Raw genomic sequence first — 57,671 nt, 5'->3', positions numbered from 1 at the left:
AATTTCATGGAAACCATTATCAAAAACCTGTGTGAAAACAGTGTAAAATATGGAGCTTCTCAGGTAAAAGTAAACCTCAGCAATAGTTCTCAAGATCTTAAAATAGAAGTGAGTGACAACGGTTGTGGTATAGAGAAAAATGAGCTGACTCATATTTTTGAAAAGTTTTACAGAATCCAGTCAAATAATATCCATAATACTAAAGGTCTGGGGCTAGGACTTTATTTTGTAAAAAATATCATTGCAAAATATCATGGTCACATAGACGTTTCCAGCCGCCTTAAAGCCGGAACCACCTTTAAAATATCTATTCCGTATGAAAACTAAGATCCTTTTAGCCGAAGACGATCCGGATTTTGGGATGATCCTGAAGCAGTACCTGGAACTGGAAGATTTTGAAGTGGCGTGGTTTCAGAACCCGGAAGACATTGTCAGCCTTTTAAGTACAGATTTCCCTTTTCACATTGGTATTCTGGACATCATGATGCCTTCCATCGACGGTTTTTCCTTAGCGAAAATGATCCTTAAGAAGAAAAACACTTTCCCCTTACTTTTCCTGACCGCCAAGAACCAGAAAATAGACCGCCTGATGGGACTAAAGATTGGTGCAGATGATTATATTGCTAAACCATGCGATCCGGAAGAGCTGGTTTTAAGGATCAAAAATATCCTTAAAAGGACGCAGCCGGCCGTTTCACCACAAATAAAGATCGGAAACTATTTTTTAGATACTGAAAAACTTCTGCTTTCCCATCCTGAGGGAAACGTTCGCCTTACGATCCGGGAACGTGAACTTCTTCTGTATCTTCTGAAATACAATGGCACGATGATCAAAAGGGATGACATTCTGGATAATCTCTGGGAAACCAATGACTATTTTACCGGAAGAAGCCTTGATGTTTTCATCAGCCGCCTGAGAAAATATTTCATGAATGATCCTAAAATAAAAATCCAATCCCTGAGAGGAATTGGATTTGAAGTTGATTTTCCGGTAAACTGATCAGGAATTAATAAGAAAGTTCCGCCAAGACCGGAAAGTGATCCGATGGATACAGCAGATTTTCTCTTCTGTCATTAATATGTCTTTGGGATTTTATTTTGAATCCTTTTACGAAAATATAATCGATTCTGTCTTTAGGGGTTTCATTCACATTGAAAGCGGTAAAGGTTCCTTTCGGCCCGTAAGGTTTTGTTTCCGAATGATAAAAGCTGTCGTTCAAATTCTGGGAAAGGATTTTTATCGGCTCCGAATCCTCTGTTAAGTTAAAATCACCGCTTAAGGTTACGGGAAGATTTTTAGGATTCATCTCTTTGATCTTCTTCAAAATAAGTTCGGAAGATTTCACTCTTGCCACATTTCCGATATGATCAAAGTGTAGATTCATGGCCAGGAATTCTTTCTTGGATTTTTTATCTCTAAAAAAAGCATAGGTACAGATTCTATTAAGAGCTGCATCCCATCCTCTGGAAGGTATTTCCGGTGTTTCCGAAAGCCAGAATGTCCCGGAATTTACCACCTGAAGCCTGTTCGTATCATAAAAAATAGCTGAGAACTCCCCTTTTTCCTTTCCGTCATCTCTTCCTACTCCAACATAATCGTAATTCTTAAGGCCGGCTTTAATATCTTTCATCTGCTCGGGAAGCGCTTCCTGAACGCCGAAATAATCGGGATGATAATAATTTAACAGATCTACAACATCCTGTTTTCTTTCTGTCCATGCATTTTCCTTATCTGATGTAACCTGCAGCCTGATATTGAAACTCATCACTTTAAGATTCTGCGAAAATCCCAGCACAAAGAACAACAGGGATACGATTGAAAATCTGAAATTCATAATCTTATTTTTAAATTAGAATCACAAAAATAGAATATCCTGATTAGAGATAATAAAAGTTGGGGATATATTATTGTTAATTTTTGGAGGGAAGCCGGAAGAAGTAATTAAAGGTTGTTTTATACCTATTTAAATTTAATCATTCTTATCAATGAACCTAATTCTCGAACGAAGAACCAATAGAGCTTCCATCTTCAGACTTTCCTCTTCCTTCCAGTTCTTTTCCAAACAAAAAAACCGAAACTTCATAAATCTGAAGTTTCGGTTTTTATAAGGTTAATATACCATTTATTCTTTGGTAAATTTATATTCTCTTCCGGCCTGTTTAAAAACAAGTCCTTTTTTATCTTTGCTAAATACCAACGTTATTCCGGCTTCATCAAAAGTAAACTGGTTGTTTCCTGCATATTCGAGAGGGAATTCCGGCTGGTTTCCTGCTTTGGCATACAGCTGGCCGTTTTTATCTGTAAAGACCAGCTTGATAGGATCACTTGTAGTCCCATATGTTCCTGCAAACTCTTTCGTATTGATTTTTTCAACTGGTTTAGTCTGTGCTGTAGGCCAGATATTATTTTTCATATTAACATCTGGAACTAGAGAATCCGGATCAAGCATTACTTCACTAATTTCTTTATTTGAATTGATGTTGAACAGCCATTCTGTATTGCGCTTCCAAACCTCAACAGGAATTTTTACGACCTGTTTGGTACCGTCTTTAAATTTCACCTGAACTGTTGTAGGCATCGGAAGCTGACCAAGATTTTCAACAGTGATCTGGGCACCGTTTTTAAAATCTCCGTTAATGTATTGTACATCTTTTACAGACTGATCGATCTTCCATTTATTAATAAACCATCCTCTCCAGAACCAGTTCAGTTCTTCTCCAGAAACATTTTCCATAGTGTGGAAGAAATCCCAGGGCGTAGGATGCTTGAAAGCCCACCGGTTAATATAGGTTTTGAATGCTTTATCAAATTTTTCAGGACCTAAAATTGTCTCTCTTAAAATCTGCAGCCCCATCCCCGGCTTGAAGTAAGCCAAAACTCCTATGCTCCTTTCCTTCATATTATCCGGACCTACCATAACGGGTTCAATATTATCGCCCATCATAAAGGCTCCACTTCTGGCAATATCTTTCTTCCTGTAGTATTCTCCGTTGTTAAAAGCTTTTGTAGATAAATCATTGATAAAGGTATTGAAGCCCTCATCCATCCATGCAAACAGTCTTTCATTGGAACCTACGATCATCGGGAACCAGTTGTGCCCGAATTCGTGATCCGTAACTCCCCAAAGGTCTTCACCTGCGGAATCCATATGACAGAATACAATTCCGGGATACTCCATTCCGCCTTCATTTCCTGCCACATTGGTTGCTGCCGGATAAGTATACTCATACCATTTCTGGGAATAATGCTCAATAGCTGCTTTTGTATATTCCGTAGATCTCCCCCATGCTTTTTCCCCTGCACTTTCTGCAGGATAAGCTGATATGGCAACAGATTTTTTACCACTCGGAAGGTTTATTTTTGCAGCATCCAGAATAAATGCCGGTGACGAAGCCCATGCAAAATCGCGGGTCTGGTCAATTTTAAATTTCCATGTTTTTGTCCCTGAAGCCTGATTTTTCCCGATTTCGGATTCCGGACGGATCATAACTGTTTTATCACTGTTCCTCGCCTGCTCCCAACGGTTATTTTCTTCTTTGCTGTATACTTCTTTATAGTTCAGAAGCTCTCCGGATGCCACTACATAATGATTGGCAGGAACTGTAATGTTGGCGGAAATATGACCATATTCCAGATAAAATTCTGACGCTCCAATATAAGGAAGGGTATTCCAGCCCATTACATCATCGTACACACACATCCTTGGATACCATTGAGCGACCGTAAATATTTTACCGTTTTTAGTATTTTGAACTCCCATTCTGTCTGACCCATATTCCGGGGAAGTAAAGGAATATTCAATTTTTATTTTAGCAATACCGCCTTTCGCTTTCAGTTCTTTAGGAAGATCGATCTGCATTCTGGTATCGGTAACCGTGTATTTTACATCTTTACCATCAAGCTTTACAGATTTAATTTTATAGCCTCCATCCAGTTCTTCACCGTGGGCCCCGTTTCTGCTTCCTGATGGCGGAACAACTGCATTCCCTCGGGAATCTTTTGAGAATAAATTCTGGTCAAGCTGCAGCCATAAGAAACCTAACTGGTCGGGACTGTTGTTCGTATAGGTAATTTCAGCCGTCCCGGCAATTTCATTTTTTACATCGTTAAGACTTACATTCAGATCATAATCTGCCGAGTTCTGCCAGTAAGCATGCCCCGGCTGTCCGCTTGCAGAACGGGTTTCTGTACCGGTTTGGGGATAAAAGAAAGGCTTGAATGCTTCTACATAACTGTATTTCGGACTCTCCTGTGCTAAAGCAGATCCTGAGAACAAGAAGACTGCCGCTGCTGCGATAAGGCTTGGAAGTTTATAATTCATTGGAATAAGTTATACTATTTCTGTGATAAGTTATAAAAAAACCCGGAATCGTTACAAATCCGGGCCATTTTTATAAAAATTTTAATTAGTTTGTTTTTTTTGCTTTAATCATCGCTTCCAGTGCATCCCACATTTCTTTTGGAATATCCTCAAGCATATTAAATTCTCCAGCTCCCTGAAGCCATTCTCCACCATCTATGGTCACCACTTCCCCATTCATATAAGCAGAATAATCTGAAACCAGATAAGCAGCCAGGTTAGCCAGCTCCTGATGCTCTCCTACTCTTCTTAAAGGAACTTTTTTTCTCATATCGAATTTTTCCTGAAGGTCTCCAGGAAGAAGTCTGTCCCATGCTCCCTTAGTTGGAAAAGGTCCCGGCGCAATTGCGTTGAAGCGGATCCCGTATTTCGCCCACTCTACCGCTAAAGATCTGGTCATTGCCAGAACTCCTGCTTTGGCACATGCTGAAGGAACCACGTAAGCAGATCCAGTCCATGCATAGGTTGTTACAATATTTAAAACAGTCCCCGGACTTTTGGAATCGATCCAATGTTTTCCGATAGAAAGAGTACAGTTCTTCGTTCCTTTTAAAACAATATCCAAAATAGAATCAAAAGCTGAATGTGTTAATCTTTCCGTCGGAGAAATGAAGTTTCCGGCTGCATTGTTCAACAGAATATCAATTCTTCCGAATTCTTTCAACGCAGCTTCTTTCATAGCTTCCACCTCATCCCAGTTTCTCACGTCACAAGCAACACACAGGACTTTTCCGCCAGTCTCCTCTTCCAGTTCTTTTGCCGTTCCCTGTAATTTTTCCAGATTACGGGAAGTGATCACCACTTTTGCTCCCAGTTCCAGAAAATATTTGGTCATTGCCTTTCCAAGGCCGCTTCCGCCTCCGGTTACAATCGCTACTTTATCCTGTAATGCGCCTTCGCGCAACATTGGCTGTGTATATAAATTCATATGATCTTATTTTTTCCTAAAAATACTAAATATTGAATGGATGCCATTGAAAATAATGGGATAAATAATAATGTTATAAATAGTTATTATGCTGCTATGTTCAAAATCATAAAAAAATAACCATGTAAAGAATTACATGGTTATTTCTATAATGGCTGGCTGTAAAATTTTATTATGAAACTACTCCTTTGAAAGAAAGTGTTTTCGGGGTTTTGCTATCGCTTGTGGTAACACTCACTGTTTTCATGAATGCCCCTTTGCTCGCTGCATTATAACTTGCTTCTACAAATCCTTTTTTTCCAGGAAGAATGGGTGTTTTAGTATAATCTGCTGTTGTGCATCCGCATGAAGGAGCTACATTTTCAATAACTATAGGCTTTGAAGAGGTATTGGTAAATTCAAATCTGATCAGCTTAGGTTTTCCCTGAGGAATGGTTCCTACGTCTATAGATTCTGATTTCCATTTAATAGCATCTGCAATAGTCTTTACTATAGAATTGCTTTCAACAGGAAATACATTGGCATAAAATGGGGAGAATGCCAAAACTACTAAAAGGGCTGTAATTTTTAATTTTTTCATGAGTATAAATTTTAAGAGTTATAAAATTAAAATAATCTGTTATTATCTTTTGATATAGCAAATGTAAAGCGGATTGACCATACAACTTGTTAATTGCTATCAAACATTTGTTAACGAGTTGTTAATGATAAAAAATTAATAGATATTTTTGGATAATATTGCTCCAGGAAATGGAAATTAAAAAACTCAATATTATTATAACGCTCGGGTTCTTTGCTATCATCGGAATTATGACGGCACAGCTTTTATGGACCCGGCAGGCTTATAATCTTGAAGATAAAAAATTTAACCAGAAGGTTAATATCGCTTTACTGGAAGTTGTGGAAAAACTATCCGGAGGAAAAACTTCTTTTACCGAAAATCCTGTACAGAACATTTCTAATGATTATTATGTAGTTAATATTAATAATGAATTTCATCCTGCAGTTCTCGAGCATTATCTGAGAACAGAATTTACCCGTTTCCAAATCAATACAGATTATGTGTATGCCCTGTACAATTGCCACAGCGACAAAATGATTTACGGAAAATATATGTCGAAAAACCAGGAAGCCCCTAGTGATAAGGTTATTAATTTTCCAAAACATAAAAACCTAATCTATTATTTTTCAATCCGTTTTCCAGACAAAACAACCTATCTGATCAGTTCATTGCGGTTTTGGTACTTGCTTACACTGGCACTTTTCATCATCCTTCTTGTTTATGTTTATTCTATATACACGATTATTCAGCAAAAAAAATTCTCAGAACTGCAGAGGGATTTCATCAATAATATGACCCATGAGTTCAAAACCCCTTTGTCTTCAATACTCTTAGCATCAGAAGCTTTGAATAAGCATAATATGATACAGGAAAATCCCAAACTGGAAGCCTACACTTCTATCATTATCAATCAAAGCTACAAACTCAATAATCACATTGAAAAAATATTAAATATTGCAAAAAATGATGCTTCAGGACTGTCATTAAAGCCTCAGAAAATAGTACTGCTCCCATTTATCCGGGAAATTGCTGATACCCTACAGCAAAAGAATGAAAACCTCACACTCCATATAGAAATTGAAGATAACCCTTCAATTATTGCAGACGAATTTCACTTTACAAATATCATTTATAACATTTTGGATAACTCTGTTAAATATTGTGATACAAAGCCCGATATTACCATTTCATCGAATAAAGATTCAAAAGGTTTATATTTAAAGTTTAAAGATAACGGAATGGGGATTCCTGCTAAAAATATCCCTCATATTTTTGATAAGTTTTACAGGGTCAGCACAAAAAAAAGTGATGAAGTCAACGGTTTTGGGCTAGGCCTATTTTATGTAAAAAAAATTGTCCAGCAGCATCAATGGAAAATTTCTGTTGAGAATAATCCGGACAAGGGAATTACCGTCACTCTGTTTTTTCCGTTTAATTTTAATAATGTAAGTAATGGAAAAATCTAAAATTTTATATGCAGAAGATGATAAAACTATAGCCTTCCTCATCCAGGACAGCCTGGAAAGCTATTATGACATAGATCATTATCCGGATGGAAAATCCGCTCTTGAGGCCTTCAACAGCCAAAATTTTGACATCTGCCTGCTGGATATTATGATGCCTGGGCTCAACGGATTTGAGCTGGCACAGCACATTCGTACTAACAACTCTGAAATTCCTATTATTTTTATTTCTGCAAAAGCCTTGAAAGAAGATAGAATCAAAGGACTCAAGATAGGCGCTGATGATTATCTGGTAAAACCGTTCAGTATAGAAGAATTAATTTTAAAGATTGAAGTTTTCCTGAAACGCAGCAGAAAAGCTGATATCTCTCCGCTAAAACACAAGGTGGGAAAATATTATTTTGACCCTAAGAACTACACTCTGCAGGATACAGGAAATACCATTACCCTTACACAAAGAGAATCTGATCTGCTCTTATATTTTATCCTTCACAAAAATACAGTTGTTAAAAGACAGGACATACTGAAAGCAATCTGGGGAGATGATGACTATTTTATGGGTCGGAGTCTGGATGTATTTATTTCCAGATTACGAAAGGTATTTGCTGACGAACACAATATAATCATTGAAAATCTACATGGAATTGGTTTCCGGTTTTCTGAAAAATAAATTAAATATACATTTGTCTTAGCTATGTAAACCAAGTGCCTTTATTTATCTTTAATTAAGCAGATTGCTTTCCAAAAATATTGGTCTATCCTTATGATAATTAAACGCAAAGCAATACAAAGATTTGTAAATTATTCTTTGATTTTGATTACTTTTATCATTCGAAAATTTACTTATTCATGAAAAATTCGGGAACTTCTGTTTTTCTATTATTATTTTTATTATTTAGTTTAAATTTTAAAGCTCAACAATTCGAAAAGCTCTATCAATATGTAAATCCGTTAATAGGAACCGAAAAAATGGGTCATACCTACCCCGGAGCTACCGTTCCTTTCGGAGCCATACAGCTGAGTCCGGAAACTGATACGATTTCGTATGAGCTCAATGGAAAGTACAACGGCGAGGTTTATAAATACTGTGCGGGATACCGCTATGAAGACAAAACTATTGTAGGTTTCAGTTCCACCCATTTCAGCGGAACCGGACATTCTGACCTCGGAGATTTTCTAATCATGCCAACTGTTGGGAAACTGCAGCTAAACCCTGGAACAGCCTCCAATCCTGAAAATGGCTACCGAAGTAGATTCTCCCATCAAAACGAAAAAGCTGAAGCCGGATATTACAAAGTAAAGCTGGATGATCATAATATTCTTGCAGAACTGACCGCCTCCACAAGAACCGGAGTTCACCGGTATACCTTCCCAAAATCTGATCAGGCGCATATCATTTTAGACCTTACCGCAGGAATTTATAATTATGAAGGCAAAAATGTATGGACTTACGTACGTGTAGAAAATAACGGTACGGTGACGGGCTACCGCCAGACCAACGGGTGGGCAAGAACCAGAACGGTTTATTTCGCGATGAAATTTTCAAAGCCTTTTAAATCATACGGGCAGAAAAACTTTGACGGGCCACAGGTGTACAAAGGCTTCTGGAGAAAATTCGATCAGAATAAAAACTTTCCTGAGATTGCCGGCAAAAACCTGAAAATGTATTTTGATTTCGATACTCAAGAGAACGAAGCTGTCGAAGTAAAGCTAGCCATTTCTCCCGTAAGCCAGACCAATGCATTAGAAAACCTTGAAAAAGAAACCGGAAACCTGTCATTTGATCAGGTAAAGGCAAAAGCCCAGGAAAACTGGAATAAAGAACTTAATAAAATTGTCATCAAAGGTTCCGAAACAGAAAAAATGAACTTTTATACGGCAATGTATCACACTTTTATCAGCCCTACCACTTACATGGATATCAATGGGGAATATAAAGGTTTAGATCAGAATATCCACAAGGCAGAAGGTTTTACCAACTATACCACTTTCTCCATCTGGGATACATATCGAGCTCTTCATCCCTTCTTTAATATCATCCAGCCAAAACGGAATAATGATATGGTAAAATCGATGATGGCTCATTATGATCAGTTCTCCATGAAAATGCTTCCGATATGGTCCCATTATGCCAACGACAACTGGTGTATGAGTGGCTATCACAGTGTAAGTGTAGCAGCCGATGCGGTGATCAAAGGAAATTATAACGGCGATCCCAAAGAAGTATTGAAAGCATGCATTGCAACAGCTAATAAAAGAGATTATGAAGGCATCGGATATTATATAGATATGGGGTATATTCCGGCTGAAAAAAACGGAACTTCAGTTTCCAATACCCTGGAATATGCTTATGATGACTGGGCGATTGCCCAACTCGCAAAACATGTAGGCGAAACAGGAATTTATAATCAATTCATCAAACGTTCCGAAAACTGGAAAAATAATTTCGATCCTAAAGCAGGTTTCATGCGTCCCCGGTTAGCAGACGGCAGCTTCAAAAAAGATTTTAATGCGCTGAGTACTCACGGGCAGGGTTTCATTGAAGGGAATTCCTGGAATTACAGCTTTTTTGTTCCTCAAAATCCGGATGAATTAATGAAAATGATGGGCGGGAAGAAAAAATTCGCTTCAAAATTAGATGAGCTGTTCACAATGCATCTTCCCGACGAGTTTTTCGCAGACACAGAAGATATTACAAGAGAAGGAATTATCGGCGGTTATGTTCACGGAAACGAGCCGGCTCATCACGTTGCCTATTTTTACAACTGGGCAGGACAGCCCTGGAAAACCCAGGCTCAGATCCGCCGTATTCTAGAAATGCAATACAAAGCTACACCGGATGGACTTGGTGGAAATGATGATGCAGGACAGATGAGTGCATGGTATATTTTAAGCTCGCTCGGATTTTACCCTGTAGCACCCGGTTCTGAAGATTATGCGATTGGAAGTCCAGCGGTGGACCATGCAGTTCTGAATTTGGAAAACGGTAAAACGTTTGAAATTGAAGCCGTTAATCAGAGTTCGAAAAACGTGTATGTTGAAAAAATTCTGCTCAATGGCAAAGAGATAAAAAACTTCACACTGAAACATTCTGAAATTATGAATGGTGGAAAGTTGAGTTTTTATATGAGTGCTAAGGCTGGAAAATAATCCTTGCAAAATTTTGAACCTTTAAGGATTAATAAAAGTGTAATCCGTAATTTGCATACGATAATCATCATTTTGCATACATCGGCCTGCTAATTTCTGCTGAATTTTGTCCTGTTAAAAATCAGCAGAATATGAACAAAATAAAATTAGGAAATCAAGGGCTACACGTTCCGAATATCGGTTTGGGATGTATGGGCATGACAGGTTTTGAAGATGCCAATATGTATGGTAAGGCCGATGAAAAGGAAGCAATTGCAACCATTCACCGTTCTTTGGAGTTGGGTGGAAATTTTCTGGACACGGCTGATTTGTATGGCCCGTTTAAAAATGAACAGCTTATTGCAAAAGCCATTGGAACAGATCGTAACAAATACATCATTGCCACAAAATTTGGCTGGGAAATCGATGATAATGATAAGGTGACCTGGACGATCAACGGAAGCAAAAATTATGTAAAAAAAGCAGTCGAGCGCTCACTTAAAAATCTTAAAACAGATTATATAGATCTTTATTACATGCACCGTTTGGATAAAAATACTCCGATTGAGGAAACAGTGGGGGCAATGAGTGATCTTGTGAAAGAAGGAAAAGTTGGCTATATCGGTTTGTCGGAAGTATCTTCAGAAACGGTAAAAAAAGCGCATGCAGTTCATCCGATTACTGCTGTACAGAGTGAATTTTCTTTATTTGAGAGAACAGTAGAAGAAAAAGGTGTAATCAAAACTTTAAATGAATTGGCCATCGGTTTTGTGGCATATTCACCTTTGGGACGAGGATTTTTATCCGGACAGATCCGTTCTATTGATGATTTACCTGAAAATGATTTCCGTAGAGGGATTCCCCGTTTTCAGGAGCAACATTTTCATAAAAATCTTGAATTGGTGGAAGCCATTGAAAACCTTGCGAAAGAAAAGAATGTTACATCAACACAATTGGCATTGGCATGGATCATCAGCAAAGGGATTGTACCGATTCCGGGAACTAAGCGCAGAAAATATCTTGAGCAAAATATTGAAGCCGGTACAATTGTTTTAAGTGAAGCCGAACTTCAAAGAATAGAAAACATCGTACCTTTAGGAACAGATACGGGTGCTCCTTATGACGAATTCAGTATGGGACTTTTAGATTATTAAACTATAATTTACACTGATGAATACAATTTCTTCGATTTCAGCATTTCACCGGTTACTTTCGTTGCCTGAACCAAAGCATCCTTTAGTAAGTGTTATCAATTTATCCGAAAGTATTTTTTTGGAAGATGAAGTCTGGAAGGGTTTTGTTAACAGATTTTATTGTGTGGCTTTAAAAAGAGAAGTGAAAGGAAAAATAAGATACGGACAGCAGCATTATGATTATGACAAGGGAGTTTTAAGCTTTACAGCGCCCAATCAAGTCCAATATTTAGATTTGCAGAATATGGAATGCGGTTCTGGATACTTATTAATTTTCCATGAAGATTTTTTACTGAAACATCCTTTGGCAAATACAATTTCAGGTTTCGGCTTTTTCTCTTATGCTGTGAATGAAGCCTTACATTTATCTGAAGATGAAGAAAATAATTTGATCGAAATTTTACAAAAAATCGATGAAGAATGTCAGTATATCGACAGACATACACAGGAAATTATTTTATCTCAAATTGAGCTGCTTCTCAGCTATTCCAACCGTTTTTACGAGCGACAGTTTATCACCCGGAAAAACAATAATCATCAGTTATTGGTAAAATTTGAGCGTTTTCTGAATAATTATTTTGATGATGAACAATCAGCAGAAAAGGGACTTTTAACCGTACATCAGATTGCAGAATCGATGAATCTTTCTCCCAATTATCTGAGTGATTTTCTGAGAATTCATACCGGACAGAATACACAGCAGCATATTCATGAAAAGCTGATTAATAAAGCAAAAGAAAAGCTTTCAAACACCGATCTTTCTGTAAGTGAGATTGCTTATATTTTAGGTTTTGAACATTCTCAATCTTTTAGTACGCTTTTTAAAAAGAAAACCAAGATGTCACCTTTGGAATTCCGACAATCTTTTAATTAAATTTAATTTCAAAGAATAAACTCTCACAGATAGAACGAATTCAGCAGATGATTGCATTAAGAAATCTACTTTATCTGCAAAATCTGCGAGAGAAAAAAACATAAAAAGACTGCTGGTTTGCAGTCTTTTTATGAATAAGTTTTGGCTAAAGCCACTTTGACTTTTCAAATTAAAAAAACGGGCTAAAGCCCGTTCCTATTTATAATTACTGTGAAAATTTTATTTCAATTTATTCCTGAACTTCAAAAAGCAATCGCTCCCCGAACTTTTCTTCCGTGATCTTTCCATAATCATAGGCAAGATGCCCATTAACAAAAGTCTGCATCACTTTAGAGTGTAAATTCATTCCTTCCAGCGGGCTCCAACCACATTTGTAAAGAAGATTGTCTTTAGCTACAGTCCAGTCCGCATTTAAATCAACCAAAACAAGATCTGCTTTATATCCTTCTCTTACAAAACCTCTTTTCTCGATTCTGAAAAGTATTGCCGGATTATGGCACATCTTTTCAACAATCTTTTCCAAAGAAATTTTTCCGGAGTGATAATTTTCCAGCATTACCGGTAACGAATGCTGTACCAAAGGTGCACCGGAAGGACATTTTGTATATACATTCTGTTTTTCTTCCCAGGTATGAGGGGCGTGATCCGTGGCAATGACATCTATTCTGTCATCCAGCAATGCTTCCCAAAGTCCGTCTTTATCTTTTTGAGTTTTTACTGCCGGGTTCCATTTAATTAATCCCCCTTTTGTTTCATAATCTTCATTGGTAAATGTAAGGTGATGGACACACACCTCAGCCGTAATTTTTTTATCTTTTAAAGGAATATCATTTCTGAACAGCTCCATCTCTTTTGCTGTTGAAAGATGGAATACGTGAAGTCTTGCTCCTGTTTTTTCCGCCAATTCAATTGCTTTGGAAGAAGATTTATAACAGGCTTCCTCACTTCTGATCAGGTGATGGAATTTTACAGGAATATCCTCCCCGTATTCGTCAATATATTTCTGGGTATTGGCTTTGATTGTCGCTTCATCTTCACAGTGAACAGCAATCAGCATTTTTGTGCTTCCAAAGATATTCTCCAGTGTTTCAGGATTGTCTACGAGCATATTCCCCGTAGAAGAACCTAAAAATAATTTAATCCCCGGAACATTTCTGGGATTTGTTTTTAAAACTTCCTCCAGGTTATCATTTGTTCCGCCCATCATAAAACCGTAGTTAGCGTATGCTTTTTGAGCCCCGATTTCATACTTATCTGCCAATAATTCCTGAGTAACAGCATTAGGAACTGTATTGGGCTGGTCTATAAAGCTTGTAACTCCTCCGGCAATGGCAGCTCTGGATTCAGTTTCAATATCTCCTTTATGCGTCAGTCCCGGATCCCTGAAATGAACCTGATCGTCTATTACGCCTGGCAGAAGATATTTTCCGGAGCCGTCAATGATCTGATCTGCTTCCTCAGAAATATTGGGGTTTATTTTAGAAATCAGGTCATTTTCTATTAAGATATCGCTTTCGAAGATCTTACCTTCGTTCACAATCTTTACATTCTTGATTAGGGTCTTCATTTTTAGTTTAGAAATTAGATGTTAGAAGTTAGAGATGTCAGAAAATTTTTAAGTCAGAAAATTATAAGTGATTGGTAAACTGCAATCACTAATTTCTAACTTCTAATATCTAACATCTACAAAAAACAAAATTAAGGTTTATGAATGAATTTTAATGTCGCTGATTATAAATCAATTTCTAAATATTTACATTTGCATAAAAATTTCACACATTGAAAAAACTTCTCAACGAGACAATTATATATGGAATTGGGGCCATTATGCCGAGGATAATTGTAGTATTGCTTAATTATTTGTTCATTAAAAATATCAACAACAGCGATTTTGCAATATTTACCAATCTTTACGCATTAATTTCATTTGTAAACATTGTTCTTTCCTTTGGCTTTGAAACTGCCTATTTCAGATTTTCATCTGATAAGGATAATGAGCAGAAAGTTTTCAACACATCATTTTGGTTTTTGACAGGATTATCAACTGTTTTTTTAATCCTCGTTTTACTGTTTAATCAACCAATTGCCAATGTTTTCGGATATGAAAAAACGCCTGAATTTATCAAATGGTTTGCATGGATTGCTTTCTTTGATAACCTTCTCGTTATTCCTCTGGCGTGGTTCAGGTTTCATAATAAACCCATAAAATATACTGCTATCCGAGTGATACAGGCTGTTTTCCAGAGTATTTTCGCAATTGCGTTATTCCTTTATATTCCGCAGGAATTTTCATTTAAATTAGGTTTAAAAGAAAAAGTTGCCTACCCCTTCTTCAGTAATTTAGCTGCAAGTGGTTTAGGATTTTTACTTGTCTTACCCATTATTTTAAAGGTGAAGTTTCAGTTTTCAAGAGACCTCTTCCTTCAAATGATTAAGTATTCCTGGCCGGTAATGATAGCAGGGTTAGCCTTCATGGTGAATGAAAACTTTGATAAGTTTATTCAGAAATTTATCATTAATGATGCTGAAGCGGGAGCTTATGGAGGCTGCTATAAAATGGCTGTTCTTATGACTCTTTTTGTTACAGCCTACAGAATGGGAATTGAGCCTTTCTTCTTTAAACAAATGCAGAATGAAAATGCTAAACTCACGTATGCAAAAGTTACTGAATACTTTTCGTTTTTTGCGTCCGTAGTTGCTTTAGGAATTATTGCCAATGTTTCATGGATAAAACTTTTATTAGTTCCCAATAGCAGTTATTGGATTGCTATCAATATCATTCCCATCATTGTAATTGCCAATTTATTCTTCGGAATTTATTATAATCTTTCTACTTGGTATAAAGTAACGGACAGAACAAGAGTTGGAACTTATATTTCCTGGACCGGTGCAGTTATTACTATTGCTTTAAACTTTTTATTTCTAAAAAAATATGGTTTCATGGTATCTGCCTGGGTAACTCTGGCCGCTTATTTTATCATGATGGTTCTTTCCTATTTTTTAGGCCAAAAATACTACCCTATTCCTTACAGAATGAAAAAAATATCATTTTTCATTATCCTGTTAGCGGTTTTCAGTTATATAATTGTGGAATTATTCGATTACAATTTCTGGATCGGAAACCTTTTATTCCTTATTTATGCAGGTATCCTGATATATTCAGAAAAAGATCTGCTGTTATCAAGAATCAGGAAAAACTAATTTATGGCCTCTAATTTGATACTATTGAGTTCTTTTAAAAAAATTAAACAGAAGATTAATAAAGATGATAATTATTACGATCAGCAATGATTTTAATGATTATCTTTAGCCTAATCAAAATAACAAAATAATAAATAAACATTGTCATATCATTTATGAAAATAATTGTTCCTATGGCTGGACGTGGTTCCAGATTACGTCCACATACACTGACAGTTCCAAAACCTCTTATCCCGATTGCTGGGAAACCCATCGTACAAAGACTGGTAGAAGATATTGCTAAGGTGGCAGGTGAAAAAATTGAAGAAGTAGCATTTATCATCGGGGATTTCGGGCCGGAGATTGAAAAATCTCTTCTTCAGATAGCCGAAAAACTGGGAGCAAAAGGCAGTATATATTACCAGAATGACCCACTTGGAACAGCACATGCTATTAAATGTGCAGAGGACTCTATGCAGGGAGATGTGGTAATTGCTTTTGCAGATACTCTTTTCCGTGCAGATTTCCAGCTGGATAAAAATTCGGATGGGGTGATCTGGGTAAAAAGCGTAGAAGATCCTTCAGCTTTCGGAGTGGTAAAATTAGATAATTACGGTTTTATTACCGACTTTGTTGAAAAACCTCAAACTTTCGTTTCAGATCTTGCTATTATCGGTATTTATTACTTCAACAGTGCTGAAAAACTGATGAACGAGATCAATTATATTATGGATAATAATATAAAAAACGGTGGCGAATACCAGTTGACAACAGCATTGGAAAACCTTAGAGCAAAAGGAGCAAAATTCACTTTAGGAAAAGTGAATGACTGGATGGACTGCGGAAACAAAAATGCTACCGTAGAAACCAACAGCAAAATCCTTGAGTATGAAAGAGAAGCAATGCTTAACCATCCTGCATCAGCCGTTATTGAGAATTCATTAATCATTCAGCCTTGTTTTATCGGTGAAAACGTACAAATTTCCAACTCAAAGATTGGTCCCGGCGTTTCACTGGGAAATAATACGATCATCGTCAATTCCAATATTGAAAATTCCCTGATCCAGGAAAACACAAGAATCAACCACGGGAATCTTTCCAACTCAATGATTGGAAATTCTGCGCAGTACTTTGGAGTTTCCAGAGAGATCTCTTTGGGTGACTACTCAGTTTTAGATTTTTTATCTAAATAAGATCAGAAATAATTAATTTAAAATAAGATACATCCAAACCACATAACATCTGTTGTGTGGTTTGGCGTTAATATTGCAGCGTATTTTTTTTAATCGAAAGACAAAATACATGAAAAACTGGATCCCGATACTTCTCCTGTTGCTTACCCTATCATCCTGTAAAACAAGAAATGCAGCTAAAAACAATGGCAGCAATCAGGATAGTACCGTCATAGCAGAAGACAACAGAAATCCCAAAGATGCCAATGAGCCGGTGAGAGACAAACTTACCTTCTACGAGCATGTCCTTCTTCCGCCGAAATTTGATCAGATCAAAATCAACAGTAAAGTAAATGTGGAAACCGGAAACTTTATCCCAACCCTTGATGCTGTCATTTATATTGAAAATGATAAAAAAGTATGGATGAATCTTCAGGCATTTTTATTTACCGTAGCAAGAGGTATCGCTACGCCTGAAGGGATCAAAGGTCAAGACAAAACCAGTAAGACTTACATCGATTCAGATTTTGATTATTTAAATAATTTGCTGAATGTAAATTTCATCGATTACAAATCGCTGGAAAAAATACTGATGGGAAGAACTTTTGTGAAGATTAGTGATTCCCAATATACCCTCACCAAAAACATGCAGGGCTTTAAAATGGTTTCCAATACCAATCAGAAAATTGTCACGGACCAAAAAACCAGAGAGTACAAAATTGAGCTTCAGTATGATACCAATTATGATCTGCTGAGTGTGAATTTAAAGGATGTTTTATCTCCTGATGAATTGGAAATCTCTTACAGCAACTGGGATGAATACAATGGAATCCGCCTTCCAAAAAATGTTAAAATAATTATAAAAGGTTCAAAATCTAGCCAAATTTTACTGGAAAACACGAAATTTGACTTTTCGAGGATGGAAACAGCTTATTCTGTACCATCCAGTTATAAGAAAATTGAGATTAAATGATTAAAAAATTTAGCTTTTTAATAGGTATTCTACTGTTCGGCCTGCATCAGGGACAGCAGAACAAGGAACAGCTTCAGAAACAGAATGCCGATCTTAAAAAACAAATTGTACAGATAAACACAGACCTGGCAAAAACCAGAACTGAATCTAAACTTTCAGTCGCCTATCTTAATAATGTCAATAAAAAACTAACTTTAAGAGAGAAGGTATATACCAACACTCAGAAAGAAAAAAGATTTATTGAAGATGAGATCTATCTGCGTCAGCTGGAAATCAACCGTCAAAATAAAGAACTGGCAGTTCTCAGAAAAAATTATGCTGAAGTTCTTGTCAATGCATACAAAAACAAAGGGGTACAGAACAAAGTAACCTTTATTCTTTCATCCAAAAACTTGGGTGAAGCTATCAGAAGAGTTCAGTACCTGAAACAGTACGCAGACTATCAGGATAAAAAAGCTGCAGAAATAAGCAATGCAGCCGCACAGATTAAAAAATCAATCGCACAGAAACAGAACTCTGCAAGAGAGAAAGAAAATCTTCTGGCCAACCAGCAGAAAGATCTGGCAACCATTAATGCAGAAAGAGCACAGAAAGAACAATTGCTGGCAGATTTCAAGAAAAACGAAGCCAAGCTTACCGTGGAACTTAAGCAGAAACAGGTTCAGTCTAAGGCATTAGAAGGGCAGATCAGAGCTATCATCGCAGAAGAAATCAGAATAGCAAAAGCGGAAGAAGAAGCCAGAAGAAAAGCGGAAGCTGAAAAAATTCGTATGGCTAAAATAATTGCGGAAAGAGAAAAAGCCAGAATTGAAGCAGAGGCAAAAGCCAGAGCTGAAGCTCTTGAAAGAGAAAGAAAACTGGCAGAAATTGAAGCCAAAAAAGCCGCAGATCTAGCCGCTAAAAGAGCTGAAGAAGAGAAAAAACGTAATGAAGAGGCTGCAAGAGCAGAAGCCAGTGCAAAAGATGAAGCCAGAAGAGTGGCCGCTAAAAAAGCATCTGATGAAGCTAACGCAAGAGCAAAAGAAGCCACAGATAAACTTGTTGCCGCAAGAGCTGCAGAAGCCGCACTGAACAAGAAAAAAGAAGAAGAGAAAAAGGCCGCTGAAACTAAAGCAATGACCAGCTATGGAGTGACTACAACTCCGGGAAGCAGTTTTGCAGACAGCAGAGGAAGACTTGGATATCCTGCAGACAGAGCGGGACAGGTTACCCACCGATTCGGAAGACAGCCACACCCGGTTTTCAAAAATATTGTTGAGGAAAATACAGGGATTAAAATATCAGTTCCATCCGGCACCCGTGCAAAATCTGTATATCCGGGATCAGTCTCTTCAGTATTGGCAAATAGTGACGGAACCAAAACTGTAATGGTAAAACACGGAAACTATTTTACGATCTACTCCAACTTGGGAAGCGTAAGTGTATCCAAAGGACAGCAGGTTTCTTCCGGCACTCCTGTAGGTACGGTAGCTCAGGATTTCGACGGTTCTTATACCCTTGACTTTCAGGTATGGAACGGAAATACGCCAGTTGATCCATTAGGTTGGATTTCATATTAAAAAAAGCGTAACTTTGCAAAAATCTTAAGAGATGAACACACTAACAATACTTGCCTTATCTTGGCAGCACATCCTTATCGTAGCTATACTTTTGGTATTGCTGTTTGGAGGAAAGAAAATTCCGGAATTAATGAGAGGAGTTGGTTCAGGAATCAAAGAATTTAAAGATGCGGTGAAGGAAGAAGACAAACCAGGTTCTGAAAACAAAACCTCTTCTACCAACAATAATACTCCCAGCAACTAAAATTCTTCAGCAATAATGAATTTTACTGAGACTGCATGGAAAGTCTTCAATCAATCTATTGAAGATTATCACGTGTCCGATGACGTTAACACTCTAATTAATAACCCTTTCGAAAAAGACAGTTTGGAACGGATTTTGTATGCAAAGAACTGGATTGATACCGTTCAATGGCATTTGGAAGATATTATTAGAGATGAAAATATTGATCCTGCTGAAGCTCTTCAATTGAAGAGAACAATAGATGCATCCAACCAGAAAAGAACAGATCTGGTAGAATTTATCGACAGCTGGTTCCTTACAAAGTTTGAAAATATAACTCCCAAACCTGATGCAAAAATCAATACAGAAACACCCGCTTGGGCTGTAGACAGATTATCAATTCTTGCATTAAAGGTTTATCATATGTCATTAGAGGCCAATAGGGAATCCGCTTCTGAAGAGCACCGTGCCAACTGCCAGGCTAAACTGGATGTACTGCTTACTCAGAAAGAAGACCTATCAACTTCTATTAATCAGTTGCTTACTGATATTGAATGCGGTAATGTTAAGATGAAAGTATACAAACAAATGAAAATGTATAACGATGATAGTCTTAACCCGATCCTTTATCAAAAGGGGCAACAGAAATGAGAAAACTATTTTTTTTTGGAGTACTACTATTAATCATAACTTCCTGCGCAACGGAGAAGCTTAATCTTTCCCCGTTGTCAAATAATTTTTATAGCGAAACTAAGGGTTCTGATTCCGACAGAGGGGCAAAAAAAGGCTTTGATATCAATATCAAAGAAAATGTAAACGCTTCTGAAATTTCAAATCTGATTTCTACTTTTCCAAAGTTTAAGAATAACAGTTTGAATGATGAAGTCACAAGCTTGAAATACAGCCTTCAGAATTATTTATATGCCATTGATGCCAACAATTCACCGGGAAAAAGCAGAGCCATTAAAAGCTTCGAAAAATCATACAAGAAAATTCAGAAACTTAGACAGCAGCTTGGCAAGGATGATGATGAAGTTCTTAACAGATATCTAGTCCGTCTAAAAACCAATATTTCTGTAATCGAAGATTCTTTAAAAGGAAATTAAAAAACGAACCATTATTAATGATTAAAATTCAGGCAGAAGCCAATGTTCCTACGGAGCACGGCTCTTTCCGAATGATCGCTTTCTCCGAAAACGAAAACGACTGGATGCCACATATGGCCATCGTAGCAGAAAATACAGATTTTTCAAAACCGGTGAACGTACGTTTCCATTCCGAATGCATTACCGGAGAAGTTTTCCATTCAAAAAAATGTGAATGCGGACAGCAACTGGATGCCGCAATGAAATATACCCATGACCACGGAGGGATTATTGTTTATCTTCGTCAGGAAGGAAGAAATATCGGGATCATCAACAAACTCAAAGCATATTCATTGCAGGAAAAAGGTCTTGATACAGTACAGGCTAATCTGCAACTGGGACTTCCCGCTGATGACAGAAACTTTGGAGTAGCTATTGAAATCCTTAACCTTTTAGAGGTAAAAGATATTAACCTTCTGACCAACAACCCAGAAAAGGTAAAATATGTGGTAAACAGCAACATTAACCTCAATTCCAGGATTCCTCTACAGATTCCTGCCAATGAGATGAGTAAGGGCTATTTAAAAACAAAAAAAGACTTCTTTGGCCATCTTCTGGATGACAATGATAACTAATAAAAAACAAAGCTTCAGAAAATTCTGAAGCTTTTTTCATAACAAATTCCTTTGGTTAAGAAATTAATAATACGCATGATAGATGAAGAGTAAGGCGAGATCCTTGTCAAGGTTTAAAACCTTGACAAGGATACTTTCCCGAACTCGAGGTAGTTTAAATAATACAACTATTTTATATTATGTTTTCTCTTCAACAATTTCATACTTCAGGCTTACTTCTTGACAACATTAAAAAAATAACTTTACCCTGAACTCGGGTTAAAATACAACAAAAGCTCCGGAATTTCTCCCGGAGCTTTTTTAATAATTATAAAAAACTGAAAAGATATTTCTTAAATTAATTCACTTTGATAGTTTGCACTTTAGTGTCATCAAGATTGTAATACTTAACTACTGCGTTGTAATCACTGTAATCTACAGCCGCTTGTTTATTTTTTGCACCACCAACACCTGTCGCGCTAGCAGGAACAAGTACAATTCTAAAAGTCTGATTATTTAAATAAGTAGCAATCTCGCCAGATGTAAGATCTGTTGGCAGATTAAAATTCTCGTCATCAATTCTAATCTCTACATTTTGAGCATTAAAAACAAAATTGTAATCAAATACTCTATTTGTCGGCTTACCAGCTACATCTGGTATGTAAACAGATTTTGGAATTTGCTGCCAAACATTGCCAGAAACCAATCTATAGACTAAAACCACATCTGTACTTGGAATATTAAGTCCTTGAGAAATAGTGTAGTTACCACTACTTGAAAAAGAACCTGTAATATCTTTCATTTGTGAAATTGTATCATAATCAACAGCCTGTACAACATCATCATCATTGTCGCAGCTATAAGCAGTAAAACCTACAGCACCCAGGAATAAAAAGAGAAGTATTTTTTTCATTTTTAGAAAAGTTTAGTTATTATTTATAAAGCGTATTCAAATCATATACCAAAAATTACAAAAACTTTGTTTTCATCATTTTTTTAATTGTATTTTTGTTCTTATTCAAAAGATCATGAAGAAATTGTTATATACTTCCCTATTTATTTTTTCATTAATAAGCTTTACAGCCCAAGCTCAGTACCAGCCCAAAAACATTTCCGAAGAAGACCTGAAAAAAGCTCATCACTGGGTGAATAAAACCTACAGATCACTTTCTCAGGATGAAAAGTTGGGGCAGCTGTTTATTGTAGCTCTTTATACAAATAAAGGTGAAGACTATATTAACCAGATCAGAAATATCGTGGTTAATGATAAGATCGGAGGATTAATCTTAATGCAGGACGACGCTGCCAGAGAAATCAACCTGGTTAATGAATTCCAGCAGAAATCAAAAATTCCGATGATGATCGGGATGGATGCAGAATGGGGCTTGTTCCAAAGAATTGCCACAGCACATAAATTTCCATGGGCGATGACCCTAGGAGCAATACAGGATAAGAACCTTATTTACCAGATGTCCGCCAAGATAGCAGAAGATTGCCACAGAATGGGGATCAACTGGGATTTCGCACCGGTTGTTGATGTAAATACCAATCCGGATAATCCTATTATCGGAAACAGAAGTTTCGGTTCAGAAGTAGATAATGTGATCAGTTCTGCATTATCTTATTCCAACGGTCTTCAGGATAATACGATTCTTGCCGCCATCAAACATTTCCCGGGACATGGTGATACCAGTACAGATTCTCACTTGGATCTGCCTGTAGTTTCGCATAGCTTAGAAAGATTAAATACTGTTGAATTGGCTCCTTTTAAAGCTTTAATGGGCAAAGGAATCGGTGGTGTGATGGTAGCTCACTTATATGTGCCGAGCCTTGAATCCGGCAAAGGAATTCCTGCTTCTGTTTCTAAAAATATTATTACAGGCGTATTAAAAGATAAGCTGGGCTACAAGGGTTTAATCATTACCGATGCGCTGAACATGGGTGCTGTAGCTAATAAATATAAGCCGGGGCAACTGGATGCACTTGCTTTTAAAGCTGGAAATGACATCATGCTTTTCTCTCAGGGAGTTTCGGAAGGAAAAAAATTAATTCAGAAAGCTATTGAAAACGGTGAAATTCCACAATCAAGAGTGGAAGAAAGTGTCAAGAAAATTTTACTTACAAAATATTTTTTGGGGCTTAACCAATACACTCCGAAAAATCCCGTAAATATCAACAACGACCTGAACAATGATTCTCACAAAACATTGGTACAAAATCTTTATGCCAATGCACTTACTTTATTAAAAGATGATCAAAAACTGCTTCCTGTTACTGGAAAACAGATTTATTATGTTCCACTGGAAGAAGCCCCTTATCAGACTTTCGCCAATCAGCTGGGATCAACTGTCATGATCAAAAAAGCAAATGAGATTAATACAATTCCTGCAGGTTCTACCGTAATCGTAGGATTTCACAAGGATAATTCAACAGCGTATAAACCTTATAAAATTTCGGCAGAATCTAAGAAAGTTCTTGCTGATCTTACCAAAAATCAAAAAGTTATTTTAAGTGTTTTCGGAAGCGCTTATGCTTTAAAAGACATTGATATTACAAAAGTATCTACCGTTCTTGTCGCCTATGAAAATAATGATGACTCTATGACGGCCGCAGCCAATGCTCTGAACGGAAAAACAAAAATATGGGGCAGGCTGCCTGTTCTGGTCAATGATCAGCTGAAAGCAGGCATGGGGATCGATAGTGGTCCAGCTTCAGCTTCAAATACCACAGTTTTTACAACATCAAAACAACAATAATCTAATGAAAATAGGCATACTTTGCTATCCAACATACGGGGGAAGCGGAATCGTAGCAACAGAACTGGGAATGTCCCTGGCCAATAAGGGCTATGAAGTCCATTTTATAAGTTCTGCACTCCCTGCAAGACTAGACATTACCAACCCGAACATTTTTTTTCACAGAGTGAATGTACAGACCTATCCGCTTTTCCAGTATCAGCCTTATGATATTGCGCTAAGTTCGATGATCTATCGTGTAGTGAACCTTTATAAGCTTGACCTGTTACACGCTCATTATGCCATTCCATATGCCTACGCTGCATTTACTGCCAAGCAGATGCTGAAGGAGGATAATAATGATATTCCATTGGTCACTACACTCCACGGAACCGATATTACTCTTGTGGGACAGCATCCAAGCTATAAGCATGCCGTAGAATTTTCCATCAACCAGTCAGACGCTATTACTTCGGTTTCTGAAAGCCTGAAAAAGGACACCCTGCAGTTTTTCAATATCAAGAAAGAAATACAGGTGATTACCAATTTTATTGATAATTCTGAATTTGATGACTGCACAGAATGCCAGAGAACCCAGTTTGCCAATCCGGACGAAAAAATTCTGATCCATGTTTCCAATCTTCGTCCTGTAAAGCGTGTAGAGGAAGTATTGCAGATATTTAAGAGTGTTGAGAAAAAAGTAAAATCAAAACTGATCATCATCGGTGAAGGACCGGATATGGAAAAAGTGAATCAGTTTTTAGAAGAAAATCCTGAGCTTATTTCAAAAATCCGCTTATTAGGAAAAGTAAATGACTTGTATAAGATCTTACAGCTGTCTGATGTATTTTTACTTCCTTCCGAGCAGGAAAGTTTCGGTCTGGCAGCTCTTGAGGCAATGGCAGCTTACACCCCTGTAATCAGCTCCAATGCGGGCGGAATTCCTGAAGTAAATATACAGGGTGAAACAGGATTTTTGGCTGAAATTGGAAATGTAGAGGCTATGAGCAATTACACCATCAAGCTACTAAGCAATGATGAGCTTTTAACCAAAATGAAAAAAAATGCGAAAGATCAGGCTATAAAATTCGATTTGAAAAACATTCTTCCTATATATGAAGAAATGTATAGAACGACTATAGAAAATTTCAAAAAAGAGCCGGCGAAAGTATAATATTTCTGTTATATTTATCGTCACTATGACGGAAAAACTGCTTCAATATCTTTGGAACTATAAGGTTTTCAAACATTTCGACTTCAAGGATATTGAAGGGCATTCCGTTGAGATCATCAGCTTTGGAAAGTGGAACACGAATGCGGGTCCGGATTTCCTCGATGCAAAAATTAAAACAAAAGATCTGGTTATTGCCGGAAATATCGAATTGCACCTTCGAGCCTCCGACTGGGTCTTCCATAACCATTCTCAAGACCCCAATTACCAAAATATTATCCTCCACGTTGTTTACCAGAATGATGCTGAGATCGATGACCTTATCTCTAAAAACGTTCCTACACTGGAACTGAAAGACCATATTGACCAGGACATTCTCTGGAAATACGAAAAAATGATCAATGGGACTCAGTTTATTCCCTGCGAAAATATTTTTGATCCCAATAAAATTCCTCTTAATTTTCATGAAACCAATGTTCTTAAAAAGCTGGATGAAAAGTCTCAGGAACTGGAAAAAAGCTTAGAAAAGTATAAGAACAATTTTGAAGCGGTACTTTTTCACAGTCTCGCCTATTCTTTCGGATTAAAAGTAAATGCCCATATGTTCAGACAGATTGCTGAGTCCATAGATTTCAGTATTGTTAACAAAATCCGCCAGAATGAATCACAGCTGGAAGCCTTATTATTTGGTATTTCAGGATGGCTAGAGCATCCAAAAGACGAAAAAATGCTAATGTGGAAAAGGGAATTTGAATTCATCAGAAAAAAGTTTAGCATACCGGATCTGACATTACATCCTAAGTTTTTAAGGCTCCGTCCGCCCAACTTCCCCACGATCCGTCTCTCCCAGCTGGCAGATCTTTACTATAGGCATCAGAATCTGTTTTCAAAGATCATTAAAGCTGATAACATAGATAAACTTTACGAAGTCTTTGAACCGGTAAAAGCTTCGGAATATTGGGATTTTCATTTTAATTTTGGGACCCTTTCAAAATTCCAGCCAAAAACATTGAGCAGGGATTTCATTGAACTGGTGATCTTAAATACAGTGCTTCCTTTAAAATATACTTATCATAAATACCATAATGATGAAACAACGGATGAGATACTGGAGCTGTACAGAAACTTGACCGCTGAAAAAAATTCTGTAACCTCCGGATGGAGAAACCTTGGACTGAAGGTTAAAAATGCATTGGAAAGCCAGAGCCTTATTTTTCATCATAAAACCTCGTGTGAAGAAAAAAATTGCTTAAATTGCGGTATTGGATTTAAACTTTTAAAAGAATCTTCAAATGTTTGATAATATCCGCCACAAAATGGAACGAGAATGGTTTGGTGTTCTTACGAGAATGGGAGCTAAACTGGGGATTCCTGTATCCAAATTAAGGATCTTCTTCATCTATTCTACTTTTGCAACTGCCGGATTTTTCTTTCTGATCTATCTAGGGCTCGCATTTACGCTTTGGATCAAAGATATTTTTATTACAAGAAGACCTAGTGTTTTTGATTTATAATTATGGAATTTTTACCGATTACTTCTGCCGAAGACTATAGAGTCCAGGACATTTATACGTCTTACTCCAGCACTTTCCCTACGGATGAGCAAAGGGACTGGAAACAATTTACCGCCTTATTTTCAAACCCCCATGTAAAAGTAATTTCTGTACTTCATGAATCCCAGGCTATTGGCTATCTTATTATCTGGGAGTTGAGTTCTTATGTTTTTGTAGAACATTTCGAAGTTTTCGAGGCATTCAGAAGTCAGAAATTGGGATCACATATTACAGGGTATCTGTTTAAAAATTATCCGAGGATTATTTTAGAAATAGAACCTGATCATTTGGGTGACGATGCGAAAAGACGCTATTCTTTTTATCAGAAAAACGGATTTACCCTGATCGATGAAATGTATGTACAGCCGAGTTATGGTGAAGGGAAAAAGCCTCTTGATCTTTGGCTGCTGGCCAATTATACACCCGACGATATTAAACGTGTAAAAGATGAAATTTATGATGTTGTGTATCATTAAAATATAAAAACCGCCGGAGAATTTCCGGCGGTTTATTTTTTTGACCACCCTGTCAGGTCTTCGATCTGTCACCCCTCCGGAGGAGGGGAATAGATAGACGGTTATTTACAGAGGTTTTTAGTTGACTTCGTATTCCAGTTTTATGGTAATATTGGCTTCTTTTTCTTTGGAAGAAGTGTTGAATGTTCCACCGTAGGAATAATCTTCATTGGAATTGGGCTCGGTAATCTGAATAACACCCATTGTGGCCTTTTTAAGATTTCCCAGGCTGCTCCCTGAATTTTCCGCAATTTTCTCAGCTCTTTCTTTAGCATCTTTGGTTGCGCTGGCGATCATTTCCTGTTTTACTGTTGCCAGTTTGGTATAAAAATAAGATGGTGCTGAGGACGTAAATTCTATACCCCGATTGATGATCTCGGTAATATTTCTGGACAGATTCTCAATTTTTACAACTTCTTTACTTTCAATAGATACTTTTTGGGTAAGATTATAGCCAGAGAATTCACCCTGAACATAATTCCCATTAGAATCATTATAACTTCTGAACTGTTTTTGAATATCTACAGAAGAAAACACGATTTCGTTTTGTTTAATGCCCTTTGAAACGAGATAATCATTAATCACCTTCCTGTCTATGGCCAGCTCATCATAAGCCGCTTTTAAATCGGAATTATTTTTGGAAAAACTTCCAGACCACGTGATCAGATCGGAAGTAAACTGTTTGGTGCCCAATCCTGTTACGGAAATGGTATTTTCAGATTTATTTCTGTTTTTAATAGCATTCCCTAAAAAGCCAAGCCCAAGAACAAATCCCAGTGCTCCGACTGCTACCGCAATAATATTTTTATTCATAGAAATTGTGATTGATTAATTTAAGTAAGAGTACATCAATTTCTATTCCGAATTTTAAGAATTTTTTAACATTATTGCTGTATTTTTTTCTGTTTCAATCTTTCAAGGTAAACAGGCATGGTTTCTTCCATTCTCAATAACACTCCGGATAAATTTTTTGCTTTTACATAAGTGCGCACCTGGGGTTTAGCCTCAAAGGAATACTGTATAAACTCTGAAATTCTTTCTTCCGGGATTCCCGCCTGGGTAAAGTATTCATTATCCACTCTGTTTCTTACCCATGCAATATGTTCCTGCAGATCATCATACCTGTATTGTCTTTTCTGGCGCCTTGCTTTTCCGCTTATCAAATCATAAGCTCCCTGTACATCCAGGCTCCCTAAAAGTATCGGAATAAGCACCTGCTTCACTTCTGCCGGCTTTTCCCTCATTTTCCCGACGGGTTGGGGTAAGCCTACTGCCTGGCGTACCATCTCACCTTTATCTACTTTTGAGGCCAGCCTTGAATCCGTCTCAAGATCTCCGGTCGGTTTTTTAACTACCTTTACTTCTTCAATTTCTTTTGGGATCGGAATCAGAACAACCAAAAGCTGAGAACTGAAACCATTAGCGGGAACTGTAGCAGAAACCCTCCTGAAATCTGCTTTTACAAATCTCAACTCATCATTTGGATTAGCTTCAATAGAGAACTGCCCCATAGAATTGGAATAGGTTTTTTGGTCATTAGACATGTTGATAATAATCACTGAACTTAGGTTTTCGCCACTATCATCGGTAATACGGCCCGTAACTGTCTGCTGTGAGAAGAAATTATTAAACATGAATACAAGAAGAAATGAAACTTTTCTCCAGTCATTAATGCCAATATTTCCACCTGCAAAGCTCATGCTCTTATTCGTTAAGATTAAATACTGTCCAGTTTATGGGTTTTTCTGTATTCTGCAAAGGCTACTTTTAATTCATACTCTACAATATCTGCCTTAAAGTTTTTCCTGTATTTTTTTGCCATCATCCGGGTATCATTAGCATAGATTAAAAAATAATCTATCTGATCTTCATCCATGCCATATTTTCTCAGAAACTGTAAGTCTATTTCTTCCTTTACTCTTTTGATAAAATCCTGTGTTTCTGTATAATTGGCTTTGGTAATTTTAAGTTCTGTCGCTTTTTTGAACAAACCTACAGCAGCATCCAAAACTCCTAAAATACTTACCTGTCCGGCATTATAATCAGGTTTAAAGGTTTTTGAAACCGTATTATCCGGTAAAGCTTCATTCAGTGGGCTTTTCATATACTCATCCAACTCTGATCTTAAAGACACCACTTTTCTGGATTCATTAAGATGCCTGTTGTCTCTTTCCAGATTACCCGTAGGTTTATATGTGATCTTTACTTCAGGGATTTCTATTTCAGTTTTGTCAAGGCTTATTATTAAAGGAGAACTGAAATCTTCCTTCCTCATCTTTTTATCAAAACGGTAATATCCTTCTTTTACAAATCTAAGTTCATCATTTTCCGATGCTTCTATCGTAAAGTTCCCCGAAGTATCACTCAATGTGCTTTTCCTGTTGGAAACATTGATAATTAAAACCGGGTTTATATTTTTTTTGCTGTTATCTGTCACTGTTCCGGTTATCTGCTGCTGGGAAAAATATTCTGCCGAAACAAAAAAAGGAATTACGTAAAGGCTTTGTTTAATATAAGTTCTCATCTATGTTTATCTTTGAGTCTGTGGAGCGCGGAAAGAGAAAATTCTCGTCAGTACAAAACGTTGAAATCTATAAAGATCAGCATCACTGCAGAAACCATATTTCAGGATAGCTTTCCTTTCAAAGCCACCGGCCAGAACATAGCTTATAAAATGATCTATCTGAGACTTTTCAATTTTTAAATCCGTGAAGTATTCCTCACCAAGAGCTGTTTTCAGATAACTGCCAAGATCAATATCATCCCATTTGTTTTTCACTTTCCCAATAGAAAATCCCTGCCCTTTTGGCTGTACAAATTCTCCGGGTTTCGCTGCCAGTATTCTTGGGTCTGATTTCCGTGCAATATACCCGTCAATATCTTTGATTAGCTTTTCAACTTTTTTAGGTCTGTTCAGGTTTTTTGCATCTATTTTAAGATCACCGGTAATTCCCTGCTTGATTTCTACTTCGGGAATCAATATGGTGGCTCTTTCTAAAGTGATATTAATGGGAGATTCTATATTTTCCTTGGAAACTTTTTTAACGAGGCGTTCGTAGCCTGCCTTTACAAAGCGAAGTTCATCCCCTGCTCTTCCGGAAACCATAAAGTGTCCGTCCCGGTTCGTAACCGTTCTTTCATCAGTCCTGATATTAATTACAGTTACATCCGGGATTTCTGAACTATCTTCAGAAACTACTTTTCCAAAAATATAATTTTGGGCATGGGTGTTTATGAAAAAAAGAGTAGTAAGAAAAAAGAGTAGTTTAAATTTCACGGACAGTTTTTTATAGAGCAAATCTAAAATTATTTTTAAATTAAATGGTAAGTTTAACCACAGTTAACGTGTTTTAGGATTTCTTTTTGATTTTTGCTTGAGAAACTGTTAAATCGCCACTCTGAATTGTTAAAATTTCACTTAAAAATTAGCTAACTTGCAGTCTCAATTCTAAATTCAGCAATGCAAAATTCTTATACAGTGATCAATGCTTCAGCCGGGTCGGGGAAAACATATGCCCTTGTCCAGAGGCTTCTGATGATCTGTCTCCGCTACCCCAATCAACAGCAGTCGATCCGGAATATTCTCGCGCTTACTTTTACCAATAAAGCGGCCAATGAGATGAAGGAAAGAATTTTATCCTGGCTGGGAAAGTTTTCAGCGGATAATTTTGCACAAAACAGTGACCTGAAAAACATTCAGAAAGCATTTGAAGCTGATGGACTGAAAATTACGATTGACGAGCTCCATAACCGTTCCAAGAAACTGCTGGATTATGTGCTTCACAATTATTCAACGCTGAACATCGGAACAATTGACCGTTTTAATTCAAGACTGGTAAGAAGCTTTTCCTACGAATTGGGTTTAGCCAAAAACTTTAATCTTGAAATTGAAGCTGAACCGTTTCTGATCGAAGCTGTAGATAAAATGCTGGACCAAATCGGTGAGAATGAAAATATTTCCAATTCTTTCATGGATTATGTGGATTACAGTCTGGAAAATAATGAAAGGATCAATCTTAATAAAAATCTTTATGATTCTGCAAAAGAGTTTGTAAAGGATATTCACTATGAACATCTGAAAAGCAACAAAAGCTTTGATGACACGAATTACGAGAATATAAAAAATACGCTCAGAAAAGAAATCGTCCAGAATAAAAAACGGTCCGCCGAGCTTGCGGCCCAATCTATTGAGATTTTCCGGTCCAGAAATATTGATATAGAAGATTTTGCACAGGGAAAAAACGGGATCGGTGGATTTTTCACTAAGGTTCAGGATTTTTACAATCAGAAAAGACCGGGATTTCCATTTCCCACAACGCAGGAAGAATCTGTAGTCAACAATTACAGGAAGGGCGCTTCTTCGAAATCCAAAAATAAGGAACCTGAGATCTTCGAGATTCTGGACCAGCTTCTTGACAACAGAATGCAGCTGATCCTTTTATATATTGAAACCCAAAAGAAGGAAAAGATTCTATCTGCCCTTCTTCCGTTAAAAGTGAATAAAGACATTCAGGATGAATTAAAAAAAATTGAGGAAGAAAATGATCTTGTTCTGCTTTCAAAATTCAATATTCTGATCAATGAAAATCTTAAGAATGAGCCATCGGCCTTTATTTATGAAAAGGTAGGATCACAGTTTCAACATTATTTCTTTGATGAATTTCAGGATACTTCGGAACTGCAGTGGCAGAATTTTATTCCGTTACGTGATCACAGTGTTTCTACAGAAAATACTTCTTTTACGCTTGTAGGAGATCCTAAACAGAGTATCTATAGGTTCCGGGGTGGAGAAAGTAAGCTGATGCTGGATATTATCAACAAAAAAGAATTTTCGCCAAAGGAAGCAGCTCTTCTTGTTTTAAAGGACAACTGGCGAAGTGCTAAAAATATTGTACAGTTCAATAATGAGCTGTACCGGTATCATTCGGAAGGTCTGGAGGAGGAACATCGGAATATTTTCGGGGAAGATGCTGAACAAAGCTCGAAATCCCAGATTGAAGGCCGTGTAAAAGTCAGCCTGATCGAAAATCTTACGAATGAGGATTTTTATAATGATACTTCTGAAAGAATGCGGAAGGACATTCAGGAAAGCCTGGATAATGGCTTTAAGTTTTCTGACATTACAATCTTATGCCGCGGTAATTTTGATATTTTCAGCTATTCTCAAAAACTGGGAAATCTGAAAGTGAACTACCATGGGGAAGAAACGAATATTAAAACAATTTCTGATAAAGGCCTGACACTGGAACTTTCCAATACCTTAAAGGCTGTTATTGAATTTCTTCGGTGGGAAATCAACCCTAAGAACAAGCCCAATCTGATCATGATGATGTATTATCTGAATGCTTTGGGAAGAATTCATATGGCAGATTTCACATTGGAAATGAACAAAATCCTGGAGATAGAAACGCATGAGGAAATTCTTCAGTTTATTCAGAATACTTATTCCCTGAAGCTCAAACAGGACAACTTTCCGAGGTTCAATCTGTATAATTTTGTGGAATATTACATCAATGAATTTGCTGTGGAAAACAAGGAAACAGATTTTCTTCTGAATTTCCTTGAAATGCTTTTCAACTTTACACAGAATGCCGGAGCCAGCACGAAAGAATTTTTGAAATACTGGGATGAAGAGGCTTCTGCTTATACAATCCAGGCTTCGGAAAATATTGATGCTGTGCAGATCATGACCATTCATAAATCGAAAGGACTGGAATTCCCGATTGTATTTATCCCGATGATGAATAAAAACAGGGACAATGAATTCACTAACTGGTTTGACGCCAATAACGATGATGCTTTGAAATCAGTCAACATCAATCAGTTCAGCAAAAACCTTGAGGTTTATGATGAAGAAATAGAGGCATTTAATAAGAAAAATTCTTACAAAAACCTTATTGACAGATTATGTCTCCAGTATGTAGCGACTACCCGTCCTGTTGAACAGCTGTTTTTCTATCTTCAGAAAGCGAATAAAACATCCAATAATCTTGAGCTGCTGGAATTTTTCAACGGAAAAAATACGGAAGAATCTGATGAATTCGATCTGTATGAAGTACATCCGGAAATGCTGAAAAAGTATTCTAAAGATAAAACATCATTATTTAAGACCAAGGATATTCAGAACCTTAAAAATATCAATGAAAACAGAGCATCCATCAAGATTGCGACTCCCTCCAAAAATTACCAGGTGCGGAACGAAAAGGTAAGGATCGGGCTTTTTGTCCATGAATTACTTTCGAAAATCAATACGGAGAAAGATACAGCCAAAGTCCTGGAAAGCTATGTTCTGGACGGACAGATCACAGTGGAAGAGAAAAATGAGATCCAGGAAACTTTAGTTCAGATCATCCGAAAATATGCTGAATTTTTTGACGAGAAATGGGAAGTGATCAATGAAAAAGATATTATGATCTCAGAAAGAGGACAAAGCCATATTTTCAGGCCTGATCGTATCCTGAAGAGTGAAGAAGGCTATGTAATTGTAGATTTCAAAACGGGTGAAGAAACGGAAAAGAATCAGCAGCAAATTGAGAATTATAAACGCATTCTGGAAAGTCTGGGAAGAAAAGTACTAAAGACACAGTTGATTTACCTATAGCAGGAATCTGTATTATCTTTTCCACAAAGTTTTCCACACCAGGATGTTGATAAGTTTAAAAACAAGGCATCAATACACTGATTAACAATAGAATATAATAAATTAAAAAAATAATATTATTCACAATCGAAAGCACATCTCCAGATATTTTGTGGATAACCTGATAATGAAAATAACTCGCCCCGCCGTTCTCCGAACGGCGGGGCGAGTTTTACCATATAATTTGCTTAGGCTGTTGTAGCCGGTACAAAAACTCTCTGAGACAATTCCTGATCAAAAAGATATAATGCGGATGGATTATCGCACACCATCTTGATTTTTGTAACATACTGTGAAGCGCTAGCCTCTTCTTCTACCTGCTCATTAATGAACCACTGTAGGAAAGAAGTTGTTGCAAAATCTCCTTCATCATTAGCATTTTTCACAATGTTGAAAATACTTCTGGTTACTTTTTTCTCGTGTTCCAATGCTTTTTCGAAAATATCAGTAGCGTTTTCGAATTCATGTGGAGGTTTTGCAATCTCTCCGATGATAATCTCCCCTCCTACGTCATTTAAAAAATCAAACATTTTATCTGCATGCATCAATTCTTCTTTGCTCTGAACTCTGAAGTAATTCGCAATCCCGTCAAGATCTTTTCCTGAAAACCAGGCAGACATTGAAAGATAATATTGTGCAGCATATTGTTCGTGAGCTATCTGTTCGTTAATTAACGTTGCAATTTTTTCGCTGATCATAAGTATAAATTTATAGTCAAAAATAAGGAATAAAAGCCCGAAATCAAAGGTTTTAATGAAAATTAATACAAAAAGGACGAGAGAAAACCCGTCCTTCATACATTAAAAAATCAAAATTATGAACTGTTATTTTGCTTCCTGAACCGCAGTATTCATAGGCTTTCTCATCATTTTTCTGTCCTTCATTGCCACCTTTCTCTGCTCCATTTTAGCTTTTCTGTCGGCCTGCCATTTATCATACTGATCAGGAGTCAGGATTTTTTTCATATCAGCATCCATCTGAGCTCTTTTGGCTTTCATGTCTTCCATTTTAGCCTGTCTTGCTTCTTTATTTTTATCAAAGTCAGCTTTCATTTCAGACTTTCTTTTTTCATGAAGGCTTTTAATCTGCGCAACCTGAGACGCGTTCAGGTTAAGATCTTTCTGCATCTGATCAAGGTGCTCCTGATGCTTTTGCTGCATTTTTTGCTGCATCTCTGCTCTTCTTGCCTGTTTGTCCTGCGGAGTCGTTGTGGTCTGTTGTGCCATTGCAAAACCTCCTATTCCAATAAATGCTATTGCTAAAACTAATTTTTTCATCTTAAAAAATATTTAATTAATTGTTATACATCTTTTTGATTATTAGTCAAAAGATAAGTTAAACCGAAATATTCATAAAAAATGTTAATTTTTAATATTAAAATAATAAAAAAAGGACAGATCCTAAAATCTGCCCTTCACACCACTTAAATATAATATATGAAAATTATTATTTTATCTGTTTACCAGTCTGCCTCTGAAACCACCCCCTCTGTTTTCACTGCCGCGGTCGTTCTGTGGTCTCGGTGAATTTTCAGATCTGGAACCTCCACTGTTTCCTCTAAACCCTCCACTATTATTTTCTCTTTGTGGAGTTCTTTCCCTGTTCGCTTCATTATTTCCTCTGAAGCCTCTGTTACCACCATTATTTCCAAATCCTCCACTGTTATTTTCTCTTTGCGGAGCCCTTTCCCTGTTCGGTTCATTATTTCCTCTGAAACCTCCGTTACCACCATTATTTCCAAATCCTCCACGTGTTCCGTTATTTTCTGAATTCCCTCTGAATCCTCCGTTATTTCTTACCCCATTATTTTCATTGCGGAAACCGTTGTTCTGATCAGCCTGCTTACGGAAACCACCGGAATTATTATCTCTGGATCCTCTGAATCCATTATCAGATCTGCTGCTTCTGATTACATTAAAAGTAGGGTTGTCCATTCTTCGGAACTTCGCTCTATCTACTCTGTACACATTGATGTTTACATTCCTGTATCTCGGCATTACTGCATATCTCGGTGCATAATAGGTTCTTCTGTAATTCTGGAAGTAAACAATCGGGCTTGCTCCACGGTAATAATTGTTTTGGAAAACAACAAATACTCTTGGCCCTAAAATTCTTTCCAATGCATAGAATCTGTCATAATACCATCTGTCAGGATTGTATCTGTAAAAATTATTCCATGTAGAAAAATTCACATACAGGTTATTAAGACTTAAGATCTGATCAATCTGCCATCGGTTCAATCTGTTATCTCTGAAGAATACATTCCAGTTGATATTTACAACACTGTTTCTGTAGTCATTATAGTATCCCTGGTAATAATCGCTTGGATAATAATCCTGAGGATAGTTATAGTAATAATCGTCCGGGAAATAATTTCTGTCATCCTCATCATTATAATAGCCATCTCCATTCTGATAATATCCGTCATCTCCCCATCCGTTATTTGGATACTGCTGGGCGGAAGACAAAGCTGCCAGTCCCAAAGCAAATCCCAAAAGTATTTTTTTCATCTCTAATCGTTAATTGGTTAGTATATAGCAGAATATCTCTATTCTATCTTTTGGATATAAATAAAAAAAAGAAGTTAAATCCTAAGATGAAACTTCTTTTAATTTACTTTTAACTAATTGATAATCAAATGTTAAATTTATAATCTTCCACTATCTTTTATCCAATAGGCTATTTTTTCATTGAAATATTTTTTACCTTTTAAGTCCTCGAGCTTTAAATGCATCCTGTAGCGCCAGTAATGTGGGAAAACTGCCGGGTTATTAATCCTCTCATTATCCATGTTCTGATTGGTCAGCTCAGGTTCCGTTGCAAGAAATTCCTGGATTGGGAAAACAGCAAGCATCGCATCAGTGTAAAGATGCTGTTTCATAATGATTTCTGCAAGATGAGAATCCATTTCGTCCGGAGCTTTTCCATACTGCACCAATTGTTGATTAAAATATTTCTGTGTTAGTGCAGGATCTTCCTTCCACCATTGTCTCAGCGTTGAGCTGTCATGTGAGGAAGCCGTTACCACATTCATATAATCAGCTTTTTTAGGATTGTAAAACGGAATATTGTCTGACGGCATTCGCTGTACTTTTAAAGCAATGATCGCCAGCTCATCCATTACAACAGGCACGCAGGCAGGAACCATTCCCAGGTCTTCGCCACAGATCAGCATTTTCGTTGCATTAAGAATAACCGGCAGTTTCTCCATCGCTTTCTCGTACCATAGGTGATCCTGTCTTCTGAAGAAATAATCATGGTACAGCTCATAAATCGCCTTCCTTTCCCATTCTGAAAGATATTTATAGGAGTGGGTATTAAACACATTAAATCTTGGATGATATACTGTTTCGCCATTCCTTTCTTCAGTAAGGAACAAAACATTGGCACATAAAGAGATAAGTTTTTCTTCTACAGAGCCTTTTGGGTTCTTTTTGAAAAATTCTGCCAGCTTTCTCTGGGTATCAAATTCTTCTTTGAAGGAGTATGTTCCGTCATTATTGCTGTTAATAAATTCAAAAACTTTACTGCTGTCTTCCCCGAAATATTCCCACAAAATTCTTTCATTGATGAAAGGCTTACAGTATCTGTTGAAATCAAAAGGAATATGCCTTGCTTTAAATTCATCCAGAACAACAGGAACCGCAGGATAAAAGTAGCCTAAAATCCCTTGTGTAGCAGAAATTGGCATCCTCCAGATTCTGAAAAATCCTAAGATATGATCAATTCTCATAGCATCGAAATACTGCTCAAGTGCTTTAAACCTGTTTTTCCACCAGCGGTAATCATCTTCCTTCATAGCTTCCCAGTTGTATGTTGGGAATTCCCAGTTCTGACCCAGCTCTGTAAACTGATCCGGCGGTGCTCCGGCCTGGAAATCCATTCCGAAAAGCTCAGGTTCTGTCCATGCTTCCACAGAATGTCTGTAAATACCGATCGGAAGATCTCCTTTCAAGGATACTCCTAAGCTGTGGATGTAATCTACAGCATCTTTCAGTTGTAAATGAAGCTGGTACTGCACCCAGGCATGAAGCATGGAAGCATCATAATCTTTGCTTTTTGTGGTGAAAAACTGTGAAATTTTTCCTGCAATATATTTTTTATGGGTTTTCCAGTCGTTGAAGTTCGGAGTTTTATATTTATCCCTGAGTACACAGAATGCGGCATAAGGAGTCAGCCAGTAATCGTTGTCTTTTATAAATTTTTTAAAGTTCCTGTCCTTATAAATTTTCTCTTTTCCTGCATTGAAAACTGCTTTTAAAAACTTCCATTTTCCTGCGATCATTTTTTCATAATCAATCAGGTCAAGAGCATTCAATGCCTCTTTTTCAGACTGATATTCAGAGACTAATTCTTCCGGTAAAGCAAAATCAAGATTTTCCAGGCAAATATACTGCGGATGTAAAGCATAGACAGAAACTGCTGCATAAGGATAAGAATCCGTCCAGGAATAATTGGCAGTAGTATCATTTATCGGAAGGATCTGGATAATACCCAGATTGGTTTCCTTAGTCCAGTCGGCCAGCTTTTTAAGATCGGAAAATTCTCCTACTCCAAAACCGTTCTCACTTCTTAAAGAAAACACAGGAACTGCCACACCAGCATCATGATACATCTGGTAAGACTTGAATTTAAAATAATGATTGGAAACAATCTGCAGCACATCTTTCAACTGATTAGCAACCGTAAATCTATTTTCACCGGTTTCGACATCAATAATTTTTCCTTCTTTTTTGCTATAGAGACAATATTTAAATTGGATAAATTCATTCTCAGGAATTTCAACGGAAGCTTCCCAAACTCCAAAATCTGTCTGTGAAAGACGGATCGCTTTATCATAATTCCAGTTCCCCAGAGAAGCTGTACTTCCGAAAAGGGCAATTTCCCAGTCGGGATTGTAAACAGGTGCTTCAATTCTGAATAAATGGGTATGCTTTTTTAAAACTGCAGCTTTTTCGGGAACAAACTGATTAAGCTTATTATAAAGGATTTTATTGTTCAAATAGTTCTCGGGGAAATTTTTATTATTCCATTCATCGAAAATAATAAACTCTTTGTAGTTATGCGGGAAATTAAGATGGTGCAGCACAAATTCTTCTCTAAGAATATTGCCTTTTTCATCTGTAAGCTGATATTTATATGAGACTGATTTTGAAAAATAATCCACTTCACATTTCCAGATGCCGTTTTCTGCATAAAACAGGGCATGAGTCTGGACAACAGCTCCTTCCTCATCCACAATCAGGAGCAGTAAACTCTGTCCTGCCTTTGCATTATATCCTACATTAAAGTATAGCTTCATCTATATTTTTTTTATAAAAATACATTTTAATATCGAAAAACAAAACTTATTGAAGATCAAATAATCATTAAAAAACCTTTCCAAAATAACTTGAAAAGGCTTTATATTTTATTAGAGTTAAATGGAATTATATCAATTATCTAAGCTTTTATTCTGTAACAATAATTTTTTTACTTAATATTACTTTACCGGATTCATTTGTAATGCTTACAATATAAGCTCCATTGACTAAATTTTTGAGATAAACCTGCTGATTGAGCGAGCCATCTTTTACAGATAGATTCTGTTCCGTTACATTTTTCCCGGAAAGATCAAAAACACTAAGTTTTAAATTTCCTTTTACAGCTTTATCATTTACACTAATGTTGATAAAGTGTTCATCTACTCTGGTCGGGTAGATATCAATATTAGCTAATGTATTTACCGAAGAAGTTCTGTCATTGGCAAAATATCTGCTTGCAAGATCATAAATATGAGGTTTTTCTCTACCGGAAAGAACCTTCGCTTGCAGGGTTAACAAATCTACTTCATATAAACTGTCTCCTTTGGCACTTGCAATAATTACTTTTCCTTTAGCATTGACAGCAGATCCATTCACTGAATAATTTTCAGGAATACCGGATATTTTACCTACAAATTTGGCTTTCAATTCTTTTGTAATTACCTTAAAAACATTTCCTGAAGCTGAAAAAACATAAAAATTATTTTCAGCATCTGCAATCATGTCACCTCCGAAACCCGTTTCAATAGCCGTAAATGAATTTTTCCCATTGGAAGCATCATCCTTAATAATCCCAAGGTCACTGACTGTATACTGACTTCCTTTTCTGCTGATCTGAAGCAGCTGTGTTCCTGCGTTATTAAGAGCATAAATATTTCCGTCATATCCTGTAGTCATTCTTGTGATGTGGGAATTGATATCACAGGAAGTTACTCTTGCCACGGTATTTTCTACCAAAGTAATTTCTTTAGTCTTGGCATTCAAAACATAAATATTTGACGAAAACATCGGCATATACACCAAATTATTGTTCAAAGGATCATAAGCCAGAGCCGCCATGGTAACTGCCTGGGAGTGGCTGTAGGAATTCTTATCCTCAGATACCTGACCTTTTCTTTCCTGAGAAAATACGTTTACCGCAGTATCCGCCGAAAACAATTTTTCTCCGGAGGCACCGCTTACCGCATCCATCGCACGGAAATCACTGAAAACTATGCTGGAAGTATCTTTTCCGGCAATAGCAAAAAAGTCCTGCTGCGCCTGGACATTAGCACCAAACACAAGCAGGAAAAGAGGGAATAAATGTTTTTTCATACAATGTAGAATTTAGATTCGTGATCATTTTAGTTATAACTAAGTTACACAATTTACAAATTGAATCATAAAAAAATAATATCATTTGCATAATATTTACAATCATTTAATCTAAACGTTGAAGTTCTGATAAATTATTTTTTTCTTTTAAACACAAATTTCACCAATAACACTGACAGTAGTATGGGTAGTATTAGTGAAAACAATTTGTGATAGTAGTGTTTTTTAACGCAAAGATTGATCATTAAGCTGTATATTTTAAAGAAGCAAAGATTGCCAGCTTAGCTGACATAAGTAGAGTCAGTGATTTAAATTTCAAGAAAACACAAATAAGTAAAATCTGCAAAAAATTATACCGGCAGTTAATCGTAAAAGTAGGATTGCCTGTACCTCAGCAAAAAAAGAACTCCCGTCGATCACACGGATTGCAACAGATTTATCTGCAGAATCCACGTCATCAGCGGGAGCTGTGCTTATGTATTTTAGGTTAATTCAGAACGTAAGTTGTTCCGTCTCTTCCGTCTTTTAATTCAATGCCTTCAGCAAGCAGCTTATCTCTGATCTGATCTGAAAGGTCGAAGTTTTTTGATTTTCTTGCCTGATTTCTCAGCTCTATTAAAACTTTTAAAGTTTGATCGAGTTTTTCGTTATTATTTTCTTCGATACTCTGAAGTCCTAAAACGTCAAATATAAAGGCATGCAATGTTGACTTTAAATCTTCAAGATCCTCAACAGAGATTGTTTCTTTACCATCATTTAAAGCGAAAATATATTTCACAGCTTCAAATAAATGAGCAATCAGGATCGGAGAATTGAAATCATCATTTAAAGCATCGTAACATTTATTTTTCCATTCCTGAAGATTAAATTCAGACCGTTTTTCATTATCCGGAGTAATCGAATTTAATACTTTAACAGCCTCCATTAATCTGATGAAACCTTTTTCACTGGCCATCATCGCATCGTTTGAAATATCCAGCACACTTCTGTAATGTGCCTGCAGGAAGCAGAAACGTACGATCGAAGGATGGAAAGGTTTTTCAAAGAAATCGTTTTCCCCTGTAACCAATTGCATCGGAAGGATATAGTTCCCCGTCGATTTACTCATACGCTGAGAATTCATTGTCAGCATATTGGCATGCATCCAATAATTAACCGGAGCCGTATCATTGCAAGCCTTCCCCTGTGCGATTTCGCATTCATGGTGCGGGAATTTCAAGTCCATTCCACCACCATGGATATCGAATTTTTCACCTAAATATTTCGTGCTCATGGCAGTACATTCAAGGTGCCATCCCGGGAAACCTTCACCCCAAGGGGAATTCCATCTCATAATGTGAGCAGGAGATGCTTTTTTCCATAGTGCAAAATCCTGTGGATTCTTCTTTTCGCCCTGACCGTCAAGATCACGGGTATTGGCAAAAAGCTCTTCGATATTACGTTTTGAAAGTTCACCGTAATTCAATCCTCTTTTATTGTATTCCAGAACATCAAAATATACGGAACCGTTGCTTTCATAGGCAAAACCTCTTTCAATAAGTTTCTGGGTCAATTCGATCTGCTCCACGATGTGGCCTGTCGCTGTCGGCTCAATATTGGGAGGCAATAGGTTGAACATTTCCAACACTTTGTGAAAATCGACCGTATATTTCTGTACGATTTCCATGGGTTCCAACTTTTCAAGACGCGTCTGTTTTACGAATCTGTCGTTATCTACGTTCCCATCGTCTGTAAGATGGCCTGCATCTGTAATATTCCTGACATATCTTACTTTGTACCCCAAATGCATCAGGGTACGGTATATAAAATCAAAGGAAAGAAATGTTCTTACATTTCCCAAATGCACATTGCTGTACACGGTAGGTCCGCAGACATACATTCCGACGTTTCCTTCTAAAATTGGTTTAAATATTTCTTTTTCTCCTGTAAGGGAGTTATATAGTTTTAATTGCATTTTTTTAAGTTAAAAGATTCAATGATTAAAGGATTTAAAAATTAGTTAAAATAATTCTAACCACAACAGATAATTGTCGTGAGAAAAATTTTATTTGAAACTTTTTTAAATATTACCATTATTAAATTGCTTTTAAGTGATATTGCAAATGATCAATATAATCCTGAATAATGTATTCCAAAGTAAAGGTTTGAGGAACTGTTTTTGTTGTATCACAAGTTCTTTTCAAAGCTTCGTCAGGAATATTTTCTACAGTATGAACAATCTGAAAATTCAAAGATTTCCAAAGGCTGATCACTTCCGAAACCGGAATATCCTGATAATTCTGCGCTTTTACCCAAAAATCCTGATCGTATACAATAGTATCATTTTCTTTGTATTGTGTTACCACAAATCTTCTGATATTGGTAAGAGCACTATCGCAAAGATGGCCTAAAATTTCTTTTTTGGACCACTTTTCCGGTGAAATTTTATAGGACCATTCTTCTTCTGAAATTGTTTCAAATCTCTGAAGTTCGGCATTAACAATATTTTTTAGAATCTGATAGTCCATTTATTAATAATCAAGTTTAGCATGACTTCCCACATAATGCAGGAATTCCTGTCTGGTGATCGGGTTGGTTCTGAAAATACCACTCAATTCTGCCGTAATGGTAGAACTTGCTGTATCTTTTATTCCTCTGCAGTTGACGCATAAATGCTTGGCATCAATAATACAGGCTACATCTTTTGTACCCAATGCTTCTTTCAGGGCATCTACTATCTGCATGGTCAGTCTTTCCTGAACCTGTGGCCTTTTTGCATAATAATCCACAATTCTGTTGATCTTGGAAAGGCCAATCACTTCACCGTTTGAAATATAGGCAACATGTGCTCTTCCGATGATCGGCAGAAAGTGGTGTTCGCAGAAAGAATATACCGTAATATCTTTTTCCACCAGCATCTGGCGGTATTTATATTTATTGGAGAACGTGGAAATTCCAGGCTTATTTTCAGGAAGGAGCCCTCCAAAAATTTCATTAACATACATTTTGGCAACACGCTTTGGTGAATCTTTTAAAGAATCATCCGTCATATCCATCCCCAGTGTTTCCATAATCTCACCGAAAAGTTCGGTAATTTTTTCTATTTTTTCCTGTGGCGATTTATCAAAAGCATCTTTCCTAATAGGCGTATGTTCTTTTCCTGTGAAAATATCATCGTCGTTATCGGTAAAATCAACCATTTTTATTTAATTTGCAACAAAAATACGGATAAAATCTGTTCATCAATTTCATTTTGAACGAAAAACATTATCCTTTCTCAACTTAGCCTTATGATTATTGTCGAAGAAGTACAGAGTGACAACCAGAAAAAGAAATTTTTAGAATTTCCTGCCCAACTTTACCGGCATGACAAAAGCTATATAAGACCCAGAAATCAGGACATCGAAGAGATTTTTGATCCTGAAAAGAATAAATCTTTCGTGAATGGCGAATGTGCCCGGTTCTTATTTAAAAACAAAGAGAATGAAATAGTAGGGAAAGTGGCCGTGTTCACGTCTACTCTTTATGAACAGAAACAACCCACCGGCGGAATAGGTTTTTTCGACTGTATCAATGATCAGAAAACAGCGGATTTTATTTTTGACCACTGCAAACACTGGCTTCAGGAAAGAGGCATGGAAGCTATGGACGGTCCGATTAATTTCGGGGAACGGGATAAGTTCTGGGGACTTCTGACGGAAGGTTTTGCTGAACCGCTTTTCGGAATGAATTACAATTTTCCATATTACAAAGACCTGTTTGAAAATTATGGCTTCAAAGTATATTTTGAACAGCTCTGTTTTTCAAGACCGATTTTTGCAGAGGTTTCAAGGATCTTTACCCTAATGCATACCAAGCACAGCAGAAACCCGGCCATCTCTGCAAGACCGATGAAAAAGAATGATCTGCCTAAGTTTGCAAAAGATTTTACAGAAATATATAATCAGGCATGGGCTGTCCATGGCGAAGGCAAGCAGCTGGAAGAAGCAAAGGTCCTCAAAATGTTCAGAACCATGAAACCTATCATCAATGAGCATATTTCCTGGTTTGTGTATGAAAATGAAAAACCGATTGCCATGTGGATGAATCTTCCGGATGTGAACCAGTGGTTCAAATATCTGAACGGTAAATTCGGGATTATTGAAAAGCTTAAATTTTTGTGGATAAAGCAATTCAAAAAGAATGAAAAAATGGTGGGACTGGTATTTGGTGTTGTTCCGGAATGGCAGAAGAAAGGTATTGACGGCTATATGATCTGGGAAGGAACGCAGCACCTGAGAAAGCATACGGATTTTAAAACTACGGAGCTCCAGTGGATCGGAGATTTTAATCCTAAAATGATAAAAATAGCTGAGAGTCTTGACACGACTGTGACCAGAAAACTGGCTACATACCGGTATTTATTTGACCGCAATAGAGAGTTTGAAAGACATCCTATCCTTTAAATAAAAAACCCTGCTATTGATAGCAGGGCTCCTTTCATTTTTGATACTCTATTAGAATAGCTCTCCGGCTACTTTTTTAATATTGTCACTTTTTCCCATGGAGTAAAAGTGCAGCACAGGAACTCCAAAATCAAGCAATTCTTTGCATTGGGCAATAGCCCACTCGATCCCGATCTGTTTTACCGCTTCATTATTTTTAGCATTTTCCACTTCGTTGATCAGCTCTTCAGGAAGATCTATTTTGAAAACCTGTGGCAGGATCTTCAGGTGCTTTTTGGTCGCAATAGGTTTAATTCCCGGGATAATAGGAACGGTAATTCCCATTTCTCTGGCCTTCGTCACAAATTCGATAAATCTTTTATTGTCAAAAAACATTTGAGTAACGATATAATCTGCTCCAGCATCTACTTTTTCTTTCAGCCATTTCAGATCATAATTCATGGAAGGTGCTTCCATATGTTTTTCCGGATAACCGGCTACTCCTATGCAGAATTTATTAAGCTCATCACAAGCCTTCTCATCATTGTGCAGGTATTTCCCTCTTCCCAGATCATTAATCTGATGAACGAGATCCATAGCACTGGCATGCCCTCCCGGTGTTGGCTCAAAGTATTGATGCCCTTTCATGGCATCGCCTCTCAGGGCCATTATATTGTCTATTCCCAAGTACATACAATCTACCAGAAGATATTCGGTTTCTTCTTTGGTGAAGCCTCCGCAAAGGAGATGGGGAACGGTATCTACATTATATTTATGCTGGATGGCGGCACAAATACCTAAGGTTCCGGGACGCATTCTGGTGATCCGGCGTTCCATCAGCCCATTTCCTTTATCAATATAAATATATTCTTCCCTTGAGGTAGTTACATCTATAAAAGGGGGCTTAAACTCCATAAGCGGATCTATGTTGGTATACAGATCTTCAATTCCGATCCCCTTTTGGGGCGGAACCACTTCTAAAGAGAATAAGGTTTTGCCATTTGCATTTTTTATGTGTTCAGTGATCTTCATTTTATAGTTTAGTTATATTTTTAGCTTTTAAAGAAGTGCCTGTTGATATTTTTTAATCTGCTAAATTGGGTGACAACCACTTTCTTGCTTCCTGAATGCTACAGCCTCTTCTTTCTGCATAATCTTTTAGCTGGTCTTCGGTTATTTTTCCAAGTCCAAAATATTTAGCATGCGGGCTTCCGAAATAATATCCGGAAACGGAGGCCGTTGGGAACATTGCCAGGCTTTCGGTAAGGAAAACTCCGGTGTTCTCTTCTACTTTTAAAAGATCCCAGATGGTCTTCTTTTCCAGGTGGTCCGGACATGCGGGATAACCCGGTGCGGGACGGACTCCTTTGTATTTTTCTGCGATCAGATCTTCATTGCTTAAATTTTCCTGGTTGGCATAGCCCCAATATTCTGTTCTTACTTTTTTATGTAAAAATTCTGCAAAAGCTTCTGCGAATCTGTCAGCCAAAGCTTTTACCATGATGGCATTGTAATCATCATTGGCTTTTTCATATTCTTCTGCAAGTTCGTCTGTACCGAAGCCTGTAGTTACACAGAAAGCTCCTACATAATCTGTTTTACCGGAAGCCTGAGGGGCAATAAAGTCACTTAATGCTAAATATTCTTTTCCTTTTGAACGCTGAGCCTGTTGTCTTAAGGTTAAGAATCTGGCCTGTTCTTCATTATTTTCGTCAAAGATTAAGATATCATCAGTATCATTGGAGTTGGCCTTGAAAATTCCGAAGATGGCTTTTGCTTTCAGCAGTTTTTCATCAAGGATTCTTTTTAAAATAACCTGGGCATCTTTAAACAATTCTTTAGCCTGGGCTCCTACCACCTCATCTTCTAAAATATTCGGGTATTTCCCGTGAAGGTCCCAGCTTCTGAAGAATGGCGACCAGTCAACAAACGGAAGCAATTCATTCAGGTCCTGATCTTCTATTACGGTTACACCTAAATTATTCGGCGTAAAAATATCCTCGTTTTCCCAATCGATGTTGAAATGACTCTTTCTAGCTTCTTCAATGGATACATAGTCCTTATCAATTTGTCTGTTCAGAAACTTCTCACGGAAATCAGAGTATTCGTCTTTCAGGTCTGAAACATAATCTTTGTTTCTGTCGCCTAACAAGGAGCTCACTACGTTTACCGCCCTTGAGGCATCATTAACGTGAACTACTGCATTTTTATATTTTAAATCGATTTTCACAGCGGTGTGGGCTTTTGATGTGGTTGCACCGCCAATCAACAGAGGAAAATTAAGGTTTTGTCTTTCCAATTCAGAAGCGATATATACCATCTCATCAAGACTTGGTGTGATCAATCCGCTTAATCCGATAACATCAACTTTCTGTTCGATAGCCGTCTGAATAATTTTCTCTGCAGGCACCATAACTCCAAGGTCTACAATTTCATAATTGTTACAACCCAATACCACACTTACGATGTTTTTTCCAATATCATGAACATCACCTTTTACTGTTGCCATCAGAATTTTTCCGTTAGCTGGCCTTGTGCCGTCTTTTTCGGCTTCAATAAAAGGCTGCAGATAAGCCACTGCTCTTTTCATTACCCTTGCAGATTTTACCACCTGTGGAAGGAACATTTTCCCACTTCCGAAAAGGTCTCCCACAACGCCCATTCCGGTCATAAGATTAACCTCAATAACATGCAATGGTTTTGCGGCCTGTTTTCTGGCCTCTTCTACATCTTCTTCAATAAAACGGTCGATTCCTTTTACCAAAGCATGGGTAATTCTATCCTGTAAAGGCCTTGTTCGCCATTCGAGATCTTCAACGATTTCTTTTTTGACGGATTTATTTTTTTCGGAATACTCCAGAAGTCTTTCTGTAGCATCCTCTCTTTTATCAAGGATCACATCTTCCACAAGCTCCAGAAGCTCTTTATTGATCTCATCATATACTTCCAGCATGGAAGGGTTCACAATACCAATATTCATTCCGGCCTGAATGGCATGGTAAAGGAATACGGAGTGCATGGCTTCTCTTACGGTATCATTTCCACGGAATGAAAACGAAACATTACTTACACCACCACTTACAGAAGCATAGGGAAGATTCTGTCTTACCCATCTGGTGGCTTCAATGAAGTCGATAGCGTTTCTTCTATGTTCTTCCATTCCTGTTGCCACAGGGAAAATATTCAGGTCGAAAATAATGTCTTCAGCAGGAAAACCAACTTGATTAACCAAAATATCATACGACCGTTTTGAAATCTCAAGCCTGCGATCATAATTGTCTGCCTGTCCTGATTCATCAAATGCCATTACAATGACTGCAGCACCATATCTTTTTACGGCTTTGGCCTGCTTGATAAATTCTTCTTCACCACCCTTGAGACTGATGGAATTGACGACACATTTACCCTGTGCCACCTGAAGGCCGGCTTCCAGGATCTCCCATTTGGAAGAGTCAATCATGATGGGAATTCTTGAGATATCAGGTTCTGAAGCAATTAAATTTAGAAATTTGATCATAGAAGCTTTTCCATCGATTAATCCGTCATCGAAATTGACATCAAGAATCTGTGCGCCACCTTCTACCTGATGGCGGGCAATATCAAGTGCTTCAGAGAATTTCTCCTCTTTGATCAGTCTTAAAAATTTTTTGGAGCCGGCAACATTGGTTCTCTCACCAACATTGATGAAATTACTTTCCGGCGTTATAATAAGAGGCTCAAGGCCCGACAATCTTAAATATTTCATTAATTTTTATTCTTCTAAAATATAATAGGCGTTGTTTGCATTCTGCCGCAGCAGATCTACATGCTTGCCTAAAGCAGTAAAAATTGGAAATCTTTTATAAGCTAAGTTATGTTCTTTTGCAAATTCTTCGATCTCTTCTGTGATCTCGTTATAATACATATAGCTGTAATTCGGAAAAAGATGATGAGCCACATGAAAATTAAAATTCCCCAAAATATTTCTCACCAGCCAGTTATTTTCTTTTAAATCATTGGTTACCTCAAACTGGTGACGGAGCCAGCTGAACGGAAGCCCATTCTTTGTATCCAGTTTTGGGAAAGCATTATCAGGAAGCGGATGCAGAGGCAATAATACAAAGAGCGCAAAAATGCTCGCCGCAATGATCTGAAGGCCCCATGCTCCTAAAGCCAAGCCTATGGATACTTTAAAGAACAGGATAGGCACTACGATCTGATAAAAGAAATAGAACAGCTTATAAATGACCATTTTTATTTTTTCAATGAAAGGAATGGAACCCTGGGTCTTTAAAATTACTCTTTCTTTATCAAAAAAATCCCTGAAATCCCTGATAAACATCCAATTGAACAGGTAAAGAGGGTATACCAGGAAGAAAAACCTGTGCTGGAATTTCTGCACACCTTTTGCCTTAACCCATGGAACTATTAAAAGCAGACCGCTCTGCTCTATATCCGTATCCCATCCATCCACATTCGGGTAGGCATGATGACTGGCAATATGCCTCTTTTTCCAGATGTATGAATTCGCTCCTACAAAGTCAAAAATATGCAGTACCAGCGAGTTCAGTCTTTTACTTTTATAAATGTTATTGTGAGCTGCTTCATGGATCAGGTTTAAATAAATGAGTACCAAGGAGATTCCCATTAAAACAAAGCTTCCGATATATATCCAGGGTTTGTCAACATTAAATAAAGCAAAGAAATACAACGCAAAATAGACCAAAGGCAGGATAACTGCTTTGATCTGAATATAGATGTCCCTGTTTTCGGGAATTTGTTCTAAACGCTGATTCACTTTCTTTCTCAGTTCATTAAAAAGTCTTATATCCTCTGAATTTTTCAAGTAACTTGGCTTTTCCATAATGTTAAATTTTGTGACTCATTTAAAGATAACATTTATAATCAAGCACTTACTCCATATTTTAATTAAAAAAATCTATTAAATCATGCAAATTTTTTCAATTTTCTTGGAGCATATTCTGCTACCAGATCTGCAATGGCTTTGATGTGGTCCGGCGTGGTTCCGCAGCATCCGCCTATAATATTGATCAATCCTTTCTCTACATATTCTTTAATCTGTCTTGCCATATCTTCTGGTGTCTCATCATATTTTCCGAAAGCATTCGGAAGTCCGGCATTCGGATAGGCTGAAACATAAAATTCTGAATTATGGGCTAATGTTTCCAGATACGGCGTCAGCTGATCAGCACCAAGGGCACAGTTGAAACCTACACTCAGCAAATTTAAATGTGATACTGAGATCAGGAATGCTTCTGCCGTCTGTCCACTCAAAGTTCTTCCTGAAGCATCTGTAATGGTACCGGAAACCATGATTGGAATTTTTATATTCCTTTCTTCCTGAATCTCATCAATCGCGAAAAGAGCTGCTTTTGCATTCAGGGTATCGAAGATGGTTTCTACCAGAAGAATGTCCGAACCACCATCAAGCAAAGCTTCGCACTGTTGTTTGTAGGCTAGTCTTAATCCCTCAAAAGTGATTGCTCTGTATCCCGGATCATTTACATCCGGACTTAAGCTTGCCGTTCTGTTGGTTGGACCAATTGACCCTGCTACAAATCTTGGTTTGTCGGGATTCTTAGCGGTAAACTCATCACAGGCTTTTCTTGCGATTTTTGCTGATTCGTAATTCAGTTCGTACACCAATTCTTCCATATGATAATCTGCCATAGCGATTGTTGTTCCTGAGAAAGTGTTGGTTTCGATAATATCAGCTCCTGCTTCCAGATATTTTTTGTGAACTTCTTCAATTGCCTGAGGCTGAGTCAAAGAAAGCAGATCGTTATTTCCTTTTACCGGATGTTCCCAGTCTTTGAAACGTTCGCCACGATAATCTTCTTCTTCAAACTTGTAACGCTGAAGCATGGTTCCCATGGCGCCGTCAAGAATTAATATTCTCTCGGATATTGCCTGGTATAGTTGTTCTGAATTTTTCATTGTATAAATTTTGGCTGAAGCCATTTAAGTTATTTCATTAAACAGATATTGAATTAATCCAGGGCCTGCTTTAAATCTGCTATGATATCATCCACATGCTCAAGACCTACCGAACAGCGTACCAGACCTGCGGTAATACCTACTTCGTTTCTTTCCTCATCGGTCAGTTTTGAATGGGTAGTTGATGCCGGATGGGTTACAATCGTTCTTGTATCTCCTAAATTGGCAGAAAGCGAGCACAATTTTATTTTATCCAGAAAGTTTCTTCCTCCTTCTATTCCGCCTTTAATTTCAAAAGCTACGATATTTCCACCCAACTTCATCTGTTTTTTAGCAATTTCATAACTTGGATGGGATTTCAGGAAAGGATATTTTACAAGCTCTACATTGGGATGACTCTCTAAAAACTCAGCCACCTTCAAGGCATTCTCACAATGTTTTTCAACACGGATAGCCAATGTTTCAAGACTTTTTGACAATACCCACGCATTGAAAGGTGACATCGCCGGTCCGGTATTTCTTGCAAAAAGATAAATCTCTCTTATAAGGTCGGCTTTTCCTACAGCTACTCCACCTAATACTCTTCCCTGGCCGTCAATAAGTTTTGTTGCAGAGTGTACAACAACATCTGCCCCGTATTTAATGGGCTGTTGCAGATAAGGCGTTGCAAAGCAGTTATCTACAATAAAGATTAGATTATGTTTTTTTGCAATCTGGCCAAAAAACTCAAGATCCAGAATCTCAATAGCCGGATTGGTTGGAGTTTCGAGATACAAAATTTTTGTATTAGGCTTAATATACTGCTCTACATTTTCCGCATCTCCAGCTTTAAAATAAGTGGTTTCGATATTCCATTTCGGGAAATACTTGGTAAACAAGGTATGTGTAGATCCGAACACCGACTGGCAGCTGACAATATGATCACCGGCATTCAATAAAGCCGCAAATGTTGAATAAATGGCAGCCATTCCTGTTGCAAATGCATATCCGGCTTCTGCGCCTTCCATTATTGCAATCTTATCAGTGAACTCTGTCACATTCGGGTTTGAAAAACGGCTGTACAGGTTTTTAGGTTTTTCTTCAGCGAAGCTTGCTCTCATATCTTCTGCATCCTGAAATATAAAACTGGATGTAAGATATAATGGTGTTGTATGTTCATCAAACTGGGTTCTTTCAGTCTGGGTTCTTATCGCTGATGTTTCAAAATTTTCCATATAGTTTTAAAATGTAGCAATGTATCAGTTTAACAATGTAACAATGAGATCATTGGTAAATTAGTACATTGTTAAATTGTTATATTAAATTATTATTTCGTTTCACTTACTCTTAAAATATCTCCAAAAACTCCTCTTGCTGTTACCTGGGCTCCGGCTCCGGCTCCCATGATCACGATTGGGTTTTCGCCATAGCTTTCTGTATAGATCTCAAAAATAGAATCTGAACCTTTCAGCTGACCTAATGCAGAGGTACCCGGTACAGAAACCAATTTTACATCAAGCTGACCTTTGTCTTTCTGAAGATCGCCATGAAGATCGCCCACATAACGAAGCACATGTCCTGGCTCCTGGCCCTCTTTAATTTTCCGATATTCTTCATCCAGCTCATTCAGTCTTGAGATAAATTCGTTTTTATCTACGGACAAAAGGTTTTCAGGAATTAAATTTTGAATATTGATATCCTGGAATTCATTGATCAAATCTAATTCCCTGGCCAGAATCAGAAGTTTCCTTGCGACATCATTTCCGGAAAGGTCTTCACGCGGATCAGGTTCTGTATATCCTTTTTCCATCGCTTCTCCAATAATGGTTGAGAATTTATCGTTTCTCACAGAGAAATTATTAAAAATATAGCTCAATGATCCGGAGAATACTCCTTTTATTCTTGTAATATTTTCTCCTGAAAGGTGTAATAGTTTTATGGTATCAATCAATGGAAGGCCTGCTCCTACATTGGTTTCATAGAGATAACGTCTGTTATTTTTGCTCAACGTATATCTTAGTTTACGGTATTCTTCTATTGGAAGAGTATTGAAAATTTTGTTGGATGAAACCAAGTCAAAGCCGTTTTCAGCCAGTGCATGGTAATTTTTCACAAAATCTTTGCTTGCCGTATTATCTACCACGATCAGGTTTTCCAGCTGGTTTTCTTTTGAGAAGTTGATTAATTCCTCAACATTTGATGGATGTTCTGCTGTTAAAACCTCATCATTCCAGTTTGTATTAAAACCTTTTTTATTGAATGCAATTTTTCTTGAATTGGCTACTGCAACCACTTTAAGATCTATCTTTTTACGTCTTTTGATTTCTTCAGAAGACTGTAAAACCTGCTCTATTAAAGTCTTCCCTACATTTCCGTGACCAATGATCGCCAAGTGAACGGTTTTAGGCTTTTTGAAAATTTCGGATTCAATGATATTCTTCGTTTTCTCATCCTGGGAAGAGGTAACGACAATATTCACTCTCTTTTCGGCCGCAACCTGGTTGAGAAGAAGTGGAAAGACATTATTTCTGGCTAATTCTGCAAGTACTTTATTGAAATCTTCCGCCACAAATCCTAGTACGGAAACATTATTGATGCTGTAAATTTGTGAAACCTTTCCTGATTTTCTTTCTGCTTCAAACTCATCGATCAGGCAGGTCACTGCTTTTTCTGCATCGTCCTCATTTACCAGAATAGATATTCCGTTTTCAATAGCCTGTTGGGAGATCACTCCTACACTGATGCGCGCCAAAGTAAGCGCTTTAAAAATTCTTCCGTCGATCCCGATTTCGCCCAGGAAATCTTCACCTTCAAATTTGATGATTGATCTGTTCTTTAAAAACTTTATTTCGTTAGCATTTCTCATTCTACAAAATATTTTTTATGATAGTATTTAATTGTTCGTATTCCATTAGGAAGGCATCATGCCCGTGAATTGACTGTATTTCATGATAGAAAACCTCTTTCTTTTTCTCTTTCAGCTGCTCAAAGCACATTCGAATTTCTGAAGCGGGAAAAAATAAATCTGTATCTACTGCAATTAAGTGCATTCGGGCACTGATTTTTGTTAACTGCTCTTCTTCAGTGTTCATATTCATCAGCAAGTGATTCATCAGCTTATAGGATTTTAAACTAAACCTTTCGTTTAATGAATTTCCGTGATAAACCAACCAATCTTCGGACTCTAACCGCTGATTTTTTTGATCGTATCTATTTTGAAATCTGTCATTTAAGGACTGAGGTGTTCTGTAACACAGCATAGCATGAATTCTTGCTTTTTGCAGGGGCTCATCATTTCCGTTGAGCAGAAATTTCTGAACCAGGCATTGTGCATGAAGCCAGTCATGGGTTTTGAAATCGCAGGCAATAGGAATAAAGATTTCTGCCAACTGTGGTTGCTTGGCAAGCATTTCCCACGCAATCCCTCCTCCGAGTGAACCTCCGATAATGGCATATAGGTTTTTGATATGTAAAGCTTCAAGGCCTTTCAGGAATATTTCTGCAATATCTGAAGGCGTGAAGTCTTCGTATTCGTCAATTAAAAAATGATCATATCCGTTTCCGGGAATATTGAAACACAGAACGGTATATTGAGTTGTATCAATAACCTGATTTTCACCGATCAGCTTTTTCCACCATCCTTTTTCACCGGAAACATTTGAATTTCCGGTTAAAGCATGATTTACCAATATAACAGGTGCTGTAAACAGGTCTTTCCCGAAGATCTGATAAGTCAACGGGATATGGTATTCCTTCTGGGAAAAGGTACGATACGAAAGATTAATATAGTTTAGTTCTGTTTTCAATTCTATTATTTTAATACAATTGAAAATGCCACAGGAATGGCTGAAAAGAACTTCAGTAAGTTATCTGTCCAAAATAAATTGGTAGAACGTAGCACCTTCTCTGCTTGCACAAAGGGTTGCTAAGGTTTCATAGGGTCTAATCCCTCAACCTTTCTTGATAACATTTTCAATATTTGAATGAACGCTCGGCAAAGATAAGTCTTTTCTTTTAAATTTTAAAAGAAAAAATATTTAATATTAAAAAACCGTGTAATAATAAGTGTTTCAAGGCTATGTTAATAATTCTTCAGGTGGAAGGAATTGGAATTATTTTTCAAAAAAACTAACTTCGTACTTGAAAAGTGATGAAATATGACTGTTGAAAAAGAAAGATTACAAGATTCTAAATGGAAAAACTGGGGTCCATACGTCAGCAACCGGCAATGGGGAAATGTACGCGAAGACTACAGCCCGAACGGAAATGCCTGGCATTACGCCAACCATAATAATGCAGAAAGTTATGCCTACCGATGGGGCGAAGAAGGGATCGCTGGAATCTCCGATGTAAAGCAGATTTTCTGTTTTGCCTTTTCCTTTTGGAACAAAAAAGATAAAATTGTAAAAGAGCGCTTTTTTGGTTTAAGCAATCCTCAGGGTAATCACGGAGAGGATATCAAAGAACTCTTTTATTACTTAGATAATACACCTACCCACAGCTATATGAAAATGGTGTATAAATATCCGATCAATGCATTTCCTTACGATGATCTTGTTGCTGAAAATGGCAGGAGAAGCAAAAAGGAACCTGAATATGAGATATTTGATACGGGAATTTTTAATAACGATGAATATTTCGATATTTTCATTGAATATTGTAAGGGAGACCACAATGATATTCTTGCAAGAGTAACAGTTCACAACAGAAGCCGGCAGGATGCTCCCATCGTTATAGCTCCAACTGCCTGGTTCCGAAATAACTGGAAATGGGGTTACAATACATATAAGGGCCAAATGAATGCTTCCTATGACGGATGTATTGATATTAATCATGACAGCATTTCGATCAAAAAACTCTATTCAAGAAATCTTGCGGCTAAAAGTGCTTTCTGTGAAAATGAAACCAATACCCCAAAATTATATGGAGCTCCTTATCCGGGAAACACCTATTTTAAAGATGGAATAAATGATCATATCATTTATGGAAGTAATACGGTAAATCCTGAAAAAAGGGGTACCAAAGCATCTTTTATTATTGATGAAATGATTGGAGCGGGACAGTCCAAAATTTTTGATTTCAGGCTATGTTCCGATGAAACAGATGAACCTTTTGATCAATTTGATGAGATCTTCAATACCAGAATTGCCGAGACGGATGAGTTCTACAATGAGATTCAGAGCGAAACGACGAATGAAGATGAAAGGAATGTTCAACGGCAGGCGTTTGCAGGGCTTCTTTGGAACAAACAGTTCTATCATTATAATGTAGGAAAGTGGCTGAAGGGCGATCCGAACTACGAAGCTCCCAGAAACTTCAATGAATATGTTAGAAATACGGAATGGAACCATCTTCACAATAAGGATATCATTTCCATGCCTGATAAATGGGAATACCCTTGGTATGCAACGTGGGATCTGGCGTTTCACTGCGTTCCTTTTTCTATCATCGACGGAGAGTTTGCCAAAGGGCAGCTTCTGCTTTTAACAAAGGAATGGTATATGCACCCGAATGGGCAGCTTCCTGCTTATGAATGGAACCTGAGCGACGTAAATCCACCGGTACATGCATGGTCATGCTTCCGTGTTTTTAAGATTGATGAAAAGCAAAATGGCAAACCTGATCTTTTATTCCTTGAAAAGGTTTTCCAGAAACTCCTTCTGAATTTTACATGGTGGGTGAATCGAAAGGATAAAAGCGGTAATAATATTTTTGGCGGCGGATTCCTTGGTCTGGATAACATTGGTGCTTTTGACCGTAATATGGAGCTGAAGGATGGGCAACATCTTGAACAGGCTGACGGAACAAGCTGGATGGCTATGTACGCTCTTAATATGATGCGGATTGCTATGGAGCTTGCTCAGTACTATCAGGTATACGAAGATATGGCCATCAAGTTTTTTGAACATTATCTGTATATCGCAGAAGCTATGGAAAATCTGGGTGAAGGCAAGGAAGGTTTATGGAATGAAGAGGACGGCTTTTTCTATGACGTGCTGCAGCTTGGTAACGGAGATAGTGTTTCTTTAAAATTGAGAAGCATCGTAGGATTAATCCCGATGTTTGCCGTGGAAATTGTAGATCATAAATTACTGGAAAAAATGCCTAATTTTCAGGCAAGAATGGACTGGGTATTAAAAAACAAACCTGAACTTACGAAGCTGGTTTCCCACTGGGACGAGGAAGGACAAGGCAGAAAGCATCTGATGAGCATTTTGCGTAAGAACAGGCTGACAAAGGTTTTGAGAAGGATGCTTGATGAGAACGAATTTCTGAGCTCCTATGGGATCCGTGCCATGTCAAAAGTATATGAGGAAAATCCGTTTGTATTCTCAGTTCACGGGACGGAAAATGTAGTGTATTATACGCCTGCAGAAAGTGACAGCCGGATGTTCGGTGGCAACAGTAACTGGAGAGGACCTATCTGGTTTCCAATCAATTTCCTGATCGTGGAAAGTTTACAGCGTTTTCATTTTTATTATGGCAACAGCTTAAAGGTAGAATTCCCTACCGGAAGTGGTGAGAAAAAAAACCTGGATGAAGTGGCACAGAATATCAGCAAAAGATTATGTTCGCTGTTTTTAAAGGATGAAGATGGGCAGAGACCTTTTAACGGAGGTAATGCCAAGTTTAACTATGATGAACATTTTAAAGATTATATTACTTTCTTTGAATATTTCCATGGAGACAACGGCCGGGGCGTAGGAGCCTCCCACCAGACTGGATGGACGGCAACAGTTGCCAAGCTTATGAAACCAAGAATGACTATATAAATGTAGCGGGGGGGGGGGGGGGGGGGGGGGGG

48 protein-coding genes and 1 riboswitch (1 of these 49 only partly in view) are annotated in these 57,671 nt (G+C 37.4%); of the genes, 23 read left to right on the top strand and 25 right to left on the bottom strand.

All coding sequences use genetic code 11. The features are described 5' to 3' along the window. Together ACTJIV_RS03865 and ACTJIV_RS03860 are read left to right on the top strand one after the other, a co-directional pair. Positions 1-327, top strand: the end of a protein-coding gene (locus ACTJIV_RS03865; RefSeq protein ID WP_440625703.1) for a sensor histidine kinase. The gene continues 990 nt to the left of window position 1, outside the view; only the last 327 of its 1,317 coding nucleotides appear in the window; the start codon falls outside the window, past its left edge; its stop codon occupies positions 325-327. After that, positions 317-1,000: a response regulator transcription factor gene (locus ACTJIV_RS03860; RefSeq protein WP_440625701.1), complete on the top strand. Its 684-nt coding sequence runs from the start codon at positions 317-319 to the stop codon at positions 998-1,000. The genes ACTJIV_RS03865 and ACTJIV_RS03860 overlap by 11 nt, the downstream gene beginning before the upstream one ends. A 7-nt stretch (positions 1,001-1,007) precedes the next feature. Here ACTJIV_RS03860 and ACTJIV_RS03855 read toward each other — a convergent pair whose 3' ends face one another. The 4 genes from ACTJIV_RS03855 to ACTJIV_RS03840 all read right to left on the bottom strand — a co-directional run bounded on the left by ACTJIV_RS03855 (position 1,008) and on the right by ACTJIV_RS03840 (position 5,869). Continuing rightward, positions 1,008-1,835, bottom strand: coding sequence for an endonuclease/exonuclease/phosphatase family protein (locus ACTJIV_RS03855; protein WP_440625699.1), 828 nt, complete (start codon positions 1,833-1,835; stop codon positions 1,008-1,010). 288 nt (positions 1,836-2,123) lie between these two features. Beyond that, a complete protein-coding gene (locus ACTJIV_RS03850; protein ID WP_440625697.1) occupies positions 2,124-4,322 on the bottom strand; it encodes a M1 family metallopeptidase in 2,199 nt (732 codons plus the stop codon). Between the two features lie 85 nt (positions 4,323-4,407). Then, a complete protein-coding gene (locus tag ACTJIV_RS03845) occupies positions 4,408-5,289 on the bottom strand; it encodes an SDR family oxidoreductase (protein ID WP_034703011.1) in 882 nt (293 codons plus the stop codon). 172 nt (positions 5,290-5,461) lie between these two features. Next, a complete protein-coding gene (locus ACTJIV_RS03840; protein WP_336377673.1) occupies positions 5,462-5,869 on the bottom strand; it encodes a DUF1573 domain-containing protein in 408 nt (135 codons plus the stop codon). Between the two features lie 170 nt (positions 5,870-6,039). Here ACTJIV_RS03840 and ACTJIV_RS03835 point away from each other — a divergent pair, with 170 nt between their 5' ends. The 5 genes from ACTJIV_RS03835 to ACTJIV_RS03815 all read left to right on the top strand — a co-directional run bounded on the left by ACTJIV_RS03835 (position 6,040) and on the right by ACTJIV_RS03815 (position 12,510). Beyond that, the gene (locus ACTJIV_RS03835) at positions 6,040-7,317 is read left to right on the top strand and encodes a sensor histidine kinase (RefSeq protein ID WP_111957269.1); all 1,278 of its coding nucleotides are present in this window, start codon (positions 6,040-6,042) and stop codon (positions 7,315-7,317) included. After that, entirely contained in the window at positions 7,304-7,984 is a 681-nt protein-coding gene (locus ACTJIV_RS03830; RefSeq protein WP_440625694.1) for a response regulator transcription factor, read from the top strand. The genes ACTJIV_RS03835 and ACTJIV_RS03830 overlap by 14 nt, the downstream gene beginning before the upstream one ends. A gap of 179 nt (positions 7,985-8,163) precedes the next feature. Continuing rightward, positions 8,164-10,464 (top strand): GH92 family glycosyl hydrolase, encoded by a 2,301-nt coding sequence (locus tag ACTJIV_RS03825; protein WP_440625692.1) that lies wholly within the window; start codon positions 8,164-8,166, stop codon positions 10,462-10,464. A gap of 131 nt (positions 10,465-10,595) precedes the next feature. Then, complete coding sequence (locus tag ACTJIV_RS03820) at positions 10,596-11,597, top strand: aldo/keto reductase (protein WP_440625690.1); 1,002 nt, start codon at positions 10,596-10,598, stop codon at positions 11,595-11,597. 16 nt (positions 11,598-11,613) lie between these two features. After that, positions 11,614-12,510, top strand: a complete 897-nt coding sequence (locus tag ACTJIV_RS03815) for a helix-turn-helix domain-containing protein (RefSeq protein WP_440625689.1) — start codon at positions 11,614-11,616, stop codon at positions 12,508-12,510. 229 nt (positions 12,511-12,739) lie between these two features. On the opposite strand, the gene ACTJIV_RS03810 is transcribed toward ACTJIV_RS03815, so the two are convergent. After that, complete coding sequence (locus tag ACTJIV_RS03810) at positions 12,740-14,077, bottom strand: dihydroorotase (protein ID WP_440625687.1); 1,338 nt, start codon at positions 14,075-14,077, stop codon at positions 12,740-12,742. A gap of 212 nt (positions 14,078-14,289) precedes the next feature. On the opposite strand from ACTJIV_RS03810, the gene ACTJIV_RS03805 reads away from it, so the two are divergent. The 8 genes from ACTJIV_RS03805 to ribA all read left to right on the top strand — a co-directional run bounded on the left by ACTJIV_RS03805 (position 14,290) and on the right by ribA (position 21,337). Further along, positions 14,290-15,711 (top strand): lipopolysaccharide biosynthesis protein, encoded by a 1,422-nt coding sequence (locus ACTJIV_RS03805; RefSeq protein ID WP_111957259.1) that lies wholly within the window; start codon positions 14,290-14,292, stop codon positions 15,709-15,711. 155 nt (positions 15,712-15,866) lie between these two features. Continuing rightward, on the top strand, positions 15,867-16,883 hold the full coding sequence (locus tag ACTJIV_RS03800; RefSeq protein WP_111957258.1) for a sugar phosphate nucleotidyltransferase: 1,017 nt from the start codon (positions 15,867-15,869) through the stop codon (positions 16,881-16,883). Between the two features lie 109 nt (positions 16,884-16,992). Further along, positions 16,993-17,835 carry a DUF4292 domain-containing protein gene (locus tag ACTJIV_RS03795; RefSeq protein WP_336377678.1) on the top strand — a complete coding sequence of 281 codons (843 nt, stop codon included), beginning with the start codon at positions 16,993-16,995 and terminating at the stop codon, positions 17,833-17,835. Next, the gene (locus tag ACTJIV_RS03790) at positions 17,832-19,394 is read left to right on the top strand and encodes a peptidoglycan DD-metalloendopeptidase family protein (RefSeq protein ID WP_111957256.1); all 1,563 of its coding nucleotides are present in this window, start codon (positions 17,832-17,834) and stop codon (positions 19,392-19,394) included. Before ACTJIV_RS03795 ends, ACTJIV_RS03790 begins: the two co-directional genes overlap by 4 nt. 31 nt (positions 19,395-19,425) lie before the next feature. Further along, entirely contained in the window at positions 19,426-19,638 is a 213-nt protein-coding gene (locus ACTJIV_RS03785) for a twin-arginine translocase TatA/TatE family subunit (RefSeq protein ID WP_111957255.1), read from the top strand. Positions 19,639-19,653: 15 nt separating this feature from the next. Beyond that, positions 19,654-20,268: a DUF4254 domain-containing protein gene (locus ACTJIV_RS03780; protein ID WP_111957254.1), complete on the top strand. Its 615-nt coding sequence runs from the start codon at positions 19,654-19,656 to the stop codon at positions 20,266-20,268. Next, on the top strand, positions 20,265-20,723 hold the full coding sequence (locus ACTJIV_RS03775) for a hypothetical protein (RefSeq protein ID WP_111957253.1): 459 nt from the start codon (positions 20,265-20,267) through the stop codon (positions 20,721-20,723). The genes ACTJIV_RS03780 and ACTJIV_RS03775 overlap by 4 nt, the downstream gene beginning before the upstream one ends. A 17-nt stretch (positions 20,724-20,740) precedes the next feature. Continuing rightward, on the top strand, positions 20,741-21,337 hold the full coding sequence (ribA, locus tag ACTJIV_RS03770) for a GTP cyclohydrolase II (protein WP_111957252.1): 597 nt from the start codon (positions 20,741-20,743) through the stop codon (positions 21,335-21,337). Positions 21,338-21,674: 337 nt separating this feature from the next. Here the strand turns inward: ribA and ACTJIV_RS03765 are convergent, their stop codons facing one another. Next, positions 21,675-22,229 (bottom strand): hypothetical protein, encoded by a 555-nt coding sequence (locus tag ACTJIV_RS03765; RefSeq protein WP_111957250.1) that lies wholly within the window; start codon positions 22,227-22,229, stop codon positions 21,675-21,677. Positions 22,230-22,344: 115 nt separating this feature from the next. Between ACTJIV_RS03765 and ACTJIV_RS03760 the strand changes: the two genes are divergently transcribed. Genes ACTJIV_RS03760 through ACTJIV_RS03740 form a run of 5 tightly spaced genes read left to right on the top strand, consistent with a single transcriptional unit; the run spans position 22,345 to position 27,251 of the window. Next, positions 22,345-24,072, top strand: a complete 1,728-nt coding sequence (locus ACTJIV_RS03760; protein WP_440625682.1) for a glycoside hydrolase family 3 protein — start codon at positions 22,345-22,347, stop codon at positions 24,070-24,072. A gap of 4 nt (positions 24,073-24,076) precedes the next feature. Further along, positions 24,077-25,225: an N-acetyl-alpha-D-glucosaminyl L-malate synthase BshA gene (gene bshA / locus ACTJIV_RS03755; protein ID WP_111957246.1), complete on the top strand. Its 1,149-nt coding sequence runs from the start codon at positions 24,077-24,079 to the stop codon at positions 25,223-25,225. 25 nt (positions 25,226-25,250) lie between these two features. After that, positions 25,251-26,522 (top strand): DUF2851 family protein, encoded by a 1,272-nt coding sequence (locus tag ACTJIV_RS03750; protein WP_440625679.1) that lies wholly within the window; start codon positions 25,251-25,253, stop codon positions 26,520-26,522. After that, positions 26,515-26,736, top strand: coding sequence for a PspC family transcriptional regulator (locus ACTJIV_RS03745; protein ID WP_034702977.1), 222 nt, complete (start codon positions 26,515-26,517; stop codon positions 26,734-26,736). The genes ACTJIV_RS03750 and ACTJIV_RS03745 overlap by 8 nt, the downstream gene beginning before the upstream one ends. Positions 26,737-26,738: 2 nt before the next feature. Beyond that, positions 26,739-27,251, top strand: coding sequence for a GNAT family N-acetyltransferase (locus ACTJIV_RS03740; protein WP_223558277.1), 513 nt, complete (start codon positions 26,739-26,741; stop codon positions 27,249-27,251). 117 nt (positions 27,252-27,368) lie between these two features. Here ACTJIV_RS03740 and ACTJIV_RS03735 read toward each other — a convergent pair whose 3' ends face one another. From ACTJIV_RS03735 to ACTJIV_RS03720, 4 genes are all read right to left on the bottom strand, one after another. Beyond that, positions 27,369-28,103: an SIMPL domain-containing protein gene (locus ACTJIV_RS03735; RefSeq protein WP_111957240.1), complete on the bottom strand. Its 735-nt coding sequence runs from the start codon at positions 28,101-28,103 to the stop codon at positions 27,369-27,371. A 71-nt stretch (positions 28,104-28,174) separates the two neighbouring features. Next, positions 28,175-28,990 carry a carboxypeptidase regulatory-like domain-containing protein gene (locus ACTJIV_RS03730; protein WP_111957237.1) on the bottom strand — a complete coding sequence of 272 codons (816 nt, stop codon included), beginning with the start codon at positions 28,988-28,990 and terminating at the stop codon, positions 28,175-28,177. A gap of 17 nt (positions 28,991-29,007) precedes the next feature. Next, complete coding sequence (locus ACTJIV_RS03725; RefSeq protein WP_440625676.1) at positions 29,008-29,814, bottom strand: hypothetical protein; 807 nt, start codon at positions 29,812-29,814, stop codon at positions 29,008-29,010. A gap of 6 nt (positions 29,815-29,820) precedes the next feature. Further along, on the bottom strand, positions 29,821-30,567 hold the full coding sequence (locus ACTJIV_RS03720) for a carboxypeptidase-like regulatory domain-containing protein (RefSeq protein ID WP_440625674.1): 747 nt from the start codon (positions 30,565-30,567) through the stop codon (positions 29,821-29,823). 168 nt (positions 30,568-30,735) lie between these two features. Here ACTJIV_RS03720 and ACTJIV_RS03715 point away from each other — a divergent pair, with 168 nt between their 5' ends. Next, on the top strand, positions 30,736-33,891 hold the full coding sequence (locus ACTJIV_RS03715; RefSeq protein WP_440625804.1) for a UvrD-helicase domain-containing protein: 3,156 nt from the start codon (positions 30,736-30,738) through the stop codon (positions 33,889-33,891). Positions 33,892-34,118: 227 nt separating this feature from the next. Here the strand turns inward: ACTJIV_RS03715 and ACTJIV_RS03710 are convergent, their stop codons facing one another. From ACTJIV_RS03710 to folE, 8 genes are all read right to left on the bottom strand, one after another. Beyond that, positions 34,119-34,628: a ferritin gene (locus ACTJIV_RS03710; RefSeq protein WP_223558274.1), complete on the bottom strand. Its 510-nt coding sequence runs from the start codon at positions 34,626-34,628 to the stop codon at positions 34,119-34,121. A gap of 126 nt (positions 34,629-34,754) precedes the next feature. Further along, positions 34,755-35,207: a hypothetical protein gene (locus ACTJIV_RS03705; protein WP_223558273.1), complete on the bottom strand. Its 453-nt coding sequence runs from the start codon at positions 35,205-35,207 to the stop codon at positions 34,755-34,757. A 174-nt stretch (positions 35,208-35,381) separates the two neighbouring features. Beyond that, the gene (locus ACTJIV_RS03700) at positions 35,382-36,440 is read right to left on the bottom strand and encodes a hypothetical protein (protein ID WP_111957222.1); all 1,059 of its coding nucleotides are present in this window, start codon (positions 36,438-36,440) and stop codon (positions 35,382-35,384) included. A gap of 137 nt (positions 36,441-36,577) precedes the next feature. Further along, positions 36,578-39,232: a 4-alpha-glucanotransferase gene (locus tag ACTJIV_RS03695; protein ID WP_440625671.1), complete on the bottom strand. Its 2,655-nt coding sequence runs from the start codon at positions 39,230-39,232 to the stop codon at positions 36,578-36,580. A 148-nt stretch (positions 39,233-39,380) separates the two neighbouring features. Next, positions 39,381-40,547, bottom strand: a complete 1,167-nt coding sequence (locus ACTJIV_RS03690) for a T9SS type A sorting domain-containing protein (RefSeq protein ID WP_440625669.1) — start codon at positions 40,545-40,547, stop codon at positions 39,381-39,383. Positions 40,548-41,034: 487 nt separating this feature from the next. Beyond that, positions 41,035-42,501: a cysteine--tRNA ligase gene (cysS, locus tag ACTJIV_RS03685; RefSeq protein ID WP_440625667.1), complete on the bottom strand. Its 1,467-nt coding sequence runs from the start codon at positions 42,499-42,501 to the stop codon at positions 41,035-41,037. Between the two features lie 121 nt (positions 42,502-42,622). Beyond that, positions 42,623-43,054: a DinB family protein gene (locus ACTJIV_RS03680; RefSeq protein WP_336377690.1), complete on the bottom strand. Its 432-nt coding sequence runs from the start codon at positions 43,052-43,054 to the stop codon at positions 42,623-42,625. A gap of 3 nt (positions 43,055-43,057) precedes the next feature. Further along, positions 43,058-43,726 carry a GTP cyclohydrolase I FolE gene (gene folE / locus ACTJIV_RS03675; protein ID WP_034725871.1) on the bottom strand — a complete coding sequence of 223 codons (669 nt, stop codon included), beginning with the start codon at positions 43,724-43,726 and terminating at the stop codon, positions 43,058-43,060. A 90-nt stretch (positions 43,727-43,816) separates the two neighbouring features. Here folE and ACTJIV_RS03670 point away from each other — a divergent pair, with 90 nt between their 5' ends. Continuing rightward, a complete protein-coding gene (locus tag ACTJIV_RS03670; protein ID WP_440625664.1) occupies positions 43,817-44,971 on the top strand; it encodes a hypothetical protein in 1,155 nt (384 codons plus the stop codon). A gap of 51 nt (positions 44,972-45,022) precedes the next feature. On the opposite strand, the gene metF is transcribed toward ACTJIV_RS03670, so the two are convergent. The 7 genes from metF to ACTJIV_RS03635 form a co-directional block, all read right to left on the bottom strand. Further along, complete coding sequence (gene metF, locus ACTJIV_RS03665; RefSeq protein WP_111957203.1) at positions 45,023-45,982, bottom strand: methylenetetrahydrofolate reductase [NAD(P)H]; 960 nt, start codon at positions 45,980-45,982, stop codon at positions 45,023-45,025. Positions 45,983-46,034: 52 nt separating this feature from the next. Beyond that, positions 46,035-48,695 carry a methionine synthase gene (gene metH, locus ACTJIV_RS03660; protein WP_440625662.1) on the bottom strand — a complete coding sequence of 887 codons (2,661 nt, stop codon included), beginning with the start codon at positions 48,693-48,695 and terminating at the stop codon, positions 46,035-46,037. A gap of 6 nt (positions 48,696-48,701) precedes the next feature. Next, positions 48,702-49,793 carry a fatty acid desaturase family protein gene (locus ACTJIV_RS03655; protein ID WP_440625660.1) on the bottom strand — a complete coding sequence of 364 codons (1,092 nt, stop codon included), beginning with the start codon at positions 49,791-49,793 and terminating at the stop codon, positions 48,702-48,704. Between the two features lie 83 nt (positions 49,794-49,876). Beyond that, complete coding sequence (locus ACTJIV_RS03650; RefSeq protein ID WP_111957427.1) at positions 49,877-50,887, bottom strand: homocysteine S-methyltransferase family protein; 1,011 nt, start codon at positions 50,885-50,887, stop codon at positions 49,877-49,879. A 53-nt stretch (positions 50,888-50,940) separates the two neighbouring features. Continuing rightward, a complete protein-coding gene (locus tag ACTJIV_RS03645; protein ID WP_111957194.1) occupies positions 50,941-52,101 on the bottom strand; it encodes an O-succinylhomoserine sulfhydrylase in 1,161 nt (386 codons plus the stop codon). Positions 52,102-52,193: 92 nt separating this feature from the next. Beyond that, positions 52,194-53,732 (bottom strand): ACT domain-containing protein, encoded by a 1,539-nt coding sequence (locus tag ACTJIV_RS03640; protein WP_440625657.1) that lies wholly within the window; start codon positions 53,730-53,732, stop codon positions 52,194-52,196. 1 nt (position 53,733) lies between these two features. Further along, positions 53,734-54,672, bottom strand: a complete 939-nt coding sequence (locus ACTJIV_RS03635) for an alpha/beta fold hydrolase (RefSeq protein ID WP_440625655.1) — start codon at positions 54,670-54,672, stop codon at positions 53,734-53,736. 57 nt (positions 54,673-54,729) lie between these two features. Continuing rightward, positions 54,730-54,836, bottom strand: a riboswitch (SAM riboswitch). 187 nt (positions 54,837-55,023) lie between these two features. Between ACTJIV_RS03635 and ACTJIV_RS03630 the strand changes: the two genes are divergently transcribed. Next, positions 55,024-57,639 (top strand): MGH1-like glycoside hydrolase domain-containing protein, encoded by a 2,616-nt coding sequence (locus ACTJIV_RS03630; RefSeq protein ID WP_440625653.1) that lies wholly within the window; start codon positions 55,024-55,026, stop codon positions 57,637-57,639. The last annotated feature ends 32 nt before the right edge of the window (positions 57,640-57,671 follow it).

This window comes from Chryseobacterium sp. 22532 (genome assembly GCF_052044665.1).
Taxonomy (GTDB): Bacteria; Bacteroidota; Bacteroidia; order Flavobacteriales; family Weeksellaceae; genus Chryseobacterium; species Chryseobacterium lathyri.
Note: the sequence above shows the minus strand (reverse complement) of the source record. Positions and strands in the feature narration are given on the sequence as shown.

What these genes read in the sequence shown, in the direction of transcription:
- ACTJIV_RS03745 (WP_034702977.1), top strand. Translation starts at nt 26,515, where the DNA reads ATGTTTGATAATATCCGCCACAAAATGGAACGAGAATGGTTTGGTGTT.
- ACTJIV_RS03825 (WP_440625692.1), top strand. Translation starts at nt 8,164, where the DNA reads ATGAAAAATTCGGGAACTTCTGTTTTTCTATTATTATTTTTATTATTT.
- ACTJIV_RS03760 (WP_440625682.1), top strand. Translation starts at nt 22,345, where the DNA reads ATGAAGAAATTGTTATATACTTCCCTATTTATTTTTTCATTAATAAGC.
- ACTJIV_RS03840 (WP_336377673.1), bottom strand. Translation starts at nt 5,869, where the DNA reads ATGAAAAAATTAAAAATTACAGCCCTTTTAGTAGTTTTGGCATTCTCC.
- ACTJIV_RS03860 (WP_440625701.1), top strand. Translation starts at nt 317, where the DNA reads ATGAAAACTAAGATCCTTTTAGCCGAAGACGATCCGGATTTTGGGATG.
- cysS (WP_440625667.1), bottom strand. Translation starts at nt 42,501, where the DNA reads ATGCAATTAAAACTATATAACTCCCTTACAGGAGAAAAAGAAATATTT.
- ACTJIV_RS03670 (WP_440625664.1), top strand. Translation starts at nt 43,817, where the DNA reads ATGATTATTGTCGAAGAAGTACAGAGTGACAACCAGAAAAAGAAATTT.
- ACTJIV_RS03700 (WP_111957222.1), bottom strand. Translation starts at nt 36,440, where the DNA reads ATGAAAAAAATACTTTTGGGATTTGCTTTGGGACTGGCAGCTTTGTCT.
- bshA (WP_111957246.1), top strand. Translation starts at nt 24,077, where the DNA reads ATGAAAATAGGCATACTTTGCTATCCAACATACGGGGGAAGCGGAATC.
- ACTJIV_RS03650 (WP_111957427.1), bottom strand. Translation starts at nt 50,887, where the DNA reads ATGAAAAATTCAGAACAACTATACCAGGCAATATCCGAGAGAATATTA.
- ACTJIV_RS03630 (WP_440625653.1), top strand. Translation starts at nt 55,024, where the DNA reads ATGACTGTTGAAAAAGAAAGATTACAAGATTCTAAATGGAAAAACTGG.
- ACTJIV_RS03845 (WP_034703011.1), bottom strand. Translation starts at nt 5,289, where the DNA reads ATGAATTTATATACACAGCCAATGTTGCGCGAAGGCGCATTACAGGAT.
- ACTJIV_RS03740 (WP_223558277.1), top strand. Translation starts at nt 26,739, where the DNA reads ATGGAATTTTTACCGATTACTTCTGCCGAAGACTATAGAGTCCAGGAC.
- ACTJIV_RS03810 (WP_440625687.1), bottom strand. Translation starts at nt 14,077, where the DNA reads ATGAAGACCCTAATCAAGAATGTAAAGATTGTGAACGAAGGTAAGATC.
- ACTJIV_RS03775 (WP_111957253.1), top strand. Translation starts at nt 20,265, where the DNA reads ATGAGAAAACTATTTTTTTTTGGAGTACTACTATTAATCATAACTTCC.
- ACTJIV_RS03750 (WP_440625679.1), top strand. Translation starts at nt 25,251, where the DNA reads ATGACGGAAAAACTGCTTCAATATCTTTGGAACTATAAGGTTTTCAAA.
- ACTJIV_RS03690 (WP_440625669.1), bottom strand. Translation starts at nt 40,547, where the DNA reads ATGAAAAAACATTTATTCCCTCTTTTCCTGCTTGTGTTTGGTGCTAAT.
- ACTJIV_RS03710 (WP_223558274.1), bottom strand. Translation starts at nt 34,628, where the DNA reads ATGATCAGCGAAAAAATTGCAACGTTAATTAACGAACAGATAGCTCAC.
- ACTJIV_RS03725 (WP_440625676.1), bottom strand. Translation starts at nt 29,814, where the DNA reads ATGAGAACTTATATTAAACAAAGCCTTTACGTAATTCCTTTTTTTGTT.
- metH (WP_440625662.1), bottom strand. Translation starts at nt 48,695, where the DNA reads ATGAAATATTTAAGATTGTCGGGCCTTGAGCCTCTTATTATAACGCCG.
- ACTJIV_RS03790 (WP_111957256.1), top strand. Translation starts at nt 17,832, where the DNA reads ATGATTAAAAAATTTAGCTTTTTAATAGGTATTCTACTGTTCGGCCTG.
- ACTJIV_RS03820 (WP_440625690.1), top strand. Translation starts at nt 10,596, where the DNA reads ATGAACAAAATAAAATTAGGAAATCAAGGGCTACACGTTCCGAATATC.
- ACTJIV_RS03830 (WP_440625694.1), top strand. Translation starts at nt 7,304, where the DNA reads ATGGAAAAATCTAAAATTTTATATGCAGAAGATGATAAAACTATAGCC.
- metF (WP_111957203.1), bottom strand. Translation starts at nt 45,982, where the DNA reads ATGAAGATCACTGAACACATAAAAAATGCAAATGGCAAAACCTTATTC.
- ACTJIV_RS03680 (WP_336377690.1), bottom strand. Translation starts at nt 43,054, where the DNA reads ATGGACTATCAGATTCTAAAAAATATTGTTAATGCCGAACTTCAGAGA.
- ACTJIV_RS03705 (WP_223558273.1), bottom strand. Translation starts at nt 35,207, where the DNA reads ATGAAAAAATTAGTTTTAGCAATAGCATTTATTGGAATAGGAGGTTTT.
- ACTJIV_RS03780 (WP_111957254.1), top strand. Translation starts at nt 19,654, where the DNA reads ATGAATTTTACTGAGACTGCATGGAAAGTCTTCAATCAATCTATTGAA.
- ACTJIV_RS03850 (WP_440625697.1), bottom strand. Translation starts at nt 4,322, where the DNA reads ATGAATTATAAACTTCCAAGCCTTATCGCAGCAGCGGCAGTCTTCTTG.
- ACTJIV_RS03645 (WP_111957194.1), bottom strand. Translation starts at nt 52,101, where the DNA reads ATGGAAAATTTTGAAACATCAGCGATAAGAACCCAGACTGAAAGAACC.
- ribA (WP_111957252.1), top strand. Translation starts at nt 20,741, where the DNA reads ATGATTAAAATTCAGGCAGAAGCCAATGTTCCTACGGAGCACGGCTCT.
- ACTJIV_RS03730 (WP_111957237.1), bottom strand. Translation starts at nt 28,990, where the DNA reads ATGAGCTTTGCAGGTGGAAATATTGGCATTAATGACTGGAGAAAAGTT.
- folE (WP_034725871.1), bottom strand. Translation starts at nt 43,726, where the DNA reads ATGGTTGATTTTACCGATAACGACGATGATATTTTCACAGGAAAAGAA.
- ACTJIV_RS03855 (WP_440625699.1), bottom strand. Translation starts at nt 1,835, where the DNA reads ATGAATTTCAGATTTTCAATCGTATCCCTGTTGTTCTTTGTGCTGGGA.
- ACTJIV_RS03735 (WP_111957240.1), bottom strand. Translation starts at nt 28,103, where the DNA reads ATGAATAAAAATATTATTGCGGTAGCAGTCGGAGCACTGGGATTTGTT.
- ACTJIV_RS03815 (WP_440625689.1), top strand. Translation starts at nt 11,614, where the DNA reads ATGAATACAATTTCTTCGATTTCAGCATTTCACCGGTTACTTTCGTTG.
- ACTJIV_RS03785 (WP_111957255.1), top strand. Translation starts at nt 19,426, where the DNA reads ATGAACACACTAACAATACTTGCCTTATCTTGGCAGCACATCCTTATC.
- ACTJIV_RS03765 (WP_111957250.1), bottom strand. Translation starts at nt 22,229, where the DNA reads ATGAAAAAAATACTTCTCTTTTTATTCCTGGGTGCTGTAGGTTTTACT.
- ACTJIV_RS03800 (WP_111957258.1), top strand. Translation starts at nt 15,867, where the DNA reads ATGAAAATAATTGTTCCTATGGCTGGACGTGGTTCCAGATTACGTCCA.
- ACTJIV_RS03655 (WP_440625660.1), bottom strand. Translation starts at nt 49,793, where the DNA reads ATGGAAAAGCCAAGTTACTTGAAAAATTCAGAGGATATAAGACTTTTT.
- ACTJIV_RS03695 (WP_440625671.1), bottom strand. Translation starts at nt 39,232, where the DNA reads ATGAAGCTATACTTTAATGTAGGATATAATGCAAAGGCAGGACAGAGT.
- ACTJIV_RS03835 (WP_111957269.1), top strand. Translation starts at nt 6,040, where the DNA reads ATGGAAATTAAAAAACTCAATATTATTATAACGCTCGGGTTCTTTGCT.
- ACTJIV_RS03795 (WP_336377678.1), top strand. Translation starts at nt 16,993, where the DNA reads ATGAAAAACTGGATCCCGATACTTCTCCTGTTGCTTACCCTATCATCC.
- ACTJIV_RS03640 (WP_440625657.1), bottom strand. Translation starts at nt 53,732, where the DNA reads ATGAGAAATGCTAACGAAATAAAGTTTTTAAAGAACAGATCAATCATC.